The sequence below is a fragment of the Vibrio sp. GJ43-1 genome (assembly GCF_055808835.1).
Map to the genome: position 1 here is coordinate 1730145 of NZ_CM147884.1, position 57671 is coordinate 1787815.

The 57671-nt window shown below is 44.3% G+C and carries 50 protein-coding genes and 6 pseudogenes (2 of these 56 cut by a window edge); 28 read left to right on the plus strand and 28 right to left on the minus strand.

The window, feature by feature from the left end; all coding sequences use genetic code 11:
- From AC0L66_RS08410 to flgA, 9 genes are all read left to right on the plus strand, one after another.
- Positions 1-664, plus strand: partial view of a flagellin N-terminal helical domain-containing protein gene (locus tag AC0L66_RS08410; RefSeq protein WP_473569102.1) — the 3' portion only. 224 nt of this gene lie to the left of the window's left edge; 664 of the gene's 888 nt are visible here — the last part of the coding sequence; the start codon falls outside the window, past its left edge; it ends in the stop codon at positions 662-664.
- An 18-nt stretch (positions 665-682) separates the two neighbouring features.
- On the plus strand, positions 683-1561 hold the full coding sequence (locus AC0L66_RS08415) for an OmpA family protein (RefSeq protein WP_265673048.1): 879 nt from the start codon (positions 683-685) through the stop codon (positions 1559-1561).
- 115 nt (positions 1562-1676) lie between these two features.
- Positions 1677-2063, plus strand: a complete 387-nt coding sequence (gene fliE, locus AC0L66_RS08420) for a flagellar hook-basal body complex protein FliE (protein ID WP_265673047.1) — start codon at positions 1677-1679, stop codon at positions 2061-2063.
- Between the two features lie 46 nt (positions 2064-2109).
- Positions 2110-3756 carry a flagellar basal-body MS-ring/collar protein FliF gene (gene fliF, locus AC0L66_RS08425; RefSeq protein ID WP_473569104.1) on the plus strand — a complete coding sequence of 549 codons (1647 nt, stop codon included), beginning with the start codon at positions 2110-2112 and terminating at the stop codon, positions 3754-3756.
- A gap of 11 nt (positions 3757-3767) precedes the next feature.
- Positions 3768-4772: a FliG C-terminal domain-containing protein gene (locus AC0L66_RS08430; RefSeq protein WP_265673045.1), complete on the plus strand. Its 1005-nt coding sequence runs from the start codon at positions 3768-3770 to the stop codon at positions 4770-4772.
- A gap of 133 nt (positions 4773-4905) precedes the next feature.
- Positions 4906-5793: a hypothetical protein gene (locus AC0L66_RS08435; protein WP_473569105.1), complete on the plus strand. Its 888-nt coding sequence runs from the start codon at positions 4906-4908 to the stop codon at positions 5791-5793.
- A gap of 58 nt (positions 5794-5851) precedes the next feature.
- Complete coding sequence (locus AC0L66_RS08440; RefSeq protein ID WP_473569106.1) at positions 5852-6139, plus strand: flagellar biosynthesis anti-sigma factor FlgM; 288 nt, start codon at positions 5852-5854, stop codon at positions 6137-6139.
- Between the two features lie 7 nt (positions 6140-6146).
- Entirely contained in the window at positions 6147-6548 is a 402-nt protein-coding gene (locus AC0L66_RS08445; RefSeq protein ID WP_265673043.1) for a hypothetical protein, read from the plus strand.
- Positions 6541-7263, plus strand: a complete 723-nt coding sequence (gene flgA, locus AC0L66_RS08450; protein WP_265673042.1) for a flagellar basal body P-ring formation chaperone FlgA — start codon at positions 6541-6543, stop codon at positions 7261-7263. The genes AC0L66_RS08445 and flgA overlap by 8 nt, the downstream gene beginning before the upstream one ends.
- Positions 7264-7905: 642 nt before the next feature.
- Here flgA and AC0L66_RS08455 read toward each other — a convergent pair.
- On the minus strand, positions 7906-9018 hold the full coding sequence (locus AC0L66_RS08455) for an OmpP1/FadL family transporter (protein WP_473569108.1): 1113 nt from the start codon (positions 9016-9018) through the stop codon (positions 7906-7908).
- A gap of 79 nt (positions 9019-9097) precedes the next feature.
- Positions 9098-10498, minus strand: a complete 1401-nt coding sequence (locus AC0L66_RS08460) for a DUF1254 domain-containing protein (protein ID WP_473569109.1) — start codon at positions 10496-10498, stop codon at positions 9098-9100.
- 239 nt (positions 10499-10737) lie between these two features.
- Here AC0L66_RS08460 and AC0L66_RS08465 point away from each other — a divergent pair, with 239 nt between their 5' ends.
- From AC0L66_RS08465 to AC0L66_RS08495, 7 genes are all read left to right on the plus strand, one after another.
- Positions 10738-11109, plus strand: coding sequence for a radical SAM protein (locus tag AC0L66_RS08465; protein WP_473569110.1), 372 nt, complete (start codon positions 10738-10740; stop codon positions 11107-11109).
- Complete coding sequence (locus AC0L66_RS08470; RefSeq protein WP_473569112.1) at positions 11097-11888, plus strand: SPASM domain-containing protein; 792 nt, start codon at positions 11097-11099, stop codon at positions 11886-11888. The genes AC0L66_RS08465 and AC0L66_RS08470 overlap by 13 nt, the downstream gene beginning before the upstream one ends.
- A 15-nt stretch (positions 11889-11903) precedes the next feature.
- Entirely contained in the window at positions 11904-12800 is an 897-nt protein-coding gene (locus AC0L66_RS08475; protein ID WP_473569114.1) for a LysR family transcriptional regulator, read from the plus strand.
- A gap of 152 nt (positions 12801-12952) precedes the next feature.
- Entirely contained in the window at positions 12953-14491 is a 1539-nt protein-coding gene (locus tag AC0L66_RS08480; protein WP_473569116.1) for a sulfatase-like hydrolase/transferase, read from the plus strand.
- A 70-nt stretch (positions 14492-14561) separates the two neighbouring features.
- The gene (locus AC0L66_RS08485) at positions 14562-15215 is read left to right on the plus strand and encodes a hypothetical protein (protein ID WP_473569117.1); all 654 of its coding nucleotides are present in this window, start codon (positions 14562-14564) and stop codon (positions 15213-15215) included.
- A gap of 79 nt (positions 15216-15294) precedes the next feature.
- On the plus strand, positions 15295-16656 hold the full coding sequence (locus tag AC0L66_RS08490; RefSeq protein ID WP_473569204.1) for a DUF1254 domain-containing protein: 1362 nt from the start codon (positions 15295-15297) through the stop codon (positions 16654-16656).
- Positions 16657-17608: 952 nt separating this feature from the next.
- A complete protein-coding gene (locus tag AC0L66_RS08495) occupies positions 17609-18607 on the plus strand; it encodes a succinylglutamate desuccinylase/aspartoacylase family protein (RefSeq protein WP_473569206.1) in 999 nt (332 codons plus the stop codon).
- Between the two features lie 91 nt (positions 18608-18698).
- On the opposite strand, the gene AC0L66_RS08500 is transcribed toward AC0L66_RS08495, so the two are convergent.
- From AC0L66_RS08500 to AC0L66_RS08515, 4 genes and pseudogenes are all read right to left on the minus strand, one after another.
- Positions 18699-19157, minus strand: coding sequence for a GNAT family N-acetyltransferase (locus AC0L66_RS08500; RefSeq protein ID WP_265673249.1), 459 nt, complete (start codon positions 19155-19157; stop codon positions 18699-18701).
- A 96-nt stretch (positions 19158-19253) separates the two neighbouring features.
- On the minus strand, positions 19254-19820 hold the full coding sequence (locus tag AC0L66_RS08505) for a nucleotidyltransferase family protein (RefSeq protein WP_265673034.1): 567 nt from the start codon (positions 19818-19820) through the stop codon (positions 19254-19256).
- A gap of 9 nt (positions 19821-19829) precedes the next feature.
- Positions 19830-20498 (minus strand): glutathione S-transferase family protein, encoded by a 669-nt coding sequence (locus AC0L66_RS08510; RefSeq protein ID WP_265673033.1) that lies wholly within the window; start codon positions 20496-20498, stop codon positions 19830-19832.
- Positions 20499-20704: 206 nt separating this feature from the next.
- Positions 20705-22781, minus strand: a pseudogene (locus tag AC0L66_RS08515) (flagellar biosynthesis protein FlhA).
- 176 nt (positions 22782-22957) lie between these two features.
- On the opposite strand from AC0L66_RS08515, the gene AC0L66_RS08520 reads away from it, so the two are divergent.
- The 10 genes from AC0L66_RS08520 to AC0L66_RS08565 all read left to right on the plus strand — a co-directional run bounded on the left by AC0L66_RS08520 (position 22958) and on the right by AC0L66_RS08565 (position 30615).
- The gene (locus AC0L66_RS08520; protein WP_473569118.1) at positions 22958-24145 is read left to right on the plus strand and encodes a flagellin N-terminal helical domain-containing protein; all 1188 of its coding nucleotides are present in this window, start codon (positions 22958-22960) and stop codon (positions 24143-24145) included.
- A 94-nt stretch (positions 24146-24239) separates the two neighbouring features.
- A complete protein-coding gene (gene fliD / locus AC0L66_RS08525) occupies positions 24240-25562 on the plus strand; it encodes a flagellar filament capping protein FliD (protein ID WP_473569119.1) in 1323 nt (440 codons plus the stop codon).
- Positions 25563-25578: 16 nt separating this feature from the next.
- On the plus strand, positions 25579-25983 hold the full coding sequence (gene fliS / locus AC0L66_RS08530) for a flagellar export chaperone FliS (RefSeq protein WP_265673028.1): 405 nt from the start codon (positions 25579-25581) through the stop codon (positions 25981-25983).
- Positions 25967-26299, plus strand: coding sequence for a hypothetical protein (locus AC0L66_RS08535; RefSeq protein ID WP_473569120.1), 333 nt, complete (start codon positions 25967-25969; stop codon positions 26297-26299). The genes fliS and AC0L66_RS08535 overlap by 17 nt, the downstream gene beginning before the upstream one ends.
- A 2-nt stretch (positions 26300-26301) precedes the next feature.
- Positions 26302-27654 carry a flagellar hook-length control protein FliK gene (locus tag AC0L66_RS08540; RefSeq protein ID WP_473569122.1) on the plus strand — a complete coding sequence of 451 codons (1353 nt, stop codon included), beginning with the start codon at positions 26302-26304 and terminating at the stop codon, positions 27652-27654.
- Positions 27655-27656: 2 nt separating this feature from the next.
- Positions 27657-28091, plus strand: a complete 435-nt coding sequence (locus AC0L66_RS08545; RefSeq protein ID WP_473569123.1) for a flagellar basal body-associated FliL family protein — start codon at positions 27657-27659, stop codon at positions 28089-28091.
- Positions 28092-28098: 7 nt separating this feature from the next.
- Positions 28099-28806, plus strand: a complete 708-nt coding sequence (locus AC0L66_RS08550) for a sigma-70 family RNA polymerase sigma factor (RefSeq protein WP_473569125.1) — start codon at positions 28099-28101, stop codon at positions 28804-28806.
- Positions 28794-29666, plus strand: a complete 873-nt coding sequence (motA, locus tag AC0L66_RS08555; protein WP_265673023.1) for a flagellar motor stator protein MotA — start codon at positions 28794-28796, stop codon at positions 29664-29666. The genes AC0L66_RS08550 and motA overlap by 13 nt, the downstream gene beginning before the upstream one ends.
- Positions 29667-29677: 11 nt before the next feature.
- Positions 29678-29992, plus strand: coding sequence for a flagellar motor protein MotB (locus tag AC0L66_RS08560; protein ID WP_473569127.1), 315 nt, complete (start codon positions 29678-29680; stop codon positions 29990-29992).
- Entirely contained in the window at positions 29920-30615 is a 696-nt protein-coding gene (locus AC0L66_RS08565) for an OmpA family protein (protein WP_473569128.1), read from the plus strand. The genes AC0L66_RS08560 and AC0L66_RS08565 overlap by 73 nt, the downstream gene beginning before the upstream one ends.
- 379 nt (positions 30616-30994) lie before the next feature.
- Here AC0L66_RS08565 and AC0L66_RS08570 read toward each other — a convergent pair.
- The 21 genes and pseudogenes from AC0L66_RS08570 to AC0L66_RS08670 all read right to left on the minus strand — a co-directional run bounded on the left by AC0L66_RS08570 (position 30995) and on the right by AC0L66_RS08670 (position 56005).
- Positions 30995-31649, minus strand: a pseudogene (locus AC0L66_RS08570) (lytic transglycosylase domain-containing protein).
- 250 nt (positions 31650-31899) lie between these two features.
- A complete protein-coding gene (locus AC0L66_RS08575; protein WP_473569129.1) occupies positions 31900-33048 on the minus strand; it encodes a type VI secretion IcmF C-terminal domain-containing protein in 1149 nt (382 codons plus the stop codon).
- Positions 33045-34565, minus strand: coding sequence for an ImcF-related family protein (locus AC0L66_RS08580; protein ID WP_473569131.1), 1521 nt, complete (start codon positions 34563-34565; stop codon positions 33045-33047). The genes AC0L66_RS08575 and AC0L66_RS08580 overlap by 4 nt, the downstream gene beginning before the upstream one ends.
- Before the next feature lie 345 nt (positions 34566-34910).
- Positions 34911-36154, minus strand: a pseudogene (locus AC0L66_RS08585) (type VI secretion system protein).
- Between the two features lie 78 nt (positions 36155-36232).
- Positions 36233-37595, minus strand: a pseudogene (gene icmH, locus AC0L66_RS08590) (type IVB secretion system protein IcmH/DotU).
- Between the two features lie 4 nt (positions 37596-37599).
- The gene (gene tssK / locus AC0L66_RS08595) at positions 37600-38931 is read right to left on the minus strand and encodes a type VI secretion system baseplate subunit TssK (protein WP_473569132.1); all 1332 of its coding nucleotides are present in this window, start codon (positions 38929-38931) and stop codon (positions 37600-37602) included.
- Between the two features lie 50 nt (positions 38932-38981).
- Complete coding sequence (gene tssJ, locus AC0L66_RS08600) at positions 38982-39473, minus strand: type VI secretion system lipoprotein TssJ (RefSeq protein ID WP_473569133.1); 492 nt, start codon at positions 39471-39473, stop codon at positions 38982-38984.
- Positions 39470-40423 (minus strand): type VI secretion system-associated FHA domain protein, encoded by a 954-nt coding sequence (locus AC0L66_RS08605; protein WP_473569135.1) that lies wholly within the window; start codon positions 40421-40423, stop codon positions 39470-39472. Before AC0L66_RS08605 ends, tssJ begins: the two co-directional genes overlap by 4 nt.
- 2 nt (positions 40424-40425) lie before the next feature.
- The gene (locus AC0L66_RS08610; RefSeq protein WP_473569136.1) at positions 40426-41166 is read right to left on the minus strand and encodes a type 2 periplasmic-binding domain-containing protein; all 741 of its coding nucleotides are present in this window, start codon (positions 41164-41166) and stop codon (positions 40426-40428) included.
- Positions 41167-41394: 228 nt separating this feature from the next.
- Positions 41395-44077 (minus strand): annotated as a pseudogene (tssH, locus tag AC0L66_RS08615) (type VI secretion system ATPase TssH).
- 154 nt (positions 44078-44231) lie between these two features.
- Positions 44232-45302, minus strand: a complete 1071-nt coding sequence (locus AC0L66_RS08620) for a type VI secretion system baseplate subunit TssG (RefSeq protein ID WP_473569138.1) — start codon at positions 45300-45302, stop codon at positions 44232-44234.
- Positions 45293-47053 (minus strand): type VI secretion system baseplate subunit TssF, encoded by a 1761-nt coding sequence (gene tssF, locus AC0L66_RS08625; RefSeq protein WP_473569140.1) that lies wholly within the window; start codon positions 47051-47053, stop codon positions 45293-45295. The genes AC0L66_RS08620 and tssF overlap by 10 nt, the downstream gene beginning before the upstream one ends.
- Positions 47046-47468, minus strand: a complete 423-nt coding sequence (locus AC0L66_RS08630; protein WP_265673005.1) for a GPW/gp25 family protein — start codon at positions 47466-47468, stop codon at positions 47046-47048. The genes tssF and AC0L66_RS08630 overlap by 8 nt, the downstream gene beginning before the upstream one ends.
- Positions 47465-48871, minus strand: a complete 1407-nt coding sequence (locus tag AC0L66_RS08635; RefSeq protein ID WP_473569142.1) for a type VI secretion system contractile sheath domain-containing protein — start codon at positions 48869-48871, stop codon at positions 47465-47467. Before AC0L66_RS08635 ends, AC0L66_RS08630 begins: the two co-directional genes overlap by 4 nt.
- Before the next feature lie 60 nt (positions 48872-48931).
- Positions 48932-50410, minus strand: coding sequence for a type VI secretion system contractile sheath large subunit (gene tssC / locus AC0L66_RS08640; protein ID WP_473569144.1), 1479 nt, complete (start codon positions 50408-50410; stop codon positions 48932-48934).
- Positions 50407-50913, minus strand: a complete 507-nt coding sequence (tssB, locus tag AC0L66_RS08645; RefSeq protein ID WP_265673002.1) for a type VI secretion system contractile sheath small subunit — start codon at positions 50911-50913, stop codon at positions 50407-50409. Before tssB ends, tssC begins: the two co-directional genes overlap by 4 nt.
- Before the next feature lie 20 nt (positions 50914-50933).
- A complete protein-coding gene (locus AC0L66_RS08650; RefSeq protein ID WP_265673000.1) occupies positions 50934-51455 on the minus strand; it encodes a type VI secretion system tube protein Hcp in 522 nt (173 codons plus the stop codon).
- A gap of 32 nt (positions 51456-51487) precedes the next feature.
- Entirely contained in the window at positions 51488-52894 is a 1407-nt protein-coding gene (locus tag AC0L66_RS08655) for a type VI secretion system protein TssA (RefSeq protein WP_473569147.1), read from the minus strand.
- A 235-nt stretch (positions 52895-53129) separates the two neighbouring features.
- Complete coding sequence (locus AC0L66_RS08660; RefSeq protein WP_265672998.1) at positions 53130-53432, minus strand: PAAR domain-containing protein; 303 nt, start codon at positions 53430-53432, stop codon at positions 53130-53132.
- Positions 53429-54010 (minus strand): DUF6931 family protein, encoded by a 582-nt coding sequence (locus AC0L66_RS08665; RefSeq protein WP_265672997.1) that lies wholly within the window; start codon positions 54008-54010, stop codon positions 53429-53431. Before AC0L66_RS08665 ends, AC0L66_RS08660 begins: the two co-directional genes overlap by 4 nt.
- A gap of 3 nt (positions 54011-54013) precedes the next feature.
- Positions 54014-56005 (minus strand): type VI secretion system Vgr family protein, encoded by a 1992-nt coding sequence (locus tag AC0L66_RS08670; protein ID WP_265672996.1) that lies wholly within the window; start codon positions 56003-56005, stop codon positions 54014-54016.
- A gap of 301 nt (positions 56006-56306) precedes the next feature.
- Here AC0L66_RS08670 and AC0L66_RS08675 point away from each other — a divergent pair, with 301 nt between their 5' ends.
- Positions 56307-56570 carry a hypothetical protein gene (locus AC0L66_RS08675; RefSeq protein WP_473569149.1) on the plus strand — a complete coding sequence of 88 codons (264 nt, stop codon included), beginning with the start codon at positions 56307-56309 and terminating at the stop codon, positions 56568-56570.
- Positions 56512-56943, plus strand: a complete 432-nt coding sequence (locus tag AC0L66_RS08680; protein WP_473569150.1) for a hypothetical protein — start codon at positions 56512-56514, stop codon at positions 56941-56943. The genes AC0L66_RS08675 and AC0L66_RS08680 overlap by 59 nt, the downstream gene beginning before the upstream one ends.
- Positions 56944-57042: 99 nt before the next feature.
- On the opposite strand, the pseudogene AC0L66_RS08685 reads toward AC0L66_RS08680, so the two are convergent.
- Positions 57043-57671, minus strand: a pseudogene (locus AC0L66_RS08685) (tripartite tricarboxylate transporter permease) (it continues 899 nt past the right edge of the window).

A 57671-nucleotide genomic window follows, 5' to 3' on the forward strand; every position in this document is an offset into this window, starting at 1 on the left:
CCGTTACGAAACCAATGTGGATACACTGGAAGAGCTATCTCAGCAGGTTAATGAACTGTTGCTACAAGGGATAAACGGCACGCTAGACCAGCACAGCCGAGCAGGGATAGTCCTGGAGCTCAAATCGCTTAAGAGTGAAATGCTCACTACGTTAAATCAGTCAAACGACGGCAGTTTTTTGTTTTCTGGCACTGATATTTCAAACCCATCCATCGACATCCTCCCTCCTTATACCATGAACACGAATGGTGATTATAGAGAGACTAAAGTCGGCGATGACCAATACGTGGCGAATAATATTACCGTCAGCGATGTGATTGGCAGTAGCGCCATTTTTACCGATTTAGACAACGCAATCGCTGAATTAGAAGTACCGTCGGCGACATTTATTCCCACGATGAAAAGCGCGATTGATAGTAATCAATCACTTCATCAAAACGTGTTATTGACGCTCACTGACATAGGCAGCCAATACAACTCTTTGGATAGGCTGAAAGAAACCAGTATCGACATGGTGTTTTTTGCTGAAACAGTAAAAACAGAACTAGAGGCGTTGGATTACGCTCAAGCATCGGTGGAACTGAATCAAAGTATGATCGCCTTAGAGGCGACACAAAAGACCTTTATTCAGATTGCTGGTATCTCATTATTTGATTTGATTTGATCTTACATGGGGCGAAGGATGCGCAGAGCGGGTGAAATAAACAGTAATAATTTGATGGTGACTAGCCAAACACTAGGGCTAGTCCTGTTACTTATTGGGTTTTCAGCTCAGGTATTTGCACAGCGATATATTGTCCCGTTTGATAGTGTTCAATGGCGTCATGGACAAGACGTCGATCGCTGCACTTTACAATCGAGCGATCCACATACTGGCTTTGATGTTCAGTTTGTTGTCATCGCCGCCCAGCCACTTCAGATTAGAGTGGAGCGGCAAAGTGGTCGAGCGCTTCCTACTTCTACCTCGTTTAATACCACGAAACCAGTATGGGCAAACGCAACAGGTTATGCCACCACAACGATTGAGGATGTGGAGCTAGAAGGGAGCACCTTGATTGCCAGTCATGGCGCGGCTTATATGCTAGAAGATATGACACGCGGCGCCTGGTTTAACATCAATGCGATGGATTTTGACGTCTATTTCCCGACCACCAATTTTAAACCAGCGTTGCAAGCCTTCAATCAATGCCAACGCGAATTACCAGCCGTGAATTTTCAGCATGCCCGACGTGTTGAATTGCAGTTCAAAGAAGGGGCAATGACGCTCACAGAGCAGCAAAAAAACATGATAGACGACATCAGCACATTAATAAAAAAAGACAACGCCATCGTTAAGGTGCTCATTGACGGTTATACCGACAACACAGGAGACTCGGTCAGCAACTTGCAGGTCGCGAAACAAAATGGCTCGGACGTCGCGCAGTGGTTTGTCGAAAACGGTGTATCGAAAGCCATGTTAGAGATCCGAGGGCATGGCGATCGTTACCCTAAATATGACAACGCAACGCGAGAAGGACGAGAGAAGAATCGCCGAGTAGAAATTCGCTTAGTACGTAAATAAGTGAGTACGTAAACAGGTTAGTAAGTAAATAGATTGGTAGATAAATAGATGGTTAGGTAAATAGATTCGTGCCGCATAACAATACGCGAGATAACAGGCAGTAGGAGACCGAGCAATGGATAAAATCAGTGTAATGGAATTACAGCAACAGTTAGTCGGGAAAATGGAAGTCCGGCAGCAAGTTGCAACCAATCCATTGTCTAATCAACCCATATCCTCACCCTTTGTTCATGGTGTGTCAGGGCAATCATTGTCAGATGTTAACCCCATATCGCAAGGGTCATTGGAATTTGGTCAGGCATTGAAAGGGGTGTTAGATACCGTTAATCAATACCAATCACATGCATCTGAAAAAGTCACCGCGGTTGACCTTGGGAAAAGTGATGATCTTATCGGTGCCACCGTTGCAGCGCAAAAAGCTCAGCTCTCTTTTAATGCACTCATGCAAGTGAGAAATAAAATGGTGTCAAATTTTGAAGACATCATAAAGATGCCAATTTAGCAAAGGGGAACGGCAATGGCAGCAGAACTGGAAAGTAAGCTTAGCATTGACCAACGAGATGGGGGCGGCAAAAGTGCAGCTGGGCAAAATCTCAGGGTGGGTGGCCGGATTTTGGAAAAGCTCTCAACGTAATGTCATTATTATTACTATTTTTGCGACCATTACCGCCGCGATTATTGTCATTATGCTTTGGACGTCAGCGGAAAGGTTTCGTCCTCTCTATAGTCAATCGGCAAATTACGACTCTAGCCAAGTGCTGCAAATGCTTGATGAAGAGTCGATTAAATATCAGTTAAGCCAGGATGATGGTCAGATACTCGTCCCGGAGCGGGATGTGGCAAAAATACGCATGGTATTAGCGTCGAAAGGGTTGAAAGAGCAGCTTCCAAGCGGGTTTGAGTCGCTCGACAACTCAAAGAGTCTTGGTGAAAGTCAGTTTATGGAAAGTGCCCGCTATCGTCATGCGCTGGAAGGTGAACTCGCCCGCAGTATTTCCACTATGAGCGCTGTGAGTTTAGCCAGAGTGCATTTGGCGATACCCAAAGAAAGCCTATTCATGCGTGAAGAGGCAGAGCAGCCAAGAGCATCAGTCATTGTGCATATTATTAATGGTATGGATTTAAAACCTGCTCAAGTAGAGTCGGTGATTAATCTCGTGTCTGGAGCGGTGATTGGTTTGAAATCGGAACACGTTAGGGTGATAGACCAACACGGCCGTTTATTGTCAAACGACGCCACCGTAGGTGACATTACCGTGACCACGGGTAAGCAGACCGATTATAAACGCAACGTAGAGCGCACCTTGGTGGCTCAGGCAACCGATATGCTCACACCTATCTTAGGGGCGAGTAATTTTCGGGTTCAAATTGCCAGTGATATTGATTTCTCGAAGATAGAAGAAACGGAAGAGATTTACGCTGACCCTGTAGTGCGTAAAGAAACGCTGTTGAATGACGTGAATGAATCTTCAATGGCTCTCGGTATTCCAGGCGCACTAAGTAACACACCTCCGGTTACTGATGGAGAGCCACAACCCGATCCCAACGCCAAAGTGAACCGCAGTGAAACCTCTCGAGATTATGCGGTGAGTGGCAAAATTAGGCATACCCAACACCAGCAAGGTGTATTGAAAAAACTCTCAGTCTCGGTGGTGGTGAATGATATGGCGAATGGCGAACAAACGTGGACTGATGAAGAACTCACCAATATTGGAAATATTGTCCGTTCTGCGATTGGCTTTGAGGTTGAACGCGGTGACGTCATCCACATTACTCACTTTCCATTTGTTGTCGCGGCCGTACCCGATGCATTGAAAATACCGTGGTTTGAAAACACCAATATTATGCAGCCAATCAAATATTTATTAGGGGTGATGTTGAGTGGCCTCATGATTATGGTGGTGTTAAAACCCTTGGCTCAGTATTTAACAAAATCTGCCGAGCGAGAGGACCAACTCGCTGAAAATGTAGACTACGACAGTGATGTTATTACTAAGGAAGAGCGAGTTGCAGAAGTCGCACTGCAGTCAAAACTGGAAGCCTTAGGCATTGATGCCACAGGAATTAAGGCGCTGGATGATAACCTTCCATCTGCGGATAGCCCATTAGAGGTACAAATTAAACACCTTAAGTTAATCGCGAAAGAAGACCCCAATCGAGTGGCTGAAATATTACGCACCTGGATTCAAGCATAGAAGGACATACCATGGATGGTAAACAGACTTACCAGTCAGTAGATGGCGTTGCAATGTTAATGCTGACGATGGGCGAAGACATTGGCGCAGATGTGCTGAAAGGCTTCACACATGAAGAGATAAAACAAATCACGCACGCTATGAGTAAAATGAAGGACATCAAAGCGAAGGATGCGCTCGTGTCTCTAACGGGATTTTTTGATGATTTTCGTAAGCACTCAGGCATTCTCGGCGGGACAAGAAACTACATCACCAACGTGTTAGAAAAAACACTGAATGGTAATTTGGCGCGAGATTTAGTATCCGAAATCTATGGTGATGAAATACGCTCACACGCAGAAAAGTTAGCATGGATTCCAGCAGATTTACTGGTGAATGACCTGCAAAAAGAGCACATTAATCTGCAAGCATTATTGATTGCTCACCTCCCTTTAGAGTACAGCTCAAAAGTAATGGAAGAGTACAGTGAAGCGCAGTGTCACGAGCTTATTTTGCAAATTTCCAAAACGCAGGTGCTGACCTCCGGATTGATGGAGACCCTGAAAGACTTAATTGATCGGTGCAAAATCAATTATCACAGTGGCGGGTCTTCCAGTTTGCAAGGTTCGAAAGTGGTCGCGAATCTGATTAATCGTTATTCAGGCAACAAAAGCAATTTATTTCAATTTTTACATGATCAAGATGAAGAAACCGCAGAGCTGGTGGAAGAGGCTATGTTTGATTTTTTCACCTTATTTAATCAAGATTTGGAAACCATCAACCTCATTAATGAACGTGTCAGTTTAGAGCTTTGGGCGTATGCGCTCAAAGGGACAAACAAAGATTGCCGCTTATACATCATCAATTCTATGCCGTTAAGAGTATCGACAGAGCTTAAAGAAAACCTCGTTCGTATTGGGGCGGTACCAGTGAGCCAAGTGGAACAAGCGAGAAAAGACATTATTGATATCGTTAAGCAGCTACAAAGCGAAGACATTATCAAACTCAATTTCGCTAATGAGCCAAGGTTGACCTAGGAGGGCATCGTGATGAAACTGACCTAGCATCCCGAACAATAGAAACAAAGTCAACGCGACATCGACAGGCAAGATCAAAAAGCCAGATAAGCTGCAAACACGCCCGTCGTCCGCCAGTCTGTTAAAACAGCAAATGTTGACGATGAATCTGCAGGAGCGACCTAAGCTCATTGCTGAGGTGTCCGATTCGCATAAAATGTACAGTCGGTTATTAATGGCGGGGGAAGTGTTACGTACTGTTGCCAGTGAGCTATTAAAACTTCGCCAAATTGCAGAATTGCCCCAGTACACCCCTCAGCAAGCCAATCAAATCGACGCCATTAAAAAGAAGCTCATCTTTTGGAGTAAAAAGCGCTTATTTGATCAGCACGTGGTCGATGTGTCCTTTGCGCCTATTCAAAATGATCATCCGATCATTGAGTTCACGATTCCTGGTTTAGATCTTAATCGCGAGCGTTTTCGGGATGAAGTGGTGTCTTTGTATATTAATAATCGGCTTGTCGCCTTAGCATTTGAAAGAACAGAAGAAAGAGACGTATTAGTCGAGCAATTTAAGTTAATGTTTGCCTACGCGCATCTGCAGTTAAGAATTAACTCGCAGCAACAATTCGTGGTAGGGATGCAAGATCAGCACTGGCGTCAATGGGATGGCCAAGTGTATGTTTCAGGGCAAGGGGGGAGATACGCGGAAGGTCCACCTGTTGCAGTGAATGTACAGCCGTTGTTTCCATTACTTGATCACATCACACGTTTACCCGTGAACGAAGAAGGGGCGATAGAGCAAATCAGTTGGTTGATTGAACGGGTGAATTTGATGTACCGAGCACTATCCAAAGTGCTGAAAAATAAAAAAGAGAAAGCGAATCAGTTGATTGCATTTTGTACTCATCCGGAATTACAACAGTTCGGCAGTTTCAGAGAGCATTTAAAAACTAACCCAGAGTTATCCTTAACATCGATACAACGAGGCTTTACCGGACCAACTCGAGATAATGTCATTAAATTGTTGAAGAAAATATGAAACAGGCTGCCAAAATTGCCGTTATAGTTAGATGAGTGGGTGAAGTGAGGGCTATACGATGAGCCAAATCAAGGTAGATAACATTAAACATATTGTGCCGCAGTCACAGGTTGATGTTATTCAGAACAAAAAGGCAGAGACCGATAAAAAGTCGCCCGTTAAGTCGATTAATCTATCTCAACACGAAGTTGACTTAATGGATAACGCGAAACGGTTATTTGATGGGGTAGGAGATATAGATACCAGCAGAGTTGAGTCCATTAAAGCGCAGATTGCCTCCGGGGAATTAGCGTTTGATATGGATGAACTCGCAAAAATACTGGTGAGAATTGATCATGGCAAATAAGAGGATAATGCTCAGCTATATCGATTATGGACAGAGAATGCTGCAATACACTCGACAACTGTCAGACAGCTTAGATGAAGTTAAACACGCTGTTTTGAAGGGGGAATACCAGCGCTTGGAGTCACTTAATCAAAAAATCATTTCTTTGTCGCATCAATTGGCTGAAGTGGATCTTGCCCGGTTTGCAATGGCGAAAAAACTCGGTTGCCAAGATAGGCAATATGCCAACGTTATTCAGACTAAGCTGAAAGGGCGACTTAAAGAGAAAATTGCCGCGATGGACGAAAAAATTGAGGCATCCGTCATGGTGTGTAAGGAAAAGCTTGCTCGACAAGGCAGTGTGATGATTCTACAACACCAAGTGATGGAAGAAGCGCTGGCGAAACACAAGTTAAGGATCAATGTCTAGCTCTGATATGGTGCTATCAACGCTCGCCACCGTTATAGGGTTGTGCAGCGTAGGGTCTGTGTTTGCCAACGATATTAAGCAACAGCCACTCACTCGACAAGGTCGGTTGTCTATTGCTATTGAAAACCAGATAGAACAAACAATGAGGTACCGTTATCCTCAACAATACCAACTTGAGGTAAAGCAGCGCTTCTCAAAAGCGCTGAATAAACTCCCCTCATGCTCTGGCGTAGAACAGGTCTCGACTAAAAGTGAAATCAAGCTCGGTACTCAAAAATGGTCTATTCACTGTCCTAGTGAAGGATGGACAACCGCCGCAACGACAACAAGCAGGATTACCGTGCAGGCCGCTATCACGACGCGCGCGATAAAGAAAGGCGAGCGCTTATCACATGAAGATGTGACGTTTCAGTCCGTGACATTATCCAAAGACCAAAAAGTCTTCTTTGAACCGAATCAACTGGTGGGTAGCAAAGTTAAACGTTCGCTGAGTCAAGGTGAGCTGCTGACCACGTCACGCTTTTATCTAGATTACGATGTAGAGAAGGGCTTACCCGTTAATGTGGTGTATCGCTCCAAAACCTTCAGTTTACAAACGCAAGGCACCGCGCTAGAAAGCGGATTAATTGGTGATACCATTGCGGTAAAAAATAACCAATCAGGTAAAAGGCTTCGTGCTGTTGTAATAGATAGTCATGTTGTACAAGTGTATTAATGGATAGTCTTGCTTTTATCGTGGGTATTTAGGTGGCGCGAAATACCGTTTTTGTTTTCACGTGTCCAATATGACTCACTATGAGAAGTCAGCCTCAATTGGTTGGTTTAGAGATTTGTCTGCGCGGGCTTGCCTAATTTTCTTCTTCGGTGTTACTGGCCGTCAGTACTCAAATCCAAATACAGTCACGCCAGTAGCCGTGCGCCTACGTAGGTAGCAATCTACCAACAACACCCAGCGAATCACACACTATAGAAGATCCTCACTTTGGTGAGGATAACGGTGATGTTTGGCATCATAGGAAATAGGGAGTAAATCGTTTATCACCAGAAGTGAACTGAGTCACCGGATCGGCTAACAAACTTTTGCCCTTTTCGTATCTCGCATCCACCCCAATACATTCGTCATTCCCTTGACAAAGGGAATCTCATATAGCGAGGCGTAAACCTACTTTATATGATTTACTCTCGCATTTTCAGTTATCTACGTGCTTAAGAAGATCTTCGTTTTCACGAAGATGACGGTCTAATTGATATTTTAGGATGGGCACGAGCTGATAAATGAGGTTGTATCGACACGTTCACAGTTGGTGCTTCGTAACTCAGAAGTGCCCCATGGAGAGTTTAAAGTTTGATACTATAGTTAGTAACGAAGTGAAAGAGTTATGAAGTGAACCCTATTGGTCGAATAGTGACCATTTGGCTGGAACAGTCCGGAATCGGCATTGATCTCACCGTCGCCAAGATGCTGGAATTGATAACTCAGACCTAACTGTAGATCTTGGGATATCTTGCGTTCTGCACCAAACCCAATACGCCATTGCTGATCGAGTGGCAATAGAACGTCTCTATTTTGGCTATCAACAGGGCTTGTATCGCCACTTACACCACTGTAAAACAGCCAACTTTCATACGCATACTCTAAGCCAACGCCAAAAGAGTAGGTGGCCGAATACTTGTCATCGTAATCCTGCCACGCTTCCATATTCGCGCTAAGCAGCACATTGACGTCTTCATTCAGCGCGTGACGCAACCCTAGGCTCAGAGTTTCAACCCAGGTGAGTTCGGTATTTAGCCCAAAACTATTCAGCTTCTCGATGGAAAAATCGTGGTCAAACTGACCTTGATAATTGACACCCAATTGAGTGTCTTCACTGATGTTATGACTGAGGCTCAACGCGAATCCGAGATCAACACTGTCCCCTTTCACTTCAAGGCCATTCAATCCTCGGACTTCAAGTGCGGCGCGCTGCAATGTCAGCGACCCACCCAATGATAGATTGTCGCCCAGTTGATAAGACAAAGACGAGGTGAGGTTCAGCGCTGCAATGCTGTTCTCGTTAATCAACTGGGCGGGATTCGCGCCCACGCCTTGAGAGTATTTTACGCCCACGCCTCCGGCTGCGTGGAGTGCAACGCCGCCAACCCATTTATCATTTACTCGGGTTGCGTAAGAGATATGGGGGAGTATGTCTGAGCTGCTGCCCGTTGTTGACGAGCCGTTATCACTTCGAACAAAGTTGGACTCGACATCTAGGTACTGAAGACCAAGTATCCAGGCGCTTTCACTGATCTCAGAAAGATTAGCGGCATTGGTGATGACAGCGGACGCGTCGTTTGAGGTGACATTGCCAACACGGACTGTGCCAACACTTTCTGTTGTGGCGATTTGAGATAGATTGAGTCCTCCCGCGTGCGCGAAAGAGCCTGCTATCCCTGCAATGCACAAGGAAAGCGTAGTTAGATGAACGTTCAAGATTATAGTCTCACGTTAAGTGGATAATATTGTGACGGCAAAGCAGTGAACGCAATTGATGTCGCGTTCACGCTCGAATTTACAGCTTCTCGACTTGGGGCAAAGGGTATTCATTGTTGAGCACGGCTTGAGTTGGCTCATACAAACGCATGTGCAGATAGAAATCATCCTGAGGCGCAGGTAACCAGTTACAAGTTGGATCCGTTGGTTTGGTGTGTTGAATACAGACTGGAAGCGCCCCGTCTTCAGCGTATTTCAGCTCTGATTGCCGATTGGTTGAAATTGAGTAACGCTGAATGAAGTTGTCCACCATAAACAGGTTTTCGGCGTCGTACATGGTGAGTGACCAGAACGCTTCTGCGGGCGCATCCGCTGGCATGGTCATTCGGTACGCATGTTCACCTGAAAGCTGTTCACCATTCGAATCCGTGTAGCGGTTTGGGTACAGTGCTCGCTCTGGAACGTTTAGACCAGCAGCGCGTAAATTGATGCTGGCTCGGCTTAAATAATCGTTACCGTAACGGCCACCTTCGAACATCATTGACCAGCCGTTATTGACATCGCCAATGCTTCTACCTGCGTACTGGATGATCTGTTGTGAAGAGGCCAATGCGCGCATGAGCCCTTTTTTCTGAGCATCAGAGAGAGCGTCTGGGTTAAATGGAGTTGCTCCGCCAATACCGATTTGCTTGAACTGATCCACAATAGCGGCATCTTCCGGTATTGGATTCTTACGCAGTTCTTTGTCAATCAACAAATACCACTCTAACCCTTCTGGCCTTGCCATCGGTGGGATGCGGTTTGTGGATTTTTCCAACTCAATCACACCATGGTCTTCGCCGAATTGCGCGAGTGGGTAGCTGATGAACTGGTCATGCACAACTAACGCATCCTCAAGATCTTGCTCACCGAAAACGCCCGTACGGTGAATCAACCAGACCATAGGGGTACGCGACTCAACAATACGATCGATGCCTTCAGGTACGTCTCCTGACCATCCTTTTTTCACTAATAATACTTTTGAACCTTGCTCGCCCATGTTCTTGGCGTGCAGATCATTAATGGAGTCAGAATAGGCATCGAGCAATTGAACAATGTAGTAACGCTCATCAGTCGGCGGAATATCAATCACCATCGGGCCGGAGAGATCAAGGTCATAATGGGCTTGCGAATAGAGCGTGTCGTTATTCACCGTCGGGACGATTCTGTCTTGTGGGCCAGACAGCACGCGAGTCTTACCCATCTGATTGAGGGGCGCCATTGCGTTATCCATAGGGGCGTCGACGGAAGTTGTGGTTTGCCTGACTGCGGCAACGGTTAGTGGCCCTGTGCCATAGATAAAGGCTTGAACACCTAGATTGTAGGCAAGTTCTTCTTCTGGATTGATCGTTTGTTGAGCTAGTGAGGGCATCGCCATTACACCAGATAGCGAGCAAACTAGGCTTGTCAGTACACTTTTTTTATAGAGCATCTTTCTCATGGAGCACCTTACATTGTTGGAACGGATAGGTGACCATCATATTAAGAACCCAGATTAATGGGTGTAATAGCCGTTATTAAGGATGTTAATACCGCAAGATTCTTTATTAAGATGTTGTTTTTAATGGTATTTTATTTGTGTTTGGTTTGGTGGGATTAGCTCGGTGTCACCAACGACCTATGCCGCTATTGTTTCATTGAATAGTGGTTGTTATGTTGACAAAAACTACCGGAGTCAATATGAATACACCTAATCATCCCTTCAGTTTATTCATAAAAGCGGAAGGCGCTCAATGCAATCTAGATTGCAGTTACTGCTATTACCTCAACAGACAAGACAGCGAGAATCGTTCATCAATGCCAACAGCAATGATGGAGCAGATCGTAGAAGCGCATATTGATGCTCAGCCTGATTTATCACAGCAAGTCGACTTCATCTGGCATGGGGGAGAGCCCATGTTAAGAGGGCTAGAATTCTATGAAGCCGCCGTTTTGGCTCAGAAAAAAAGCACCAGTAAGAAGCCTTGTGTGAATACCTTGCAAACCAACGGCACCATGATCAATGAGCGTTGGGCGGATTTTTTGCAAAGCACAACTTTATGCTGGGTGTGAGTATTGATGGGCCGAATCTGCTCAATGATATTGCTCGTATCGATAAGAGTGGTCATTCATCGTTTGAGCGCACCATGCGTGGCATACAACATTTGAAAAGCAAGAATGTTGAATTCAATACGCTAACGGTTGTGAACAATAAAACGTATCAACATGCGAAAACCATCTATCAATTTTTGGTTGAGAACGGCAGCGGTTATATGCAGTTTCAGCCATGTATAGACCACGAATTAGACCGACGAACAGGGCATGACTGGTCGTTAACGGGAGAACAGTGGGGGCAGTTCCTGTGCGACCTATTCGACGAATGGAGTGCCGCGGATGTTGGCAAAGTGTATATTCAGTTTTTTGAGAATTGCCTAATGGTATTGATGGGGCATGCAAGCCAAATGTGCCATCATAGTGAAACGTGTGGCCAACAATTAATGGTTGAACACGATGGCAATGTGTATAGTTGTGATCATTTTGGGTATGAAGATCATCAACTTGGCTCTATGAAGAGTGATAAGCTTATTACTATGGCCAATTCGCCGACTCAAGTTAAATTTGGCACTGACAAATACAACGAGTTAAACGATGTTTGTCGTCGATGCGATTTTGTCCAGTTATGCCAAGGTGGTTGCCCCAAGAATAGGCTAGCCACTACGCGCGAGGGGCAGCCCATGAACCAATTGTGTCAAGGATACAAAATGTTCTTTCATCACGCGCTACCTAAGCTATTGCCAATGGTTAATGCGATGAAAAAGGGGTACTCGCCAGCGTATTTCCCGCTTTTCTAATTAATGGAGTGCGATATGATCAAAGACCTGAACTTACTGCAGCTGATATTGGTGTTGAATGAAACACGGCAAACGGTCAGTGCGGCGAAGGCGCTGAACGTAAGTCAGCCGACCATTAGTGTCATGTTGCGTAAGCTGCGAGAGCAGTTTAATGATGAGCTGTTCGTCAGAGACAAGAATAAGCTTGAACCAACGGCAAAATGCCTAGAGCTTATCGACACGTTACCTGGGTTATTGGAACAGCTTGATAACCTCTATATACCGAGCGAAGCCTGGACACTTGCCGATTTAAAGGGCGAAGTTCAAATCATGCTGCCTTCGCCACTGATTATTCCTATTGGCGTTCCACTCATTAAAAAGCTTGCGAGCGAAGCACCGCAAGTCACGCTGCAATGCTCTCCATGGCCGGATAATGGTGCGCAAGTGCTAGAAAGCAATCGCGCATGTTGGGGGGTCAGTTACCTTCCGATGGAGGTCAATAAAACCCTAACGGAAAAAGCACTCGGGTTTGATAAATTTATGTTGGTGCTGAGGGCTGATCATCCGTTGAAAGGAAATGCGCTAGAGGACATTTTGCAGTATCCGCTGTGCATTAATATTATCCCAGGTTATATCCAGCCGTCGAAAACAGAAATGCTGATCAAGAAGTACGATTTAGGTAAGCATATTGCACTCAGAAGCAACAACATGAATCTGATGTTAGAAATGGTCAAAGACAGCGACTTTATCTACATTACGTCCACTAAGTGCCGCTCCGCTCTAGATGACTCTTACCGTTGCGTGGATCTGCCATCCGAGTTATTGAAAGACACCTATCGTCGTGAGTTGGCTCTGTTTACGCATCAAGCCAATCGTAATAACCCATTTACTGACTGGCTCCATAAAGAGCTCATTTCTCTCGTTCAATCCTAACGTTTATCTAGCCATTATTAAAAATCGTAATAGTGGCTATCACCCCATTTTAGTCCTCTTTCTTATACCATTTATTCCAACAACGGTTCACTTGAACTTACTGATTTTGTTAGTGGCTCTAGTGATTTGCTCGTCGTCTAAGAGGAATATAAATGTATCAGTCTTTTGTTAAATCGGCTCTAGCACTTTCGGTGCTCGCGAGTGTCAATGTACACGCTTCAAGCCAACCCAATGTCGTGGCTATCATGCTTGACGATGTCAGCCCAACGGACATTTCCGCGTACCACCGTGGTTTAGGCGCTGTCGATACGCCAAATATTGACCGTATAGCGGAACGCGGAATGATGATCAGTGATTATTATGCGCAAGGCAGTTCAACGGCCGGGCGTTCAGCGTTCATTACCGGGCAATACCCATTTCGCACAGGCCTCACGTCAGTTGGTCAGCCAGGCTCTTCTCTAGGCCTGCAAAAAGAAGATCCAACGTTGGCGGAAATGCTCAAAGATAAAGGCTATGCCACTGTTCATGTCGGCAAAAGTCACCTAGGCGACAACAACAGCCATCTTCCAACTGTACATGGGTTCGATGATTTCTTTGGCTTCCTTTATCACCTCAATGTAATGGAAATGCCAGAGCAGCCTGAGTTTCCTAAAGACCCTAACTTTAGAAGTCGCCCACGTAATGTTCTGCATACCGTCGCTACCGATGTCGCGGACATGACAGACGACCCGCGGTTTGGCGTAGTGGGTAAGCAAACCATTGAAGACAAGGGAATGCTGGGTGCGAAGCGAATGCAAACAGTGGATGGCGAGTTCCTAGACTTTGCCATGTCATGGCTGGACAAACATGAAACCGAGAAGGATGAACAGCCTTACTTCATGTGGTACAACCCGACTCGAATGCACCAAAAAACGCATGTCCGCCCTGAATACCAAGGTGCGAGCCAAACCAATACTTATTACGATGGCTTGATAGAGCTTGATGATCAAATTGGGGTGCTTCTCGATAAGTTGGAAGACTTAGGCGAAATGGATAACACCATTATTCTGTTTACGTCTGATAACGGAGTGAACTTGGATCACTGGCCTGATTCTGGTTCTGCGTCGTTTCGTGGTCAAAAAGGGACAACATGGGATGGCGGTTTCCGCGTTCCAATGCTAGTAAGTTGGCCTGATAAAATCCCTCAAGGTGAGTACACAGATGGCTTCATGACGTCTGAAGATTGGGTGCCAACCATCATGGCGGCTGTTGGCGAAGACAACATCAAACAAGAGCTGTTGGAAGGCAAAGAAATCAATGGGGAAGAGTACCAAGTCCATCTAGATGGTTACAACCAGTTAGAGATGCTAACGGATGGTGCCCCAAGCCAACGCCATGAATTCTTCTTTTACAACGAGCAAGATCTCAATGCATTTCGTGTAGACGAATGGAAAGTTCACCTGAAAACGAAAGCAGAGTGGATTTCGCCTGCAGAAGATTGGCCACTTGGCATGCTCATAAACATCAAGGCCGACCCTTACGAGCGCAGTCCTGATACGCGTGGTTGGTTCCTATGGATGAAAGAGAAAACATGGGTGTTGCCAAAGCTACAAAAAACGGCTGCAGATTACCAAAAATCTCTTATGGCGTTTCCACCAAGGCAGAAAGCAGGTGGCATCGGTATGGCCGATAAATCTGTCGTTTCTGACTAACGCTTAAAAACATTAACCCAACCAAAACAAAGGTGTGCTTACCATGAGCACACCTTCAATAGGCTCTTGAATGAACAAATCACTAATATTATCTGCTTTACTGGTGGGTACTTTCTCTATTTCTAATGTTGCATTGGCGCAAGAATCCTCTGCGAGTGATATGGCGGATCCAATGGCTGTTTATACGGGTGGCGAACTCATCGCAGGGAATAAAGGACTCGGGGCAACCTTTCAGTTTGGCGTGAATCACGGTGATTGGGGGTGCTTGGGAAATTGGAAGGGAAGAACAATTTTGAAAATTACCGCGCTCGATTTTTTACACCAAACAAGAAAACCGAGTACTGGCTTGTTCGTGGATGCTGGGCACGATTTTTCCAACGATGGGATAACCTCAAACTATGCGTCGGCGGGTATCATGCAGGCGTTCAAATTGAGCGATAAGGTAAACCTATACAGTGCCTTAACGTACGGACAAATGTGGGAAGAGAGTAATCAATTCAAAGATACGCAAATCATCAGCAGTATCAATTATTTAAAGTATGACTTTGCCGAGCAATTCTACCTTCAACTCGCCCCACAATACACCTATGGGTTAGACGGTGAAAACACTCGAGATTTCTCGGCAGAGATGCAAATCGGTTACAAAGTGGATAGTGACAACATCATTATTTTTAGTGGTGATACCGACAATAACGCCTGGATCACCTTCCGTACCCGCTTCTAGTTTGGACATTAAATGATGAAAAACACTACTTGCAACGACGCTTACCTGCACCTTTATGATGGCGATGCCATCGATTTTAATGGCAAACGAAGTAAGCACCACAACTCAAGTTTCTACCGCTATTCACAGTGGCACCGTGCCGTTAGAAATGGCCAGTGACGCAGCGCAGAAGAAAGATCATAAGAAACTGGCACAGCTTGCTTACGAATATGCATTTTCTATCGACGAAGCCTACAAGTACTTTTACGAAACCGTTGTGGAGTCTGAATTCCCGCTTAATCAATTTCAAAACATCAGAGTATTAGCAGACGATACTTACACCGCGCACCCAACGATCAACAACGATACATTGCACTTAATGGGCTGGATGGACTTAGCGGCAGAGCCTGTCATTATCAGCATTCCCAATCACGATGAAGACCGATACTGGCTGTTCCATACCATGAACATGCAACACTTTACGGATTCAGCGTTTGGTTCCCCACAAAGAGGAACGAAAGGGGGAAGCTTTATGTATGCCGTCGAAGGATGGCAAGGTGACGTGCTAGCCAGCGTCGATGAAGTGATCTACGTTGAACACCCGCTCGTGAAAATGATGGGGCGTATTATGGATCTCGGCGGTGACGACTCTGCTACGGCTAAAAAGCTGATGGACCAGTGGAACATTCGTACCTTGTCAGCGTATTTAGGCGAAAAAGGCCCGGATGCCGTTGCTCGTGATTACCCGCATCCAAAAAGCTCTAACTGGGTTGAACGAACCAACTTTGTATTGTCTGAAGGGACAATGAAACAGCGTGATCAAGCATTGATCGAGCATTTTGAATTCCTTGAGTTGGGTAAGGTTGACGCTCACTTCAATGACGAACAACGCAGCCTCATTGAATTAGGTCAACACGAAGGGTTTGAACGCATTAAAAATGCAGGGTTTGACGATTCTCGCGATGTACTCGGCACTCGCGCTGAAATGACCCGGGTCCCCAGTTATCAGCATGCTTACGGCACCTTAATGGGGCAGTGGGGTTTACCTGCGAAACACACCATGTACAGTGGTGATTTCTTCGATAGTGAGGGTGAAGTGCTTGATGGAAGCCAGTTTGACTATACGGTAACTTTCGATGCGCCACCTATTGAAGACGGCGGATTTTGGTCGTACACCGTCTACAGTGGCGAAACGAGGTTAATGGACAAGAACGACTTAAACAGGCATTCACGTGGTGATCGAACGCTCACACCAAACGAAGATGGCAGTTACACCATTACCATGAGTAGCGACACCAAAGGCAATGAAAACAACCCTAACTTTTTGCCTATTCCTGATCATCAATGGTATTCGGTGCTGCGTATGTACACACCAGGTGAAGAGGTTAGAACCGACCAATGGAAATCAACGCCTTTTACAAAAATCAAAGATAAGGGAAGCAAACCGCGCAATAGGCCATAAAAATCATAAGTGATGCCCTATTGAATCTAGATTCTAGGTGTGGCTAGGCATTTGCGGGGGTAGTATTGGAAGGATAACCAGACAGCAAGGTGAGATAATTATGTTGCTATCGACTATCCTTTCACTGGACGTAATTTTGCCTAATCTATCAGAGTGTTGAATCGCAACCTAAATTGTTTGAGTCAGTGTGATTATGCTGACTCATTTTGATATCAACATATCCATTAAGAGAAGTTTCTGTACCTTATGGAGCTACTTCATAAATTTACCTTTCCTCCCAACGACAATCGTGATGGCCAAATAAGGAAGTCGCCATAGTAATTTCCAAATAATATGAAATGGTATCAAAAAGTTTTTTTGCTTGAGTAAATTGGCGTTCTCGGAGGAAAAACAGTCTAATTTAGCTAGGTGATTTACGTGAATCAGAACAGTTGAGGTGATCCGAAATCTAACTATCTGCTGAAATTCGTAACTAGCTTCTATCCAAAAATGAGTCAGTTCGGCTTGCGTCAGTGCATTGTAAACCTATTCTTGGGTAATTCGTTTCCATTTTAAGTGAGCTACATGCTTTGTGAGATCCTCGTTTCCACGAGGATGACGGCCTTATTGGGATAGAGTAAAGGCGGCGAGCTAAGAGGTCTCAGTCCAAAAACTTGTCGTACACAACCATACCAGCGGGGTTCCCTTCAGCGGTTTGTATTGCGAATAATACCGATATCGTTTGTCGCATAGCTAACGTTAGTAGATTGCTTTCTTCAGAGGAATGACGAGCTGCTGGGTGTGTTTTGATACTCGCCTGTACCGCGATAACGTTAGCTTAGCCACTTTAGCAACCTTGCGGATGATGGCTTACGCTTCTTGCTGTTATCTTTCTTCGTAATAGGGTAGTTTGAACGATATCCTAGTCGACGCTCAAGCCGCGATCGTCATTCGTTCTTTCTCCGGAGAAGTTATGTCTACGCCCCTCAATGATTGTATTGTTCCTATGTATCCAACGATTCAAGCGTTAGATGTGGATGGCTTAGAGCCCGGAGAGCATAAGTTCTGGTTTGCCGTTGCCACCGATGCGATTGGTCATCCACAAACGCTTCCTGTGCGCGTGTTTAAAGGCGAGCGTCCGGGTAAGCGGATTATGATTACCGCAGGCATTCATGGTGATGAGCAAAATGGCATTTTGACCGCGCAACAATTGGCGAGAGAGTTAATTGGAAAAATGCATGCTGGTGTGGTCACCATTGTACCCACTGTGAATTTGTCTGGTATTGCGCGCCATAGCCGTGACTTTCATTCCGCCGCGCCTGATAGCTCGTCTTCTAACTTAAATCGGGTTTTTCCTGGTAATCCTGATGGTGATGAAGCGAACCGCTTTGCTGCCAATTTGTGGCAAAATTTATTGAAACCGAACGCCGATTTAGCGATTGATTTGCACTCGCAGACATCGGGATCAGCCTATCCGCTATATGTTTTTGCGGATTATCGCTTAGACGACTCTATTCGTATGGCAAGATTACTTAACCCTGATGTCATTCTTAATGATCCTGGCGACCCGGGCATTCTTGAAACGGCTTATAATCGCGCGGATATTCCTTCTATCACCATTGAAGTGGGTATTGGACGTTACACGGACTTACCTATGGTCGAGCGAGCCGTCAATGGTGTGCTTAACGTACTACGCTCTTATGAGCTGATTGCTGGCGAGGTGGTATCACAAACCGTGCCTTGCACGGAAGGAGAAGAAATTATCAGTATCCGAGCCGAGCAAGGTGGATTTGTCCTTTGCCAAGTGGCATTGCTTGATGAAGTGGTAAAAGGGCAGCAAGTCGCCACGCAATACAATAGCTTTGGTGATGAGATAGCGCATTATATCGCGCCTTCAAATGGGGTAGTGATCAGCCACAACGTGGAATCGGTAAGGGCGCCAGGGTCGTTAGTGGTGCGTTTGATTAAGTAATGCGCTGCAGGGCGGTAAATTAAGATGATGAGGCACGTTGACGGACATGCGTTTGAATGGAAAATCGAAGCCTCATCAATACGGAGCCGCCTTAACCTACATTACGCGCCACCATAAGCACTTCATCAGCGGAGTACAGGTTTGAAATGGTCGCTTCTACTTCAGCGCCTAACGTCGATTTGTATAAGTTCTGGGCAAAGTTGTCCGCGCGCGTCGTAACGTATATATGTTTGAGTACCGAGTCATTTTGCGCCAACCTTTCTTTTACTAAAGGTAGGGTTTGCGTAATGAGCCCACGTCCTATGCCTTTTCCTTGGTGATCGGGAGAGACCGCTAGCTGCTCTATTTCGAGGATGACTTCTGGGCGAAAGCCACTCTTTTGAGTCCAAATAATAAAGCCAGAAATTTGTTTGTCGTTATTTTCCGCCACAAAGCACAGCACACGAGGAAACGCATTAAAGTTACATTGCAGCCATTCATAAGATTGTTTTTGTCTGACGAAAGTGAGTTTGTGTATCTCTGCTGCTGCTTCTAAATCGGACGTGTTCATCAATCGGACGTTCATTTTTACCTCAATACTTAGATTAAATACAGCGCGTTCGCGGTGAGTGAGCAAGAGGGTTAAGTGTACCAAATGTTAGCGTGTTCACTTTGTAAAAAGCGTGTCAGGGTCGCAGTGATTGGGAACTGTGACTAACTTAGGCCATTGATTTAGCCAGTTTTTCGAGTGTACTCGTTGCCAAAACAGTGCGATAGGTGTATTGGGGTTATGAGACAGCTTCCCCGCCAGCAAGGTGTCGGCACCAAATGCTGAAATGCACTCTAACTGATTACTGATCTTGCGTACGGCAATAGCGGTTTCTTTTTCTGGCCAGTAACTCATTGCATCGATGATGTCAGCATAGGGTTGGTGACCATTTCTGTTGTGCATTAATGCTTGATTGCGTACTTGCCAGTTAATGTCAGGCATTGTGTTATTCAGATAGGCTTCTATGCGCTGTTGACCACTTGAATCTATTTCTGATGGGTCAAAGTAAATCACGTCAACATCGTTCAATGGTGTTGGGATTGTACGGTTGTGCAAATCGTCCCAAATTAAATTACGAACAAACCCTGCAGCGACGTAGCAGGGTTGAACACTGACATTTTCGACACAGCTTAAGATTTTTGATCTGAGTGCGTCTTGTTGCATTAATTCAAAGAGCTTTTTCATCCCTCTCTATCACTTTACAACGTGATGGCTTAAAGGTGAGGGCTGAAAAGGGCGGAGATCAATTTCTTCTCGCTCGCATACTGCTTTAATCGTTGGGTGTGAGGATAGTCGCGTGAGATACGCGGACAAATGGTCAAATTGCAGTGGAGATGTCTGAGCGGGTAGGCTCCATTCCGACAGCATGAACAGAAAAAAGTCACAAGCAGAGAGTTGCTCGCCGAGCAGGTATCGACGGTCTTTAAGTTGGTCATTTATGACAGAGAGAGATTCTGCAATCCGTTCATCTTGAGCGGCGATGATAGTTGGAATGGCGTGTTCATCGTTGGTGTGTCTGTGCGGGTAGTATCGGACCATGAGTTCAGCTTGCAGCGTATTATTTAAATAGGTTAACCACTGGAAAAAATGCGCGCGATCTTTACTGCCTAGCGAAGGGATAAGACTATGCTGAGGGTGCTGTTCGCAAAGGTGAATGCAGATCGCTGGGCTTTCAAAAATAACGGTGTCATCATCGATAAGTGTTGGGATTCTGCCTGCTGGGTTGAGCGCAAGGTAGTCGCTGGATTTTTGTGAGTTGGACTGTTTATCAACAAGGATAAGCTGATAGTCGAGGCCCATATGATGCAGTAAAAAGTGTGGGGCTAAGCTTGCGTTATTGGGGTAATAATAGAGTTGATACAATTTACAGTCCTTGTTCGATTGGGGCTTCCCTTGGCGATGTTTCGTTAGATGTTATCGGAACAGATGCACATCATTGGAAATAACATCATCAGAAATAACATCATCAGAAATAATAGGAATCCAGTATATCCGCCAGCGCCAATGTTATCACCATGCGTAGTGAGAATGAGTGAGGTGCCTCATACCTGGCTTGTCATCTTGTTTGCTTACTCAACTTCGCCAAGGACATTGAGCCCATATTCATTGGGTATCTCATTATAGCTCAGCACGATAAGCTCCTTGGCAAAGGCTTTTGCCAGCTTTGCTATCATAGGTCTTGTCGTTGGTGGCACTACAAGTACAGCAGGTAAATTTTGGCTTTGCATCGTTTGAACAATAGTTGGCATGCGGTTTTGACATTTTTGCAGTATCGTCGCTTCAATGGGAATGGCATCCAACGGAATATTGGGGTCGTTTTGTTGTGAAAGAGAAATGGCACTTTTAAGCTCGCCTTCTAAAGACGTTCCGATAATAAAGGCGTTAATGGTTTTGCTGTTGGGAGAGATGAGGTTAACAATGGTGCGCTTTAGCGCAACTCGAATATTAGAAGACAGTAAGATAGGGTCTTTTACCGTATCAATACTTTCTATGATGGTATTGGCGATGGTGCGTACATTGATAATGGGTACTTGTTGAGCGAGAAGCTGACGTATAACCTGCATTTGCAAGTTAGGTGAAATGACACTGGCTAGGTTTTCTGCCAGTTCGGGATGATGAGTAGCAAGCCGATGGTTTAGGGCTTTAACATCATCGTAATTGAAAATATCGTTTAAGTGTTCACTGCAAACCTTGCTGACATGGGTGGCAATGACGTCATAGATATCAATGACTTGAAAGCCTAAGTTGATGGCTTTGGTTTTATCGGCTTTATTGATCCATAGTGCTGGAAGTTGGTAGGCGGGATCAACGCCGACGATACCATCTAAATCAGGGTGGTCGATTCTGTTACCAACGGCCATCGATTTATCGACATAAACTTCCCCCCGTTCTATTTCATCACCATCAATACTGATGGCGTATTCAGATGGTTTCAGTGAGAGATTGTCAGTAATGACGACTTCGGGGATCACAAAGCCAATTTGTTCACTCAGCGTTTTTCGGCTGCCGCGAATACTCTTTATTAGGTTACCGCCTTTCTTCGTTGTCGCGAGGGGAACGAGTTTAAAGCCCAAGGAAAGTGCAATCACATCAATGGTTGGAATGATATTCCAATCTATCGTGGTTTCAGAGGGGGCTGGTGCAGTAATGCTGTATCGGGTTCAGGAAGGGTTTCAATGGCTTTAAACTTGCTTTGTCGCCAACCAACGAAGGCGAGTAACACGGTAAAGGTATAAAAAGCAAGGTGCGGCATGTTAGGGACGCTACCAATAACAAACATGACACCCGCGGCCATATAGAGGTTAGAGGAGAGGCAAGAAGCTGCTTTTGAACAGTTTGTGCCATATCATTATCGTTGTCGCTAATACGGGTCACGATAATGGCGGCGGAGGTTGCCAGTAGTAGCGACGGTATTTGCGCGACGAGACCATCACCAATGGTGAGTAATGCGTAAGTCTGAAAGGCATCTTCTGCAGAGAGACCATGTTCAAAAATACCAATCAGCACACCACCAATTAAGTTAATGAAGAGAATCAGTAAACCTGCGATGGCATCGCCTCGAACAAATTTACTCGCCCCATCCATCGCCCCGTAAAATTCCGCTTCTTCGCCTACTTCTAAACGGCGGGCTTTTGCTTCAACTTGGTCGATAGCACCTGCGTTTAAGTCGGCATCAATCGCCATTTGTTTACCCGGTAGCGCATCTAAGGTAAATCTAGCCGAGACTTCTGAGATACGTTCACCCCCTTTGGTGATAACAACGAAATTAATGATCATCAAAATCACAAACACCACAATACCCACGACATAGCTGCCGCCAATCACCACTTCACCGAATGACTGAATCACTTTACCAGCCGCATCGCCACCGTTGTGACCTTCCAGTAATACGATTCGAGTAGACGCTACATTGAGCGTTAATCGTAGGAGCGTCGCAATGAGCAATAGGGAAGGGAAAATAGAAAACTCAAGCACTCGAGTGACGGTACTGGCGACGAGTAAGACCACAATCGCCAGCATGATATTAAAGGTGAAGAAGGTATCGAGTAGTAGTGGTGGCAAGGGAAGAATCACCATCGCCAAGATCATTAATAGAACGATGGGGATGGTCAACCGAGTAGTGATTGCCTGAATTACCTTTCTCATAACAGCCAATTTAGTGGTTATCGTTAAATTAAATACTAGGATATTTTTCAACCACTTCTCACTTTTGATACTTGCAATTTACATTTTAAGTGAGTTTTTTTTGAAAAAAGATGAAATGGAATTTTTCCTCTGTCGTTAGCAGTTAGTGAACAGCAAACACAGATGGGGAACATCAGATGGGTATTTCAGTACAAACTAACTACGCGAGTTTGGTGACGCAAAATACATTGCAGTCAACCAATGCTTCACTATCAAAGTCCTTAGAAAAACTGTCTACAGGCTTTCGTATTAACTCGGCAGCAGATGATGCGGCAGGGTTACAGATTGCTAATCGACTGAACCTTCAGAGCCGTGGTTTGAACGTGGCGATGAGGAATTCACAAGACGCGATATCAATGATGCAAACAGCCGAAGGTGCAATGGAAGAAATGACCAATATCGCCTATCGGATGAATGACTTAGCGACTCAAGCAGCCAACGGTACTGTGACGAGTGCGGACCGCGAGGCAATGAACACCGAGTATGGTCAGTTAGGTGCTGAGCTACAAAATATTTATAACAACTCAAACTTTGGTGGACGTTCTCTATTGGCTGGGGCTGATTCGTTCACATCAGGCCAAATTACTTTCCAAATTGGTTCAACCGCCAGCGAAACGTTAGACGTTAATCTTGCAGGGCAACTCTCGGCTGTGGGTAACACACTCGGTCAGTTTGATATTCTTTCTGATATTAGTGCGTTGAAATCACAAGCTGAATCTGACTATCAGTCTGAACTTGACTTGTTTGCGGCCACTGCTGCTTCTGCGACAACGACCAGCGGACTGAGCGATGGTACAGATTTTACTGCTAGCGGTACGTTTGGATCTTATACCGATTATTCGGATTTAAAAGCAAAAGCGGATGCGGGTGTGGGTACGGCGGTTGCGGATTTAACGGCCGTTGAAACGGCTGCTGCGGCTAGTGTCACAGCGGAAATAGTTGGTAACACGGATGGCAATTACGTAGCTGGTGCGTCAGGTGTGGCATTAGGCACCTCGACCTATGCGAGTGTGACAGCATTAAGTGCAGGGTTAACTGACCAGGCGAGTGCAACGGCCGGAATGGCGACTATGGCGACCTTCATTGATGATTTAGGCGCGGCGCGTGCCCAGTTCGGTGCCAACATCAACCGACTGGATCATACCATCACCAATCTTGGCAACATGACGGAAAACCTAGAAGCATCTAAAGGCCGAATCATGGATACCGATTTTGCTTCAGAATCAGGAAACATGAGTAAAGCGCAAATGCTAATGCAGTCAGGCGCATCGATGTTAAGCGCATCAAAAATGGTGCCGCAACTGGCTATGAGCCTATTGGGGTAAATGCCTTGAGTGCTCTGGAGGGTTGGGTTGTCCCTCCTTACTCAAAGCGTAGAGGCGTAATCTAGAGAGAAATATCACAACGTAGGGGGAGAGTATGAATGTCGATGCCGTGCAGCTTGCCAGTAACTTCGCGAGTTTAGATGTCCAGCCATTTGAGCTGCGTTATAACCAAAAGTTGACGAATATTACTTCGCAGACGTCGGCAATCAGCAAAGTCAAGACCGCGCTACAACAGTTGGATGACAAAATCTATGACTTTACCAAAGCGGGTGCAGGACTCACACAGACCGCCACGACTACGTCGAGTGATGAGTATGTGACTTTGTCGGTGTCGTCTGGCGTGGATGATATCGATCTGGATGTCTTTGTTAAACAGATGGCGGAAACCCATCAGGTAGTGGTGGATGCCAAATCGACTGACCCAAATGATGTGATGGCATCAGCAGGCACTTTTTCTGTCACACAAGATGGTGTGACCACCGACTTAAATATTATGGATGCCGATAGTGACGCGAGTGGGGATGTTACTTACAGCGAATTTGTCACTTATTTTAATGACCAGTTTGACGATTCGATACAAGCAACGCTAGTGAAGTCTCAAGGGGCAATGAAAGTGTTATTTGCATCCGATAATGAAGGCGCAAATGCTTCTTTCACTTTGTCGGCCGACGCTGCTAGTGGTTGGGATGGTGATATAGCGTTAGCCAGTGCCGCGCCAATAAAAACAGCCCAAGATGCAATTCTAGCGATTGGCGGCGAACATGGCACAGAATTAACCAGTACTACCAACCAATTTGAGTCGTTGATGGAAGGCGTGGATCTTACAGTCGTTAAAGCCAATAGCACTGGTGATGACGCGACTAACTTGCGGATTGGTGACGACCTCGGCGCAACGATGGACGCGCTTAAAGAATTTGTAGATTCATATAACAATGCGGTTTCAGAGATAGCAAGCCTTACCGCGACAGGCGGAGAAGACGCTGTACGTGGCGTGCTTGCATCGGATAGCACGATTAGAAATATCAGTTATCAGTTGGGCAATGTTATCCGAGCCGATTACGGTGGTACGCGGTTATTTGAGTTAGGTATTGAGATCGATCGTGATGGCAAGTTGTCGTTGGACAGAACGGCTTTTGAGCAAGCAGCAGAAACCATAGATATTGAAGAGATTTTTACCGGTGAAGAGGGGGTGTTTGCCAGCTTTACCAGCAAACTTGATAGCTACATCGACTTTTCTAGTGGTTCATTAAACCGCAGAATTGATACGTTAGATGATGAGAAATCCCGTATTAATGACGCACTATCGGTATTGGATAGCCGCTACGAAACCTATTACAACCGATATTTATCGCAATTTACTCAACTGAACTCACTCGGTAGTCAATTGGATTCAGTTTCTGGGTTATTTACTGTTTAAGTAAGGAGTGTTTCAAATGCTTTTAGGGAAACAGCAACAAGCGAATTATGCCAATGTGCAAGTGAGTGCTAATGCCTCCGTGTCTTCAAGTTTTGAGCTGATCTGCATGCTTCACGAGCGCTTAATCCAAGAATTGGAAAGCGTTAAGTACGCCATTGAACATAAGGATTTGGAGCTTAAATCCAAAGCGTCTCAAAAGTCGATTGATATATTCGTGGGTTTAGATGCTTCCTTAGATCTCTCTAGTGGAGAGGAGCTGATAAAGAACATCCATGCCTTGTATGAGCATGGGATAGCGACCGTGTTTGAAGCCTCCAAAGAGATGAATGGTGAACTGATTGATAAGTTGATTGTGGTGATCGTCGATTTGAAAGAAGGCTGGGAAGGGGCGATGGAGTGGCTGGATGAAAGCCGTCAATAAGAGTCCAAGCACTAAAGTCACTATCTCGCCAAAGCACCTGAAGGTTATGGTCTCCAAGTTTGAAGCGGCCATACTGAAACGGGATTTTACTGAAATAGCAAAACTCAATCAGCTGGTGGAGCAGATATTACCGAACATCGACCAGCATGATGCTGACTTGCTACCGATAGTGGTTAAATTGCGTCAAGAACATGAAAAGTGTCGGGCGTTGGTAGAAACGGAACAAGCGGCCCTTAGACAGCGTCTGACTCATAATATGTGTTTGAGGAATCGAGATAAAGCCTATACCAAGACCCAAGTTAGGGTGGAGGAATAACAATGGATTTGCACACGAAAGTACAAAGTGACGCCACGTTTTCTCGCTTAATCGCTGAAATAGGTGAGTCAGTTAAAGACAACGCGTTACTTACGTCTGCCCATCAAGACTCTGTTATCGGGATGAAAACACACACACTTGGTGAGACAAGAATGACGCCGCTGGCACAATCGTTTCAAAGTCTCTTTTCTGTGCTGCAACAAGTCTCCGGCTCACTGGGTATAGACGGCGTCAGTCATACCCTATCGCTTGATGTGGCGCCTCAGTTAAGCCATATGGACAAACATGGAGTGTCTGATGATAGTGCCCCGCGTCAACCTTCTCCCACACGTCTCGCCTTGCTCAGTGATCAGCTTTCTAGAGCGACAGGTCTAGCATCGGCGGACTCACTGTCTCTTTCCAGTACGTATTTTCCCCAAAGCTATACGCCAAATAGCCATTCTGGAAACTCCGTAATTGAGCTGGCTGAATCTGCGTTACAGCAAGTCTCTCGCCATAGCCAATTGCCCTATATTGCGATAGCAACGAATGGATTGCAGTATTCGAACTCGAGAAGTAACGCCGTAAGTCATCCATTGACTGCAGAGTGGAAAGCCAGGGTTGAAGGTCATCAAGATGAATTGGCGCAAACCGTAGCAACTGGTAATGCGGGGGGAGCAGAGCGTGGGCTGACTGAAGGGTATTATGGTTCAGCACTAAGAGGGCAGCCGTTTATGGGGGCTGCGACTCAAACGACGCCAGTAAAACCAGAATTTACGTTGGCGACAGCGCCGATATTTACATCGGGCATGGATTCGAGTTATTCCATGTTGGAAAGCACCATGACTCGGTTATTAGCGCCTTCATTAGAAATAGAAAAGCCATTGACACCAGAGGCTCAACGCCAGATCTCTCACGTTATTCGAGACAAAATTCAGCTGCAATATGACAGTGTGAATCAAACGGTTCGAATACGTTTTGACCCTCCTGAGTTAGGTAAGGTGGATATGATCATTCGTGTTGATGGTGACAAGCTGACAGTGCAAATCAGCGCCAGTTCAACATTAACGCGAGAAGCGATTATTGCAACGTCCGATCGCTTAAGGGCAGATCTGATTCAGCAAAGCAATGCGCTAAATGAAGTCAATATTGCCTTAGCAAACAAAGAGTCTATGCGAGGTCTCTTGCAAGAACAGGCACAGCGACAACAGGACTTGCAGCAAAACGAATGGCAACAGCATGGTCAGGATAAAAATAGTCAGTCTGAGTACGGTAATGGTAAAGATTACGATGACTTAATCCATGAGGTTGCTGAATCTACAGAGAAAAACGCTCAAGTACTACGTGAATACCGCGTGTATATTGCGAGGGTGTAGTGATGATCAAGATAGTAGTGACATTTATTGTGGCGGTTGCGTTGTCCGTATCGGGTTTTGTGTTGTATCAAAACGACGTGTTAACGGTAGCATCAATAACGGCGTGGTTAAGCCCAAGCGAACCAGAGCCAGAGTTGGTCGAGCATACTGAAATTCAAGTGGATAATGTGTTAGTGCCGATTAATTTAGGGCAAAGACAAAGTTTGTTGCTACTGGATATCTCACTTTATACCCCTAAGAAAAATGGCGCATACCTACACCATCAATTAAGTGTCATTAAAAATAGAATTATCAAAAAGTTCAGTGTGAAGAACGCGGAATATTTTCATAACAAACAGTTTATCTATGTCATTCAAGATGATTTAAAAGACGAGTTAGATGAATTACCGTCACTACAAGTGGACGAAGTTCTAGTGACAAAAGCGGTGTTTCAGTAGGTTCATTATGTTAATGAAGCCACGTTATCAACATACCCAAACTCATGACAGAGAAAGTCTGCAAGCGTTAGAAAACTTGGTGTTGCAGGAAAATATAAAGCTAATCAATGGCCTGTTATATCAATATCGTTATGTGGTAGATAACGGGACGTTTGAAGATTTACAGCAAACCGCCATGATGACGTTAGTGATTGAATTGAGAAAATTTGATCATGTCGCCAATGATGATTTTCGACGTGCTGTTGCCGTTCGTATCCGAGGCGAAATTATTGATGAACTTCGTCGCCGAGATTACATGGAGCGAGATAAGCGTCAGCTCGTTAATAAGATCAAAAAAGCGGAAAGGGAGTTATTGCAACTGCTCGGTAGAGAGCCCGCCGTAAATGAAATTTGCAGACACCTTGGCATTCAAAATGATGACTTTCAACAGGCAATGATGCTGGTGGATGTGATGGACGACATTGAGCTTGATTCCGTGATGGGTAAAGCCAGTGATACCGATAGAGATGTATTACTAAGTGAAGTGCGGCAAGTGCTAGAAACGTTGCCAGAACGAGAAAAGCGGGTGTTGTATCTTGTGTACGTGAAAAATCTGAGCACCAAAGAAGTGGCACAAGTCCTAGATATTAACGAAATAAAGGTGCATCGGATAAAACATAGAGGTTTGGACATTCTGAAAAGCAGAATGAAGGAGAGTGGCGCATGCAAAAGATAATTGGTGTTATTGTTGTGATAAGCGTCATTTTTGGGGGCTTTATTTACTTGGGTGGTAAATTTGAGTTCATTTTCAAACTGTCGGAAATTATTATTATTTTTGGTGCGGCTTTCGCAAGCTTATTAATGTCGACCACTTCTAGTACGTTAAAATTAATGACACAGCAAATAGGCATTTCCTTTCGGGCTACACCCTATAATAAGGATTATTACCAGCAGTTGTTATCGTTGATGTTTGAGCTGATTAATATCGCGCGTGTACAAAATATTAAAGCGTTAGATATTCATATTGAAAACCCAGAATCAAGTAAGATATTTTTGAAATACCCACAGATCACGCGGGATACACTAACCACACAATTTATTATTGATTCATTTCGACAAGTGATTACCGGTAAACAATCGCATCATTTACTTGAGGCATTTCTTGAAGAAGAAATTGAACATCTGGACGATGAATATACCAAGCCATCGGAAAAGCTCCACGCCACTGCGGAAGCGATGCCTGGTTTGGGCATTTTAGCGGCGGTAATGGGTATCATTCTTACGATGCAAGGCTTGGATGGCGAGATCAGTGAAATAGGACAAAATATTGCCGCCGCCCTCGTCGGAACCTTCACAGGGGTGTTTGGTTGCTATTGTGTATTAGGCCCCTTGTCGAGCAGCATTAAGGATATATCTGAAAATCAGCTTGCTCCACTGCAATGCGTTAAATCCATTCTATCGTCTTACGCTCAAGGGCAATCTGCTCATATGTGCGCGAATGCTGGAAGGAAGAATATAGAGACCCGCTACAAGCCGTCATTTGTTGAGCTTGAGAAAGCGGTTGATGTGCTAAGACAACAACCTTCATCAGGTTAATAGAGGCACGTATGGAACAACAAATCATTATTGCTAAAAAGGGCAAAAAGAAACGAGATCCATTGCAACATGGCGGTTGGAAGGTGGCGATGGCGGATCTTATGATCTCGATGATGTGCTTGTTTTTAGTGTTGTGGATACTTCAGGTGGTCGATGTTGATGACCAAAAAAACTGCTCAACTACTTCTCTTATGGGAACGATCCAATTCAACACCATGGCATGGTGGAAAGTGGAGGTAATTCGATCAACCCTTTGCCGCTTCCTCATGTTGCTACCTCTCATTACGATGCAGAACTGCACCGCATTAACGACACATCACTATTAGAGGGGGAGTTCAATAGCCAACAAGAACTCGAGGTGTTGGCAAAGCGAATTGAACAAGATATTGCTGGAGTGGATGGGTTGGGGAGTGTGAGTGTCTTGGTCACCCCGCAAGGAGTGAAGTTGGTGATTGCTGATTCTGACAAAGGACCGATGTTCTTTCGGGGAGGGGCTAAAGTGACCCCATTTTATCAAGATCTTTTGTTGAATCTGGCTAAGCTGTTACAGCGTATTGAAAACAAGATGATTATTACTGGTCATACGGATGCGAGTCGATATAAAGGTAGCCGCATGACTAACTGGGAGTTATCGAGCAACCGTGCCAATAGTGCGCGATATTATCTGGACCGCGGAGGGCTACAAGAGCGTCATATCTTTCAAGTCACAGGAATGAGTGATACTGCACCAGTGGATATCAACAACCCTAAAGCTGCTATTAATCGCCGTATCGAACTCTATATTCTCACCGCCGAAACGCTGAGTCAGCTGAGTGATGTTTATAAGACCGTATTCCTCCCAGATGCTAACCTGCCCTCAGACGTTAGAGAAAAACAAGCCCCACTCACTCAGCAGCAGTTATCTCCAGAGGTAGAAAAAGAAAGCGCGAAGCGATACAACAAGCATTAAAAAACCAGCCGAGTAACCTCATTTGAGGTAATGAGCCGCTATGACTAATTTGATGCAAAAGTTTATCAACGTGCGAAAGTGTTTAGCATGGCTTGTCGTCATTGATTATTGCTTAATCGGTTTTTATGTCTATTTGGTAACGAGTCTTCTGTATGTAGATGTGTTTATCATCGGTATATTACTCGCGCTATATAATATTTTGCTTGTCACCTTTGTCGTTCATCAACCTGCGGGCTTCCTTTTCTTTTGAGCGAGACAAGCATCTTGTCATTCCCATCTGTTTTGCCACGTTTTTGGGTTGTAGTATCGTTGTCTTAACACTGTTTTGGTGAATGAAGGCTGGTAGGACAATCGATAACACTTCTAACAGAGCACGAATTTAGAGCGAAATTAATGGCGGTAGTGGGGAGAGATTAATCAGTGGCGATTTTTGCCATTGCTGATCGGTGACAAAGAGCATGAATGCTGCAGAGGGCTTTGACTTCAGTTCAGAAATGTTGACCAGCCGCTGAAGGGCATAAAAACGATGGACATAGTTCACGGTTTCTTGCGGCAATGTTAACTGTGAAAATTGTGTACTACCTGCCCGCTTTATCGCACGCTGAACACGTCCTTCCCCTGCATTGTAAGCGGCTAAAGTTAAACTTATGTCGCCACCAAATTTATGATGTAAGAACGATAAATATTGTAGTGCGGCTGACGTGCTTGCCGCAATATCGAAGCGTTGGTCGTTGTTTGTACTGACCTTTAACCCAAAACGTTGCGCCGTTAATGGCATGAGTTGCCATAAACCGCGCGGCATTGGCATGTGAGACAGCGTTGGGGTTGAATGATGATTCTAGCATGGGTATGAGAACCAAATGGTCAGGTAGTGCGCGTTGTTCCAGCTGTTGAAAAATAGACGAAACTAAGGGTTCGAACTGAGTAAATTTGTCTAAAATTTGTTTCTGGTAAGGGGTAAGTTTAACTAGGTGTGGTGCAATTAATCGTTCTGGCGGTCGATATTGCGCGTGACTAAATGGGTGATACGCCATCAAGAGAGTAAATAGTATGATGTACAGGAAAGCCAGTCGATACCACGCTAACTGGCGCCGATTGTTGGCACTTGACGTTTGTGACGGACGAGTGAGTTGGGCGACTTGACTGTCAGCAGGTGTCGTCATTTGTTGAATCATATCCACCATACGCGCTTAACCATTTAAATCTTCATGAAACAGTATTTTCATGAAACAGCATCTTGATAAAACAGTATAGGGAGTCCGCGGGCATTTACTAGGTTACTTGTCACTGATGGTAGGCACGCAGCTTATTACGAATGATCATATGATATCGAGCTACTAGCAGTTCGGCTGGGAGCTGAAAAGCATTGGAATGGTCGGCAATGGCACGCGAGCTTGGTGTGCTATGACGTGGATAGTAAGGGTGGCTTTTAAATGAGGCGCAGAGCGTCAATGCCAGTGCATACCAATCATCAGAAGGACAAACACGTCCTTGCAATGTTTTTTGTTGTGGAGAGGAATAAGAGGGTGAAGTGGCGGCAAAGGGTAGGTGCTTAAAGTGCTGCCCAATGGGCATGGCGGTTGAAAAGTCAATTAAGTGAGCCTGCTTGCGACCAATGATAATGTTGTTTGGTTTGATGTCCCCGTGTATGAAGCCACTACTGTGCAAACGCGCTAGAGATTGTTCTATGTCTTGCAGCCATGGATGTTGGACATTCCCTTGCCTCACTTCATTTGAAAGGGTGTCGCCATGAATCCAATGAAGGAAAGATAAATGGAGATGTTCTTTTTTGTAGATAGCCTTTGGAGCACTAGTGTGTTGGGTACTATTTTGGGCATTATGTATCGCATCACGCTTTGGGTTACATAGCGCATCTAGGTCTTGCTCTTTACTCAGTCTAGTGTATATCGTTTGTTCGGTGTTCGTCGCCGTAATACACCGCCCTTTAAGCCAGCCTATTTTCTTGTGGTGCCAACGAAAAACCTCCTGAGATAACCATTTTGGATCATCATTAAACTCGTCGGCAAGGCTGCTAATTAATGCCTTTAGGTTTGCGTCATTAAGCGACAGTAACGCCATATTATAAATCCGCTGGTAATTTGAAATCAGTAAAAAGTTCGGGGCGAAAGGATTAACCTGCCCTTGAGTCTTAATCGTTAATGTGACAGCGTTACTGCTGTCACCCAGCGAAATTTCGGCACCTTGATTCGCCGTTTTTACAGTCTTCGTGTGAATGAGGCGGAACCAGTTCCAGTTACCACTAAAGTTTTGACGCGCTAATGATGTGACATTATTTTTGAGCTCGATGTTTAGTGTGTCTTCAGCTTGCTGCTCACCCTCCCAACTCATGCTTTTCCATAAAGAAGGCCCGTGTTGATAAGTGAACAAGGGCTGATCATTATAAATGATGAATTCGGTAACAGACGCACTCATGTCAACGGCTTTGAGTTGGAAGTTGACTGAAACAATGTCCGGTTTGCGAGAAAGAGAGCCGAACGAATTTGGTCAGCTTTTGTTGACATTGTCCAAACTTCTGGGGAGATCATTAGCCCAGAGCTTGGTAAGAATCCGGGTAAATAAGGGGAGCCTTCAGCAGGTTGTAAAAAGGGGGTGAGGAATTGGTTTTCAAAGTTGGCGAATACCCCTTTTGAAGAAAAGAAGGCTTGAACGTCAGCAATGCTCGCGTCAGTTTTTGAGTTATTATCAAAAGGATAATAACTAGCAATACTGGTTTGATAGGTTTGAATAACGGCGCTTTTCCACTGCTTGTTCAAATATTCATGGGCAAGCGACAAGATCGAATCGTTACTTAGCTGGGTTAAAGAGGTAACCAGTTGTTTGGCTAATGCAGGTTGTTGATCTGCGCTGGTTTCTAAATCGGCAATGGGATTGCTACTTTGCATTGGCTTTGCGAGGGTATCAAAAGCGAGTTTCCTTGCATTTTCAGATTGGTAAAAGGAATCAAGCCAAACTTTGAGCTTAGTAATTTTGGCTAACAGTGTATCGATGGGCTTTATTGAATCTTTTGCAGGCGTGACATAGTCGAGGTAACTGGAAAAGTTAGCATTAATCATACGTGCTGATTCAATTTTATCTTGTTCTTCTATAAGTGCTGGGTTGATTTCGCTTGACGCTTGAGTTTCGTCTGCATTATTACCGCTATTTGAGCTCGCATTCGAGGAGGGGGTACTGGTTTTTTTCGCCGACGTTTCACTGGGTAGCGTGACGTTTGTATACTTACTCAGTACTGAATAATAGTTTGTTAGTGGGTTATTGCTGGCGTTAGAGAGCAGGTTGACCGTTTGGCTTAATACCGTCGTATCGTTGACTAAGCATTTCATAGAGACGTTATTAATAAAGTCTTTCCAATAGTTTATGTAATCATTTTGGTACATTTGCTTTAAATCGCGACTAATTCGGTAAAGTTCTAGCGCACTCGGTGCGTTTCCCGCCACTCCTGAGTAGGCGGACAGTGCTTCTTTGAGTAATGGTGAGTCAACAGAAAGGTCGAGTTCAATGAAACCGTTAGGCGTATACAAAAAAGGCACAAGATAACCAACGTAACCAGGCTCAAAGCTATATAACTGCCCGAAATTGCTGCCAAGTTCGCTGCGAATATCAATTCTTTTAGTAAATAAGGGTAGGTTTTGTATATGTTGATAAAGCAGTGTTTCAATGCCAGAACGATTGATGACACCTTTAGCAAGTTGCTCGAGATTAGAGTTCGCATTTAGCGGCACCAAACCACGATTAAACGCATCATCAAGTAAGACTTTGAGCTGCATAATTGTGGAGGCGGAACCAGAGTTCTGAGCCTCTAGAGAGTGAACAAAATAGGCATCCAGTTCTTCGGTATTTTTTTTGTTGGCGTCAAAAAGTAAGCGATAACTGTTCAGTAGTGACAGGGTAGTCGCTTGCTCTTCTAAATTAACATATACGAATGAGATCATTAGCAATCGACTTTTCTAAAGAAGGCATCAGTACGGCCTGTAACTCGGCGAAGTAAGCAGTCTCTACTTCGTTTTTAATACTTGAGGAAGGCATAAAAGGTAGCACGTACCAAGGTTCAGCTTGATGATACAGCTGATAAATGTTGTGCAATGAGTACAAGTTTGGGACATTGTCAGCAAGATTTTCAATATCATATGGTGACGCAGCAATGGCTTCTTTATAGCGCTCTAATAAGGTGTCAGCACGCGCTTCCCTGTGACTTTGAAAGTCAAAATCGAGTTTGATTATTGTCAGTGTTGTGAGGAGTAGCCCTAAACACGCTAGTGTATAGCCAGCTTGTAATGTCAGCAGCCAGTTTTCTTTTTCCGATTCACTCCAACGAGCAGTTGTTCAGGTAACAATACGTGGGTCATGAGGTGTTGAGAGAACAACACTTGTTGAATAGCTTGGCTCTCTTTAGGGTGATAGTACTCATTCCCCAAGTCATTACTTATTGTCGCCGCCAAGATATCGGTTTCTTCATCATGACTGGCGTCGTGAGTAAAGAAAAACCCCGAAACATCAATCCTTCACCGAGTTGATTAAGTCCGTATAGCCGATTTAACATTAACCAGAAGTTCTGTTTCAGTAGACCAAATTGAAATGGGGCACTGGCGATTGATTTTCGATAGTCGAGGTTAAGTTGCCCGGATAGTGCGTTGGTCATATTAGCTGTGAGTTGACCAATGAGGCTATCGTATGCGAAGTTATACCAGTCTGCATCAATGCCACCATGTTTTCTATAGGGCATCATTGCGCCAAATGCCTCCTCTCGTCTTGCATCATCAAAGCCGGAGAAGTACTGGCAGAAATCACTCACTGCACCACTTTGAGTAACGACAACATAGGTAGGAACCGATAATCCTAGAAGGCGATTAAGCTTTGTACAATCACTTTTAAGTTGATCAGAGCGTTGTTTAATTAGCGCTTTTTGCCCCAGTAACAATTCGGCATTAGTCGCTAAAAGCAAACCATTGATTGCTTGTCTTGGTCGCCATGTCATCAAGCACCTTATTAGGGTCTTAATATAGTCCGGATGCTGATCGTCCCCTTGGCTGATTGAAATAAGTATAGAGTGTTCACTTAGCCAAAATAAGATAGGAAACTCAATATCGTTACCAAATTCATCCAGTCGATAAGCTTCGTAACCCATTTGAGTGATGACACCTTTATCCTGTGTCGGCGCGTCGCTGTACCAAAGATACACCGGTAGGTCATAACGGCTCTGTAAACGCTTGTTGTTTTTTTGCACTTTAAGCATAGAAAAGAAGTGTTTCTTAAGCAGCATACAGCGATGGGTGACCAAGGCTTTACTCTTGTTTGATTCTTCATCCGTTTTATGTTGATTTTTTTGGCTTATCCAAAAAACGATAAGTCCCAGAACGGTAGAAAGCACGAGGCAAGTGATCACAGCAATGAGCAAGTAGCTGTTGAGCGCAGGCGTAAACCACAGCGCAGTTGTCATCACAAGGCACAAGATAAAACCGCTAGATAGCCCTTGAATAAGAGGCTTGTGGTTCTTTTTTGTCTTTGTCTTCTCATCTGACATGGGTAGATCTTCCTTGTAAAACGACGGCGAACGAACGAAGTGGTCGGCCTCTGTCACCTAGAATCGGTAGTAAGCTCATTAGTTTTGATCTGCTTGAGCGTTGGATTTCTTGCTTCGGACTAAAATGGCATCAATCTCTTGGTGCTGTTTCAGCCAATTCTTCGCATTATCTGCTTCGGCTTTAGAGCGGGTATCAATGACGACTCGAAAATACTGTTTATAGCCGTCCACTCGCGGTTGGTATTTACTTGCCGACAGGCTATGTATATATTTTTCTGCGTTCGTTTGAGTTGAAAACGTTGCCATTTGCACCAACCAGTTATGACTGTTGGCACTTTCGGTGGCGGGTAGATTCTTGTCAGTTGTAACTTTGGCAGTAGAAGCATCAGCAGAGCTAATATTGTTAGGAGTGATGTTACTAGCACTGGTTTTAACAGCTTTGGTATCAATCTTATTGGCGTCAATAGCGCCAGTAGATAACGACAGGTTTTGTTCTTGATCGGTTGCTGCTCCAACACGTGATGACGAGACAGGTAAGGTGTCAGAACGACTTGCTCTCACGGGAGGATTTGCCAAGTCATCATCGCTTGATATAAAAACAAGATCGTTAGCTTGGCCAGACACAATGTAACGCTGGCTGAATTCCGATAAGAAAGAGAAATCTCTCGCTCTTTGCGGCAAAGTCTTGTGGTACCAAAAATGGGTGAGGATTAGCGTCGATGCAATGAGAATTGTAAATAGTAACGTCGTGAGGGCGTAATATCGTTTACGACTTGGGCGGCGAGTTTTTGGGTGGGGAACTTTGGTCAGACAATGAACCCCATTTCCTTGTCTGTATTGACTCATGACTTGTTCTAGTTGGTAGATCATGCTTTTAAGCTGCTCTGAACCTTGAGAGTGGTATTGCCCTTTAAAGCCAACATTAAGAAATAGGTAGATCACTTCCAGAAGGTCGATCATTTTATTCGGTTGTCGCATTGCTTTATCGGTTACCGTAAAAAACAATTCTCCGCCATTTCTCATACCAAATAATTCACTAAGAAGTGTTTTATTCTCCCAGCTGCGCTTATCTCCCCAGTCGGTGTAAATGATGAACTCATCAAGAACCACTGCGAACAAAAAACAGAGTTTGTCTATGACGGCAACGGGATAGTTGAGATGGCTGCCTTTTTTTCAGTTCGCTTATTCTATGCGCTAATTGATTTCTGAGTTCTGCGATGTCTTCAGGTTCGGGAAGCGCATTAATCTTCAGTACAATACTTAACAACTCACTGCTAATGTTGATAAGTTGGTTCTCTGACTTGTCGAAATGCTTTAAAAACTCTGCCTGAGACGCATCCGGGCTGCGAAATTTTACTGCTTTATCGGCATTAACTTCTGCGTTTTTTTGGTTTGCGGTTTGATCCCAAATTAACGTCTTTTCATCCAAATACTCAAGCATCTCTTTACCTCAATGCATACAGGTGAACTTCAAGATCGGGAATACGAGCATCAACATGCAGCGCAAGCGCATCCCTTGTAGAGAGCATTTCTGTCCACGTATGGTCTGCGGTATTTAACTCGAAGTAAGAGGTCCCATGAACGGGCTTAAGTTCACTTGGTGCAACGGGAAGTGGTGATAGTTGTATACCAGAGAGCGCATTTTTTACTAGCTCGACAATGCGAGTATTGCTGCTGATTTTTGTCGCGGAAACAAAACTATTACTCAATTCGCTGGCACTTAATGACGATTTGACGCTGAGAATAAAGCGTCGTTCTTGTACTGAAATTGGGTCTTTGATTATGGTTCTCAGTAACCGTCGCTTTTCAAATAATGACGTATCCCACGTAAACTCAATCACGGAATCTTGCTGAACTAAAGTAAGCAAGTTCCTTAACGTCGCAAATAGTGGGCTAAAACTCACGTATAACTGATCAATTTTTAACTCGGCTGTTTCGGTTGCCGCTTGAGGGGACAAAGCGAGAAGTTCAGAGCGAAAACGGTTGAGTTGCAAATATAAATCATAGGTACTGAAGCGAGGGTTTTTAGAGGTGAGGTCAAACCAAGGCATCCAACTGTTGAGTGTTTGCAGCCATAAATAATCAATCATTAAAGATTGAGCACTTTTTTGTGATTGCCCTGCTTGAATCCGCTTGATTAGATTATGGTTTCGGCTCGCCAGAAGGGCATGCGTTTCTTTAATTTTGTCCGACAGGTAACGAGATGCTCCGTAGTGGAGGCATGACGGTATAAAAGCTCTATCCAGAATGACTTCGTTAGACTCTGTGCATTCGAGTATACGCGCGATAGGAATCACGGAGTGGCCTGAGCGGTCACTTTGCTCTGACAATAATTGAATGTTTAGCCTGGCTACATCAACTTCTAAACTTGTATTTTCCTCGCTAGCAGAGTCAAAAATATTAATCGACTTGGCGACATATCGTGATGACGATTTGTCATTTTCGCTGTAGTCGTTGTTGCCTAGTAATGCTAATGGTAAGGCAAGGTAGATGGTGTTTTCTATGGTGCCTACAGGAATATCAAGGGTGATTTCTTTGGTCAGATTAAATTGCGTACCATCCGGGAAAATCCCCGAACACTGTGTAATCGCAAGCTTGCCAATTTTTAGAAGGTCAGTATTCATGGAGAGTTCTGTTAGACCAAAATACGGAGCGAAATGCGATAGGGTTTCGACTGTTTTTCCAACGTAATGTTGGACATATCTATCCTGCTGCTGAAAGTGTTGAGGGGCAATGAACATGCCTTCTTTCCATACTACTTTTTTATGTGCGTCCACGAAAAATCCTTTTTAATGAGTGCGAACAACCGTTATAAATCATTCTTGGCTTAGAATATGTTCCACCAGCTCGATTCTGGCGCGACAATATCAAGCTCCACGTTCAAACCAGAAAGACGAATCATCAGACTGCTTTCTCCATCTGTGGGAACGGGAGTGATAGCTTTGGCATTGCTTTCTTGGTAGTTCGCATATTCGACTAAAGCGGCTAAATACTGAGTTTTCTTATTGATGTCTATGGTTGTGCTCGATTCGCTTGCTGGCAGAACGGGTGGAAGTATTTGTTTTACGACTAGGCTATTACCTAGCGCTTGGCGATCATTGTTATACAACGATATAAAGCTACTTTGCTCGAAGCTTTCTTTGCTCTCTAGCTGGTACAATCTAATCACAACAGGGTTGGCTTTATTTGAGCGATAAGGATTAATCGCATCATCGCTCACTGTCTTCAACGCATAACTGGTTGTGATTGGCGTTGGATCTGAAGAACATGCAGACAACAGAATGGCTAACGTTGCGCTTGCTATCGTTGGATATTTCATGATTTCTCTCCAGAGCGCTGCATGTTCTCAATGAAGAGCGCTTTAAAGTGGCGTCTAAATTCGCCGTTTTGTTGACGTCTTTCAAAATGCTTGCGATAAATTCGCCAATACCGTTTGTCTTTACTAACAAATAGACTTGAGCCCATATACTCATCGAACTGCGGCTCTAATTGTTGCGGAGAAAACTCGTCTAAGAAGGTATCAATAGTTTGTTCTAATGCGCTAAATAGAGCGTCGTGTTGAAAAGAAGGGTTTTGTAGCATGTCATGGTTTTTTTCAGATAGAGCAATTAACTGTTGAAGTGAACTGACAATATGATGGTTATCCTGATTGATAGGTAGCAATTCAACCGTATTGTTCTCAAGTTCACCATGATCAAGGGGTAGGGGCTCTAATGTCTTCTCGACCTCTTCAAATTTCGACAGTTCGTTTTCTGAAAAATCCTCGAAAGGATCAGAAGAGAAGGGATCATCTTGTAATACGTTTTCTGAAGAGTAATGCGGGCGTTGCTGAACTTTAGGTTGTGTTTCTCGACTAAACGATTCTAAAAAATCGGTGTCGTCATTGGCTAAATTCAGCGTAAACGTAGGCGTATCATTATCGTCGATTTCGGCTGACTGAGACGTTTGTGAAACGACCAGAGTACTAACCAAAAGGCTGTAGCCTTCTATGGTAATAATATCACCGTCATTAACGGCATAATCCGCCCCTTTCTGTAGCGCCTTAGCATTTAGAGATACACCATTATTGCTAGTATCTTTGAGAAAAAAACCGTCGGAAGTACGAGTGATTTCCGCGTGTTTTCTTGAAATTCGAGTTGTATGATCGGGCAACACAACACTGCAATCAGGTGAGCGTCCAATCGTACCACCGTCGGCTGGTAGGTGAACAACCCGAGACGTGACCGCCTCCTGATCAGGGATGGATACTAAATGTATACTGATGGTCATACTTAGCCCTTACATTTCTTAACGGCGGAGTTAAAACTGTCTAGAAAACCGGAATACTCATTTAAAAATTGATTAGAAAAATACACGCCCATTTGCTTAGTTTCCATGTGCTTCGAACGAAAGTAGTCTTTTGCTAGTCCGGCACTTTCTAGCGCATTGTCAAAAACCCGCTGATCTTCGAGGACAATATCAATTTCTCGACGTTTCAATAGTGTTAATAAAACTGTAGCATCTCTTGGCTGCTTAATGACGTTAAATCCATGTCTTTTAAGCCAAAACCATTTGTTTGAGCCAAATTTTGCAGAAAACTTCAAATTGAGCTTTGACAATTCGTTGATCGTTGGCTTAACGCCTGAGCCAAAGTACCAATTGATTGTTTGTTTCGCGATGGGCGCAGATAACGTTGCATATTCATTGCGCTCTTGGCTCTCGCTCGCAAGAAAAAAACCATGTTGCGCACCGCTTTGTACCCGAAGTTGTGCTTCAGACCAATTGGTCATCGTTAATTGATAGGGCTGACTTATTGAGCCAAGTGCGCATTTTACGGTATCAATTGCTAGCCCTTTCATTTCAGTATTTTGGTGAAACTGATAAGGGGCCCAGTCTTGGGTTGTTAGCATCAATCGAGATGGACCTATGGTCTTGGCATAGCTCGAAGAGATGGTAAATAGGCTGATAAACAACGCCATCAAGCATGCAAATGTGATGTCATTGAGAGATGGCCTAATTGTGTTGAACAACATCTATCTTCCTTGTAAACGCCATGTTAATCCTTACTTCCTTAAGGGAAATCCTTGTTGACTTGTTTGTTGAATAGGAGGGTGTCGCGCTTTATTCTTTTTGCGCTAACCGCACCATTGCGATCTCAACACCCATTATGACTTCAACATCTATTATGATCTCAACATCTATTATGTTCTCAATATCTATTATGCTCTCAACATCCATACTGTGCATGAATTGAGCTAAGCCTACGAGATGCTTAGCTCGAAGTTACTTCCTGATATACCTGTAACTTCCACATGATTGATGGTTTCGCTTCGACTCAAGCGTAATATGCATTCCTCTGCGAGCTTAGGCATGAGAGAGCGGTTAATAATTTGTTCTACGGCTCGTCCTCCCGTGGTTGGATCGCTGTTTTTGTTGATGACATAATCAACGAAACTCTCATCCCAGTGAAAGGTTGCTTGATATTGCTCGGCGAGTTTCTTCTTAATTCGATTAAGAGCAATTTCAGTGATTTTCGCCAGTTCGTTGTCGCTGAGTGGGTAATAGGGAACAATCGTAGTACGACCTAGGAAAGCGGGTTTGAAAAACCGCTGCAGTTCTGGACGGATTGTTTCCAATAGCACGGCGTTATCTAGCGTCTCTTCGCTGTCATCACAGGCGTCACAAATCGCTTGGTCTGCAGCGTTAGAGGTCATTATGATAATGGTGTTTTTAAAGTCTACCGTTCGTCCTTCGCTATCTTTAATACTCCCTTTATCAAAAATTTGGTAGAAAAGGTCATGCACACCGGGATGGGCTTTTTCCATTTCATCTAGCAGTAATACAGAGTAGGGGTTTCGACGAATAGCCTCGGTTAATACGCCGCCTTCACCGAAGCCTACGTATCCGGCTGGGCTTCCAAGCAGCATAGAAATCTTGTGTTCTTCTTTGAACTCAGTCATGTTGATCACGGTCAGATCGTTTGTGCCACCGTAAAGTTGCTCAGCAAGGGCCATGGCGGTCTCAGTTTTACCTACACCACTTGGTCCACACATAAGAAACACGCCAATAGGTTTACGATTATCAGTCAGACTTAGCTCTAGAGATCCGAATTGATTTTGCTAGCTCTTGTTTGGCCACGTTTTGCCCAATGACTCGTTGATCCAATTGCGATTCTAAACTTAGTAGCTTTTCTATTTCGTCACTGAGCATGGTGCCTACGGGAATACCCGTCCAGCTGCCAATGATTTCAGCGATGGTATTGGCATCTACTAGTGCTTGAACAAGTGGGGTTTCTCCTTGCAATGTTGATAAGTTCTCGCGTAGTGCAGAGAGATCGTGTTGTAACGTTGCGAGGTCGTTGCTATTGCCATCTTCTGCGATGATGTCTGTTTGAGTATCACTCAGTTCATCATCGCTTGATTGAACATTGCTAGTTTCGTCATTGACATCCTTGCCCCAATGCCCAATTTGAGTTTGTAGCGCTTTGATTTGGTCAACCAGGTCTACTTCTTTTAACCACTGGCTGTTAAGGCTTGTTAACTGCGCTTCATCCGCGTTAATTGAGGTCAGTAATGATGCGATTTCTTTTGAATCGCCACCAAACAAATCTTGTTCTTTTTGTCGCGCAACCAGTTCGTTTTTTTTGTATCGGATACGTTGTTCTAGCGATTCAATAAGTTCCGGCTTTGCGCCTTGTGTCAGTGCAATACGTGCACTGGCGGTGTCTAATAAGCTAATGGCTTTGTCGGGTAATTGACGAGAAGGAAGGTAACGAACAGACAGGTTGACCGATGCCTCAATTGCTGACTCGGTGATAAAAGCCCCGTGATGTGACTGCAGTGAATCCGCAACCCCACGTAACATTTGAATGGCATCCTCAGCGCTTGGCTCTTCAACCGTTACAAGCTGGAATCGGCGGGTGAGGGCTGGGTCTTTTTCAAAGTACTTTTTATACTCTGCCCATGTGGTTGCCGCGAGGGTTTTAAACTCTCCTCTGGCAAGTGCGGGTTTGAGTAAATTTGCCGCATCGTTTTGACCTGCGGCACCGCCCGCACCAATAAGGGTATGCGCTTCATCAATAAAGACGATAATCGGAGTTTCAGAATTTTTGACTTCGTTGATCACGTCTTTGAGTCGATTCTCAAATTCACCTTTAACGCTCGCCCCTGCTTGTAGCAAGCCTAAATCGAGAGAATGAAGCTGAACGCCTTGAATCGCGGAAGGGACATCGTCAGCTGCAATACGCAACGCTAGACCTTCTACCACCGCCGTTTTACCAACGCCCGGCTCACCAACGAAAATTGGATTATTCTGTCGCTTTCGACATAGGATATCGATAGCTTTGCGAACTTCACTATTTCGCCCGGAAATCGGATCAATTTTGCCATCGAGTGCTTGCTGGGTGAGGTTGATTGTATACTTGGACAATGCGTCACCTGAATCTGATGATGCTTGACCAGGGACGGAGCCTGCTTCTTTCGATACTTTAGTTTTAGTGATGAGCCCTTGCAGTGCTTGTGAAGAAACCTCACTTAAACTCGCCAGAGTGAGGGTGGACATGCCCATGACGTTTTGCTGCAGTAAACTTTGTATAAGGTGTAAGCTGATGATTTGCCCTTGCCCAAAATTGACAGATGCGATCATCCAAGCATCTTTAATCAGCTCTGTTAATTGCGGACTTAGCGTCGGTTGCCCCTCATTACCCTTTGGCAATCGTCCTACTTTAGTGGTGAGCTCATTGACCACTTTCTCCACATCTATATTTTGTGAGCGCCATAATTGAGTTAAGCCGTCATCTTTTTGAGAAATTAACTGTAATAGCCAGTGCTCTATCTCAATTGCGGGAACGCCTTGGTTCATTGCAGCGCCAGCTGAAATCTCAAGGGCTTGTTTGAGTTCCGGTGATAGCTTACTTATTAAGTTAGTTAACGTTACTTGCGCCATGAATCCTTCCTTGTGTTCCATTACTCTTGCGGATGTAAAAATGGTTCGTTTCAATAATAAATCAATGGTTCGTTTCAATAACAAATAGTTGTTTCAGTGTTTCTTCGTGCTTACATCGTGGATGCAGATGTTACTGCTCCACCGATAACCACTTCTATCTCAAGCGTATTTTGACTTTCTTGTCTGGATAGCGCGCGGGAGCAAGGCAATCCACTTCTCCTAACCTTGCAGCATTGTGATCATGATGACTGAGAATGGGTGAGCCTAAATATCGGCGTAGAATCAACAAGTACACCATGACGGGGGTATCGTCCTTGAGGTAGTGCCGTACGATATCTTTAACCGAATTGGCTAAGTGGTGATCGGAGCGTAATTGTTTTACTTGTATCCGGTTTTCTGGCTCGATATAAACCTGGATACCGCTATTGGGCACTTCACATTGACTGCCGAGTAGTAGGCCTTCTCCTAACGCATTGTTATTTCTTAGATGGGCAGACTTAGCAATAGTTGATTGAGCATTAACGGGTAGCTTTCTCTTTTCTGAATGCACGACGTCAACGTGAATTCTTAGTTCAAAATAGTCATTCAATATTTGTTTAAGTATTGTCACATTACGTGAGTTTTGACCGAATAGCAGGGTGTAACGAAACAGGGATTTGGCATGGCTGGGTAAGCCAGATATTTTCGCTAGACGGTCGTAAACATGGTTATCGTGTTCGTGTTGTAACAATAGCCAACGTTGAGTGCGTAAGGTGTATGTAATCTCGAAAAAACGGTGATTAAAAATATCTAAAAACGCTTGTAGTCCATTTTCTTCCTGATGTATTGAGGTCAACAGCTCCTCGTAGATATAGTCAGGAATCACCCCTTTTACACCTGAAAGGGCGGACATCGCGAGAGTCAGTTGAATACCAGTAAAGTCAGCGTTGACTGCATGAATTTCATGATTATCACCATCGGGCATTGGTGCCGCTTTATAATGAATGGATAACCGATTTTTTCCCGATGAATGGGAGTTGACCGCATTCAGTAACCTAACAGCTTGGGTAAAGTCAAAGGTATCTGGAGCACGGTACAGCGCATCAACTAATTGATGTCGTGGCAATGACGAGGCAGGAGGCATAAGCGCACGGTTTGTTGATGGAGTGATTGATGCCATCGAAATGACTCGCTTTACGGTCATGTTCTTTTGACTATTGTTGTTAGTACTTTTGCTCAAAGACATAACTGACCCCCATGCGCTTTTGGAAAGGTTATTCCACGGTGCTGTTTACCGTACTGACTAACGTGCAATTGAATATAGCGGTCAAAGCTACAAAACTGTTTGAAGAATTCGTTAAGAACGAGCGTAAAAGCGTGATGCGGCATGTCGGTATTTAGCTCAAGATAAATTTCAGTCCCGGGAACAAAAATATTTTTGTTGTGAACCCGAAGGGTGGAAACTTGAGTTTTGAAAGCGATGTTATGAATGCTGTTGATTTCGTCCAAATCCGTTGTGTCGCTAGAGAAAAGTTTAAACATATCTTTTATTTGCTTAGTTGGATCTTCACTACGAAGTAGCGAGTTAAAGTTACAACATAGCAACGCGATGACTTGACTTAGATTATCGTCATTGGCTTCCATTTCAACGGGGGCGGAAGGGGGATAAAGCAAGGTTAACTCCCCCGGCAAATCAATGTTTTCAAGTGAATCTAATTGACCAGATACACTGCAGGCTAATTTGCCGTTACTTGATAGTAAGCTGGCAACTAGAATTGCTTTTTCGCTTTGGTCATGAGTATGAGATACCACCAATTCGTATTGTTTATCTAGATCTTTTTTGGCTTCCCAATACATTGGGCTTTGGTTTATATCACTGCGCTTTTGGTGGTATTTTTCACCAAACATTGGGGTTAGAGTTTTGTCACCGTATGACGTGATTTGTCGTACAGATAACACGTCGATGATATCAATCGGTGAGTCGTCAAATGCGTCTGCCGCAATCGGGTAGGCTAACTTTCTCCCATCTAGATCAATAGGTTCACTGGTTTGAGTGAATAAATTTATGATGGGAACAACATTGAGTTTAATCACATCGGTATTGAATAAACGAAGAAACTCTGCGGGAATATCGCTCAGGAAAAAATTGATGAAGAGAGTACTATCGTTGATGGTGCTAATGGCTTGTTTAAATCCTACCAACTGGAAAAATTGTCGCTTCTCTTTGAAAAGAAAAAACTCGCGAATCATTTGGTAGCCATCAAATTGCTGGCCTTTTTGCGGTAGAAAGTGAAAAGAGGGATCGCAAACTCGATTGCTGAGTGCGGTTTGTTCCAACTGCGCGAGTGTATGACCTTGACTATCAGAAATAGAGATGGCTAAACCGTTAGCTAGGAGCATTTCGACGAGTGATTCTGCGTTATTAGCAAACCCTTTGACGAAAAAATCGAGCTCTTGGCTTTGTAGCGTGGAGAATAAAATATCGTCGTCGCCAGTAGACAACTTAATCTGTAGTAACCCATTCGCGAGTTCGGCTCGTTCTGGTTTGCTGATTGGGAATGGGGCGGTTGAGGCAATGACATCGTCAATATTAAATGGATTGATATGTAAGCGGTCGACAGTTTGAAATAAACATTCGTGTGAACCTATAGTCGACGCTAGACGACTGCCTTTAGGTAATTCGCTTAGCTCGGCTATTGGTTCGGCAGCGACAAGCTCTGCGTAGCCCACACTTGGCGTCGTTTGGTTAAGGGAAGGATAAATGACATTGATAATACTTTCGACAATGCTAGGGATCTGATTTTTTAGCGCCATTTCTGTTTTGGCATTAAGTAAGGCTACGCCATCTAAAAGGCGAGCGATACTGGGATCCTCAATTTGACCCTGATGAAGGTTAAGCGCTGAGGCAAACTGAGAATGCTCATCGGAATAGTGCCCTAATGCTCTCCTCAAAAAGGTCAATTCTCTTTCATAATAACGCAGCAATGGGTCAGTCATAGTCTTCCTCTGAGAGTTGAGCACTGAAATCACTGAGAGCGATTTTAGAATCAAAGATCAGCGTTTTTTTGCCTTTACTACTGGCGTAACGAGCAATAATGGTGAATAAGATAGCGTTGCATCCTTCGTGACGCTCGACCATCTCAACACTTACATCGGAGAGTCTTGGCTCAAAAGTGATTAACCAAGACTCCAAGCGTTTGGCCAGTTGGGCTTGGTCTAGATTGGCGTTGAGCAACTGTACATCAGTAATACCAAAAGCGTAGTTGGAACGACGGACCTCTTGGTAATAACTCGATATCGCCATAAGAGGCGCTTCGGATTCCAATAACTTGGTCAAATGATAGCGAATATCATCTAACTCGTTGTCGTTGCTGGTATGAGTAGGGCTAATAAATGCTTGATAGAAAGTCATTTCATCATCTCCCCAAGTTCCGTTGTTAGGACGACTTCGCCGTTGAAGTGATCAAACTGATATTGAGGAACGATTTTTAATGTGCAAGAAAAATGACCGGGGTTGGTGACGGACTCATTAATTGAAACATGAGCTTTGCTTAGGGGGTACTTTGCGAGGGTTTCTTCATTAGCGTAATTGACGTTACTTGAGAATTTCTCTATCCAATTGCGCAGAAATTGTTCGCACTCGCGAATGTCGGCAAAGCTACCAATCATCTCTCTTACTTGTACTTTCAGGTAGTGAGCGACGCGGCAACACATGAGTGTTGTCTGTAACTGGGCTAAGACTTTGTCGTTATCATTGTCGCTTGGTGCCCACACCGAGTTATTACCATTAAACAAAAGCTTGCCAGTGAGGTTATTGCGAGCAAGAGGAATAAACCCTTGATTGGAGTAGAACGTCGCTATTTTACCAAATAAATAGGCGTCACATTCATGATAGCTTTCCGTTCTCTCAGCGCCATTCCAACCAATGACTGAGCCCTGATCTTTATCATTCCAACGTGCTTTTAGGAAACCAAACCACCCAATTCTATGGTGCTCTCTCATGATAATTCCGAGGAAAGCAATGCACGCATTTCCCCAAAGGGTCTCGGTACTTTCCTGGTATAGAAAACCAGCCCGACGATGTGTGTAGCGTTCACGAAGTTTGATACTTGGCATGGCCAAACCTAGAAATCGAGCACTCGGCATCGCTCTAAGTTCTTGCCATGCAAGGTAGTCGGGGCTTTGAAGTATTTTTTTGATTCGGGTTGTATTCGTGAGCCAATCGGCGCCAATATCTGAGAAAAACTGTCGGTCAGGAGAGCTCAACATAGGGCATAAGGTTTGTTCGCCAAGTTGACTAATAAGACCAAGTGTATACATGTCATCGAAATCACTATTGATACTTAAATCAATGGAAATAGGGGCAGTAAATGCGATACAGCCAAATGGTTGTCCACCGAGTGTGTTCAACTCATGGTTACCAATAACGTTGAATAGTCGAGTTTGTTTAATGGAATAGGATTGGTTAAGGTCCTTAGAGACTTCTTGCCAATTCATGTCGAGCAATTTTAACTTTGTTCTTTGGCGGCTCACAGGCTGGTGGCAAAGGTACTGGATCTGTCTCCAGTTTGCCTCCAAAGACTGAAATTCTGAATGATGTAAAATAGTGTCGAGCTGTTTAGACAAGCGGGTATCAAGTTCTAAAATAAGCTGACTGATAACGGATATAATAGACCGATCTTTAACCAGATTATTTACCTCGTCGTCTGGAAGTAATTCGGAGATCAATAATATGGCATCACGTAAAAACGTATGCTCGGTATGATTTAAAGCATTAAACTTATTTTGCCAGTCTGATTTAAACATCGTCATCAACTACTACAGCAATTACAGCAGATAGGGAGCCGCAGTAACAAATCACTGCGGCACGTTGTCCTATCCAGGTATTTTCGCAACCATGCGAACGGAAGTGGTGAGCTCTTCAAGTTGTAGCCAAGGTCTCAAATGCGCAATTGCGGAATAAGCACCTGGTTTACCTGGCTGTTCAACCACTTGGATTCTAGATTCGGCGAGCGGTGTTCTTGCTCTTGCATCGTTGCCAATAGCACCAGCGTTGGTGTATTGGTCGATCCAAAGTTGCAGTTCTCGCTGAACATCGTTGGCTTCAAGGTTAGATCCAAGCTTGTCTCGCCCCATAACTTTTAAGTAATGGGCAATGCGACCACTCGCCATAATGTAGGGCAGTCTAGCGGATATAGCAGCGTTGGCTGTGGCGTCAGGATCGGTATACGTCTTAGGTTTCTGTGTCGTTTGTCCACCAATAAACACGCCGTAGTTGGTGTTTTTATAATGAACCACATAGTAGAAGCCGAGATCACTTAGCTCTTTTTCTCGTTCGTCAGTTAAGTTAACTTCTGTTGGACACTGCTGGACGAGGTCACCTGCTTCAGTTTTGTATGTAAGGTTTGGCAAATTCTCGACTTTGCCGCCGTTATCTAAACCACGAATAGCGGTACACCAACCATAAGCGGTAAAGGCTTGAGTCATTTTCAAACCCAGATCATAAGCGGCGTTTGACCATACAAGCTCGTTATTATTTTTTGGTTTTGGGTTACCATCCATATCGGTATCCAACTCTTCGTAAGCAAAGACGTTAGTGCTGAGACCTTTTTCCCCATATGGAAGACGAGCGAGGGTTCTTGGTAATGTGAGTGTTACGTAACGAGCATCATCACTTTCTCTAAATGAGTTCCATGCAGCATAGGCAGGAGAATCAAAGCCAGCCGCAACTGGTTTACCCTCGTCAAATGTAGAGAAACTGTTGAACTCGAACATATTTGCGTTAGCCGCGGCGACGAAAGGCGCGTGACAGGCTGCCGCTACTTCCCCCATATACCTAAGCAATGCGACATCTTCATCTTTAGCGCTAAACTCATAGTCACCAATAAAGGTGCCGTATGGTTCGCCGCCAGCAGTGCCATATTCGCCTTGATATAGAGCGTTAAATAGTGGGCTGCGATCAATCGCTGGTGCGTCTTCAAATTGCTCAAGTAGTTCTTCTTGAGAGAAATCGACCATCTTGATCTTTAACGAGCGACCAAGATCGCTTTCCTTAACCATCTTTTGTAAACCACGCCACGACCCTTCCAGCTTTTGAAAGTCATCTTGTTGCATGACAGTCGACAGCTGCTTTGATAACTTTTTATCAATTTCACCAATGGCATTTTCAATGGTTTTCGTTAGATTCTTATCCCAGGTTACGGTTCCAGAAAGGGCTTGTTGTGCTAAGACGGAAAACAGCTCTTTAGTGGTATCTGCTGGGGTTTGCACTGTGGCTTCAATTGCCCGATCGAGAAAACTCAATGAGCCTTCTTCGGTGGCACTTTGGCCTTGAACGTCTGCTTCAGTACTCATGATTCTTCTCCCTCTTTTTTAATACCTAGCTCCTCCGACAGTGCACTAATGGTGTCGGCGCTTTGCAAAACTTCCTTAAGCAGTTTTTCAAGGTCTCGAGAGCGGTCGGCTTTTGAGAGCAGGACTTTAAGTTGATTACGGGTTTCAACCAGTTTTTTTAGTGGTTCAACTTGGTCGATGATGGCTTCAGGCTCAAAATCTTTCATTGAATTGAAGGTAAGACTGGCTTCAAATTGACTGTCGTCATCGGCAAGCACATTATCGACTTTCATCGAAAGCTCAGGTCCAACGCGCTTCATAACGTTATCGAAGTTATCTTTGTCTACGTTATAAAACGTGCGATCTTCAACATCTTCTTTGTTGGCTTTATGTCCTGAATAGTCGCCAATGACGCCAACAACAAACGGAAGCTCTTTGGTTTCAACTGCACCATTTGTTTCGACATCATAGGTGATACTTACGCGGTTTTTACTTACGCGTTTATGCTGAGAATTTAGTGCCACAACATCTCTCCTTCGTTAAATTAGCTTGCGGTCGATGTGACTTTCGCTTGGGTAGCATCAAAACCAACTTCTGGACCCTTTTCTATCTTCCCGCCTTCACCTTCGATGTAGTACGCTTTAGAGATTTCGGTATAGGTGAGTGCAAAGGTTTCATTGGGCAGTGACCCATCTGTTCCCGTCATGGTGTAGCTAGACATCCGAGCTTCTTTGAGGGTTAAGATTAAATAGGGATCGGCACCGGAACCATCACGGTTTGGTTTGGTCATAACGATCTCAATCGTTTTCCCTTCTGGTCCGGGCGCATAAAGGAAGGTAGTTAGATACGGTGTCGCGCCATCACAGCCACGACCAATGGATATCTCGCCAAGTGCTACCATGCCTTGATCGGCATTGTTAGCATTACCTACATCAATGCCGACACCACGAACCGCACCCCAAGACACATTGTTAATGGAAAAAAAGCCGTCTTTGCCACCGATTTTCTCAATGGTTGCAGCGCCTTTTGGTTTTGTTCCGTCGATTCTCATAAAAATTGAAGCCATTTGTTTTCTCCTTAGCGTTTCGCTTTAAACAATTACCAATTAAAATCTGATATTTCAGATTTAGTATTGGTTTGATTTTCTTCGGATTCATTGTGCGCAGATGCCGAGCCAACTGCATCGGTATTGCTATTGCTATTAGCGTTTATGGCTGTTGATGACATATCTTCAGCAACGCTATTGGTTTGACGTTTTGTTGAAGGGGTGGTCAACTTAATTGGCTTGTCATTAACACCAATCAGAGCATCAATATGGTTTAAGGCAGACGGGTCATGGCCCATGAGTACGCTCATCAATTCGGGCAAAGAGAGATGCCCCCACTGTATGGCGCGTTCTAATAGATAGGACGTTGGGCTATGAGGTTCGGTCTGTCTAAAGTACTCAGCAAGCTCACCAAGTTGTCTGAATGCTTGTTCGCGGTTTTTGAGTTGCTCGCATGAATTGAGCTTAGGTGTATTGAGCGCGTTCATTGGCGAGGTTTGTGTATTTGACTTACTCACTTTTGATACCGAGTCATTTGGAGTCAGGCTCTCTGACACGGTGTTATTTAATAGTGATGCGCCGAGAGTTGAGTCTTGTTGGATAGAAGCTGCGTTACCTTCTGTCGGTTGATTATCTTTTGATTCAGAGTTGACTGCGTCCAATGGCCAGCGGTCGTATTTGTCGCCAACCAAAATACGCAGTGCTTGGAGTAGAGTTTGGAAAATATCGTGTACATACTTGAGACGAATAGGGGCAATATTAGCTTCTAAACATCGACGGTTGAGTGCGGTTTCAACTTTTACTAGTTCAGATAAAATGCTATCGAGCGCGAGTACATTGTCTGTCACAGAGCTATTGAATTGATCACTGGCCTGTTTCTTTAGGGCATCAAGTGTTCCACTATTTTCGGCATGGAGGTAGTTTGAATAATTAATATTACCGACAAGATGAATAAACTGTGCAGGCATGAAGAGAGCGCCAGCGTCAGGCGCATCCCCAACAAATTGCATCAGTGGTTTTATTCGAAATTCTGCGCGTTCTTTTTGTTGATTATCATCCGTATCGCTGTTGGATGTGCTGTTGGGTAAGGTGGGGTGGAGTGAATCCCAAAAGGTATCAAGGTACACGACTAACAGCCGAAATCCGCTTACTAAGTCCGGCAGTGGACTATTGCTAAAAGCAAGCGTAGTGATATACCAGCTTAATAATTCAAGGTCTTTGGTCTTTTGGCAAAGTGCTTGCTCTACGGTGTCTCGGAATGTTGACCAATTGTGACGATTTACGTCGACTAAATCCGCGTCGTTAAAAGTTTCTGGTGTTTCGATCAGTTGTCTGAAAGAAGACAATGACGCATTGTAGCGGTTTCTTATTGCGCGGTATTCGGTGCGATCTAGCTTAAGATAGCCGCCAGTTGGCGCTTCTGTAGAAATAGGGGCGATAAGATTCTCAAAACTATTCATGTCATTCCTTTGACAATGTTTCACTTTAACATCGTTACTTAACTTTCGATTGAGTTGTTTAATGTAGTTATTATCAAAAGTATTAACAAAGCTATTACATTATTAAGCTAATAGTAGAAGTGATTTCAGAAAAGTCTCGAAAAAACAGTATAATTTGTAATATCCACCCATTACACGGCTTTTTTTAGAGGAGTATCACATGGAAAGTGTCAATAACATGACCAAAAACAAGGGTTTATCCACCTATTAGTACTGTGGGCATTCCCACAACAATTGTACCGCCGTGTGAGGTTGTGTCGCCAAGTCGAGCGGCTGGGCGATTTGAGATGAGTACGGTTGCGCTGCCTTTTACTATCGAATCAGGTGGGCCGACGCATGTACACATGTCGCCCATTACCGACGCGGGCATGTTACCAATAAGAACCGTGGGTACCCCAGGCCCAATGATAGGGCCACCAACGTGAGGAATAGGCGGAACTGCAGGGGTTTGCATTGGGCAAACATGCATATCGGTGATTCTCGAGGCTGGTAATGTCATACGTCTCCTAAGCCTCCGTTGGCTATGTTCGTCGCGATTGTGATGGCTTGTTGGTAATACTCCTTTTGTCCGTCCCATTCAGGTAGCGCTGCAGCCATGTTAATCGCGCCAGAGGATGCTTTGGCGTAAAGTTTGGGGTCGGGCAAGACACTGGGTAATTCAGGAGAGACAATGCTCCCAGACCCATTCCAAAAGATACCTTGTGCGAGCCAAGATGGTGCGCATTGCAGTTCAAGGCGATTGGCAAAAAGTTCGCAACGCCGTCTACCTTCTTCTGATGGGGAAAATATCCATTGTTTACAAGCGGATAAGCAGGCCATTTGCGATTGGTTCCAAGTGTTGTTACGCCGAGATACGCAAAGGTAAGCCCAAAGTAATGCTTCCCTTACTGGCAACGCATGGGCTAGAAACTGGACAAGGTCAAAATATAAGGTTTGCTCTTGGAGTTCATTAATGACTTCTTTGATCGTCGTTTTTCCTACGATAACCGTTGGGAGATCTTCTGAAGCAGTAAACAAAGGCAAAATTTGTTCGGGACTGACGTAGGGGATTTTTTTGTATTCAAGTATTTGATTCATTGTCTAATTCACCTTAACGATCGCACCTTTGACTTCCGTCATGACGGCGCCATTGATGGAGGCTTTTAAGTTTGACTTTACATCCGCTGAGAGTTTCGCTTGTGCTGTTAATGTGGTTTGAGCATCTAGCGTAAGGCTTGCCCCTTTAATGGTTCCGCTCCCCGAAGCATCTACAGTGACAGAAGCGCCAGACAACTTTGCCGATGTTGATCCTTTTGCGTCTACGGTCATTCCGCTTAAAGTGAGACCATTTGACGCCTTGATATCCACGGCACTTGATTCTATCTTAATGGCGGATGAGCTAATGGTGATTTTACTGGACCCCACTTTTAGTTCTAGTGAGTCTTCCCCTTCAATGGTGACGGTTTTCCCTTTAGCACAAAGCGTTTTAGTCACATTCAGTGTCATAGCATCTTGAGCGGTATAGGTAACCTGCTTAGTAGCGGTGTAAGCCACTTCGCCTTTTACCGTTGTCGTGTGATTGTTTTCTACATCGATGGTGTAGTCTTTTGCAGCGTGTTGATAGAACAGTTCATTGTCTTTCTTATCGTCAAAGTACCATTCGTTACTTTGACCTGTCAGCATCGTCTTTACCCCAGATTTTGTAGCGTTGGCTTCTTTGTAGGGTGGACTATGCTGGCTGTTGTAAACGGACCCAGTAATAACAGGGCTATCAGGGTCGCCATTAATAAAACTGACTAATACTTCCTGCCCTGAACGAGGAATGAATTGGCTACCGTACCCTTTTCCAGCCATAAGTTGAGCAACACGGACGTAACAGCTTGTGCTGTCTCCGCTTGTTTGTGTGTCCCATTGGAAGAGTATTTTAACGCGTCCTTGCTCATCTTGATTGATGTCTCCCGCTGTCGAGCCTGCAACAATGGCACTTTGTAAACCATGAATACTCGGCTTCTTGATCAGCGACGGTAGGTAAGGCGTAGTATTGGGTATCACGGTGACTTCACTTTGACAATCGCCTTGTCCTGAGTTGCCAGAATGATAATGAATGGACTGTTTGACAACCAGATAATCGCCTAGTTGGGCGCTGTCAGCATGGCTTTCTAGGGAAAAGTACTGTCCGATAAAAAACGCATCAATATCGCTGGTGGCAATGATTTGACGGTAATGGCTTTGCATCGCTTCGACGCGTTTTTTTACCAAGGCTGCGAGATCCGTCATGTCCCCGGTAATTGAATCATTGCCGTATTGATTCAATGATAATTTGGTATTGTTGGCAATGGTATTCGTGGCTTTACTCGTTTTACTGCTGACCAACTTTGATTGGCTGTAGTCATAGTTAGTCAGCTCGATACTGGTTGAGTGAAATTGATGCTCTGATTGCCATGATTGAAGTAAGGGGTAATCTCCAGATGGCTCAGAGGCCATATCAAATTGATGGATCTCTGCTTTGCTAAATGGCTTTTCAGCATCTTGAAGAATAAGTTTATGGCTTGATTCAGAGTGCTCGAAGTAATATTGAATACCATCTTGAGCTAATAGCCGACAAATAAAATTGTAGTCTGACTCATTGTACTGGATACAGTACTCTCTTTTTGTAGAAGGTAGGGAGTTCGCACTATAAAGGCTGCTAAATCCAGCATCAGAAAATATAGAAGACACAATGTCTTTGGTACTTTGGTTTTGAAATACTCGGCTGTTTTGGGTGAACGTTAGTAGCCATAGCCAAGGTCTTAAAGTGATGGTATAGGACGCATATTGTTTGCCTTCGTCGTAGCCATTGTTGATGATATTTGTCACGTATCCATTGAAACTGCGTATGAGCTTTTGCTTCCCAGATTCAAAGGTATACCGATTAAGCGTCATCGTTTGCCCTAATTGCTCTGTTGCCGAAAGCCCCTTTGCATATAAAACTAACGTTATTTCATAGGGCTCGAAGAAGCGCTCGTGAACGGTAGCCTCAGATACCAAGTATTCATTGCTGTTGTAATCTTTCGCTGTGAGCTCACTGGTCGACGCTAAATACGGTTCGGCCATGTTATCTTCCTTGAATTAAGCGCTTGATAATCATCTAAGATTAGCAGCTGAGGAAATAAATAGGAAAATGAAAGGGATATTGTGAGGAATATCTACTAAAAGGATAAGTAATCACAATAAAAGCAAGGTTAAATCAGTGTAAGTTGCCGATAATTAATGATTTTTATGAAGTGTTGTATTTTGTTTCATTGATATTTGGGAATGTATCACATATTTAATGGCGAATACTTTGGTCTAAATAAAGCATGCTTTACTTAGACGTGTGACTCACTAATTAAAGTACGGCTAAAAAGGAAGAAATATGCCACTGTCATTACAAAATGCTTACGACCTGATGCAGAGTGATTTAGAAGAATTTCTTAATCGTGTACCTATCACTATCTCTGGCGCAGGGAGTAAAGTAAAAGCGGTTCAGTATTATTTATCAGATACAGGCTATAGCTCATTTGGCAAAATCAAGGGAATGCCGAGTAAAGAGATTCGTCGTCGATTTTCTACAATGAATTATGGCAGTACAAAAGGACCGATTAGCTGTATACACATACCGAGTGACGTCATTCGATAAGCTTACATCGGACTCTTTTGTCAGGGTCAATGGCTATAACACCTCCAATTTTTTATGTACCACACAGCTATCTGGCTGCACTTTTGCGGTTAGGAAAAATAAAGATGGGTTGGATTTTACCCATATTCAACCAACGGATACGGTACACGGACCTCAAGTTCAACAGCACATGGCGCAGAGTTACGAAGTCTCGTTTGGTCGTGGGCAAGTTAGTGACGGTACGACTTACGCAGCAGGGACGTCGGTCACGATTATGGGGCAAAGAAAAAACAACCTGTGGGAGGTGTTTGCTCAATATCAAGATTCAGATAAAAATGTACTTGGTGTTGTGTGTATTTATAAGGAGCCAAGTTCGGTTGCTTATGTCACGTAACTTCGTTCGTCTGCAGTATCGAGAACGAAGGGGGAAAAAACGAGCGCAATGAATTAAGCCTTCCCTGGATGGTAAGTGCCACAGGGAAGGCATGGATTTTTAGGATTCTACCTTTTTCGGATGATAGAAGACTCTCTTTATTACTGAAATTAGCGCAGGGCCAATCAATACCGCGATTGCCAATGAAGTAAAGGCGAGTGTGATAGGACGATCCCACAAGAAACTCATTTCTCCATCAGCGATCATCAAAGCACGACGAAGGTTCTCTTCCATTAATCCACCCAATATAAACCCTAATAGTAGTGGTGCCAGTGGAAATTTTGCGAGCCTAAGAGCAATGGCTGCCATCGCCACAAGGATCATAATAAATACATCCATGGTATTGAACGAAACTAGATAGACACCAGTGATTGAGAAAAAGATGATCATGGGTAGCAGAACGGTTCTTGGTACCGCGAGTAGCTTAGAGATATATGGAATCAAAGGAAGATTCAGTATGACAAGTACGACGTTACCAAAGTACATAGAAATGATGACTGACCAGAATACGTCAGGGTGTTCAACGAACAGACGAGGTCCTGGTTGAATACCATAGGCAATCAGTGCACCTAACATAATTGCTGTGGTCCCAGACCCTGGAATACCAAGTGTTAACAATGGGACAAACGAGCCGCTTGATGCTGCGTTATTGGCCGATTCTGGCGCCACGAGCCCTCGGATGCTACCTT

Coding starts and splice junctions, on each gene's coding strand:
- AC0L66_RS08675 (WP_473569149.1), top strand. CDS start 56,307: ATGCCACTGTCATTACAAAATGCTTACGACCTGATGCAGAGTGATTTA.
- AC0L66_RS08610 (WP_473569136.1), bottom strand. CDS start 41,166: ATGTTGTTCAACACAATTAGGCCATCTCTCAATGACATCACATTTGCA.
- AC0L66_RS08505 (WP_265673034.1), bottom strand. CDS start 19,820: ATGAAAAAGCTCTTTGAATTAATGCAACAAGACGCACTCAGATCAAAA.
- AC0L66_RS08430 (WP_265673045.1), top strand. CDS start 3,768: ATGGATGGTAAACAGACTTACCAGTCAGTAGATGGCGTTGCAATGTTA.
- AC0L66_RS08415 (WP_265673048.1), top strand. CDS start 683: ATGCGCAGAGCGGGTGAAATAAACAGTAATAATTTGATGGTGACTAGC.
- AC0L66_RS08470 (WP_473569112.1), top strand. CDS start 11,097: ATGCTGGGTGTGAGTATTGATGGGCCGAATCTGCTCAATGATATTGCT.
- AC0L66_RS08550 (WP_473569125.1), top strand. CDS start 28,099: ATGTTAATGAAGCCACGTTATCAACATACCCAAACTCATGACAGAGAA.
- AC0L66_RS08575 (WP_473569129.1), bottom strand. CDS start 33,048: ATGAGTGCGTCTGTTACCGAATTCATCATTTATAATGATCAGCCCTTG.
- AC0L66_RS08605 (WP_473569135.1), bottom strand. CDS start 40,423: ATGACCATCAGTATACATTTAGTATCCATCCCTGATCAGGAGGCGGTC.
- AC0L66_RS08485 (WP_473569117.1), top strand. CDS start 14,562: ATGAACAAATCACTAATATTATCTGCTTTACTGGTGGGTACTTTCTCT.
- AC0L66_RS08495 (WP_473569206.1), top strand. CDS start 17,609: ATGTCTACGCCCCTCAATGATTGTATTGTTCCTATGTATCCAACGATT.
- AC0L66_RS08650 (WP_265673000.1), bottom strand. CDS start 51,455: ATGGCTTCAATTTTTATGAGAATCGACGGAACAAAACCAAAAGGCGCT.
- flgA (WP_265673042.1), top strand. CDS start 6,541: ATGTCTAGCTCTGATATGGTGCTATCAACGCTCGCCACCGTTATAGGG.
- AC0L66_RS08490 (WP_473569204.1), top strand. CDS start 15,295: ATGGCAAACGAAGTAAGCACCACAACTCAAGTTTCTACCGCTATTCAC.
- tssC (WP_473569144.1), bottom strand. CDS start 50,410: ATGAGTACTGAAGCAGACGTTCAAGGCCAAAGTGCCACCGAAGAAGGC.
- AC0L66_RS08465 (WP_473569110.1), top strand. CDS start 10,738: ATGAATACACCTAATCATCCCTTCAGTTTATTCATAAAAGCGGAAGGC.
- AC0L66_RS08475 (WP_473569114.1), top strand. CDS start 11,904: ATGATCAAAGACCTGAACTTACTGCAGCTGATATTGGTGTTGAATGAA.
- AC0L66_RS08480 (WP_473569116.1), top strand. CDS start 12,953: ATGTATCAGTCTTTTGTTAAATCGGCTCTAGCACTTTCGGTGCTCGCG.
- AC0L66_RS08440 (WP_473569106.1), top strand. CDS start 5,852: ATGAGCCAAATCAAGGTAGATAACATTAAACATATTGTGCCGCAGTCA.
- motA (WP_265673023.1), top strand. CDS start 28,794: ATGCAAAAGATAATTGGTGTTATTGTTGTGATAAGCGTCATTTTTGGG.
- tssF (WP_473569140.1), bottom strand. CDS start 47,053: ATGACTGACCCATTGCTGCGTTATTATGAAAGAGAATTGACCTTTTTG.
- AC0L66_RS08545 (WP_473569123.1), top strand. CDS start 27,657: ATGATCAAGATAGTAGTGACATTTATTGTGGCGGTTGCGTTGTCCGTA.
- fliS (WP_265673028.1), top strand. CDS start 25,579: ATGCTTTTAGGGAAACAGCAACAAGCGAATTATGCCAATGTGCAAGTG.
- AC0L66_RS08670 (WP_265672996.1), bottom strand. CDS start 56,005: ATGGCCGAACCGTATTTAGCGTCGACCAGTGAGCTCACAGCGAAAGAT.
- AC0L66_RS08560 (WP_473569127.1), top strand. CDS start 29,678: ATGGAACAACAAATCATTATTGCTAAAAAGGGCAAAAAGAAACGAGAT.
- AC0L66_RS08445 (WP_265673043.1), top strand. CDS start 6,147: ATGCTCAGCTATATCGATTATGGACAGAGAATGCTGCAATACACTCGA.
- AC0L66_RS08500 (WP_265673249.1), bottom strand. CDS start 19,157: ATGAACACGTCCGATTTAGAAGCAGCAGCAGAGATACACAAACTCACT.
- AC0L66_RS08540 (WP_473569122.1), top strand. CDS start 26,302: ATGGATTTGCACACGAAAGTACAAAGTGACGCCACGTTTTCTCGCTTA.
- AC0L66_RS08680 (WP_473569150.1), top strand. CDS start 56,512: ATGGCAGTACAAAAGGACCGATTAGCTGTATACACATACCGAGTGACG.
- fliE (WP_265673047.1), top strand. CDS start 1,677: ATGGATAAAATCAGTGTAATGGAATTACAGCAACAGTTAGTCGGGAAA.
- AC0L66_RS08460 (WP_473569109.1), bottom strand. CDS start 10,498: ATGAGAAAGATGCTCTATAAAAAAAGTGTACTGACAAGCCTAGTTTGC.
- AC0L66_RS08535 (WP_473569120.1), top strand. CDS start 25,967: ATGAAAGCCGTCAATAAGAGTCCAAGCACTAAAGTCACTATCTCGCCA.
- AC0L66_RS08655 (WP_473569147.1), bottom strand. CDS start 52,894: ATGAATAGTTTTGAGAATCTTATCGCCCCTATTTCTACAGAAGCGCCA.
- fliD (WP_473569119.1), top strand. CDS start 24,240: ATGAATGTCGATGCCGTGCAGCTTGCCAGTAACTTCGCGAGTTTAGAT.
- AC0L66_RS08435 (WP_473569105.1), top strand. CDS start 4,906: ATGTTGACGATGAATCTGCAGGAGCGACCTAAGCTCATTGCTGAGGTG.
- AC0L66_RS08660 (WP_265672998.1), bottom strand. CDS start 53,432: ATGACATTACCAGCCTCGAGAATCACCGATATGCATGTTTGCCCAATG.
- AC0L66_RS08580 (WP_473569131.1), bottom strand. CDS start 34,565: ATGATCTCATTCGTATATGTTAATTTAGAAGAGCAAGCGACTACCCTG.
- AC0L66_RS08520 (WP_473569118.1), top strand. CDS start 22,958: ATGGGTATTTCAGTACAAACTAACTACGCGAGTTTGGTGACGCAAAAT.
- tssJ (WP_473569133.1), bottom strand. CDS start 39,473: ATGAAATATCCAACGATAGCAAGCGCAACGTTAGCCATTCTGTTGTCT.
- AC0L66_RS08665 (WP_265672997.1), bottom strand. CDS start 54,010: ATGAATCAAATACTTGAATACAAAAAAATCCCCTACGTCAGTCCCGAA.
- AC0L66_RS08630 (WP_265673005.1), bottom strand. CDS start 47,468: ATGACTTTCTATCAAGCATTTATTAGCCCTACTCATACCAGCAACGAC.
- AC0L66_RS08620 (WP_473569138.1), bottom strand. CDS start 45,302: ATGTCTTTGAGCAAAAGTACTAACAACAATAGTCAAAAGAACATGACC.